We start from the raw sequence: 47,820 nt of genomic DNA on the forward strand, positions 1-47,820 counted from the left end.
ATCAACTCTCAGGTTTTGAAAGAATTTCGTCAAGATCTGCCAATCGTGGTTTCTGAATTAGTCCACTGTTCTGCTATTGGCGCCTTCGCTCTGACTAAACGTGCTATGCTTAATGGTGTCCTGTTACAACACTTACTCGAAGGGTAATGTTATTTTTTGTTGCTTTTGACAGCAAAATGCTTATATGCCAATCAAACAAGCGACTTTAAGCAGATTTCGAGAAAAAAGCAGTTGACGCATTTAGCTGATATACGCATAATGCGCCCCGCAACGCCGATGAAGGTAATGCAAAAAAGATGGCTACGTAGCTCAGCTGGTTAGAGCACAGCACTCATAATGCTGGGGTCACAGGTTCGATTCCCGTCGTAGCCACCATCTTTGCGGGAGTGGCGAAATTGGTAGACGCACCAGATTTAGGTTCTGGCGCCGCAAGGTGTGCGAGTTCAAGTCTCGCCTCCCGCACCATTCATTCATCGAGTTGTCGTTATTCAGATGGGGTATCGCCAAGCGGTAAGGCACCAGGTTTTGATCCTGGCATTCCCAGGTTCGAATCCTGGTACCCCAGCCATAATCTTGATAACACAATTCTGACAACATGTTGTACAGTGACTACTTTCAGTTGGGGTATCGCCAAGCGGTAAGGCACCAGGTTTTGATCCTGGCATCCCCAGGTTCGAATCCTGGTACCCCAGCCATTAACTGGATGTCGCTCACTGATATTTTGTAGTAAATTTCTCGCATCAAAAATAAGGCTACGTAGCTCAGCTGGTTAGAGCACAGCACTCATAATGCTGGGGTCACAGGTTCGATTCCCGTCGTAGCCACCATTTTATTGGGGTATCGCCAAGCGGTAAGGCACCGGATTCTGATTCCGGCATTCCCAGGTTCGAATCCTGGTACCCCAGCCATATTCAGGAAGCCCGCTTACAACAAGCGGGTTTTCGCTTTCCAAGTCCCTTCTGTTTTTCTCCGCTCGTAAGTGCATATATTTATTGCATATATAGAAGAAAAGTAAATTGTCCACGCCATAAACAAATTTACGACGTGCTTGTGATCTTCACTACCAACCTATACGGTTACAATCCTAACGCATACTTAAGCGCTGCTTTTTTCATCACGCCAGCCCGTTGAGCTGCCATCAGCGCCAGATTACGAACAACTTTCAGCCCTGGCTGCTCATTACTGAACACGGTGTAAAATAGATCCATTCCAGCTTGCATCATCAGGTTATCCGGCATTCTACGACGCTGATAACGCATCAACACTTCCAATGAATCCCACTGCTCTGTTAATTCTTTCGCCTTCACCAAAACATCAAGCAGAGTATTCACATCCCGATAACCAAGATTTACTCCCTGCCCGGCCAGAGGATTAATGGTATGAGCTGCATCACCCAACAATACTAATCCTTCACGTACATAACTGTTAGCATGATGACGAGCCAAAGGAAATGAACCGGCAGCAACGGGGGTCACTTTACCTAGCCGAACAGGAAATGCCTGAAAAATTTCCTGCTCAAGTTGAGCCATCGACATTGCCTGTAATTGTCGTATGCGTACCGGTTTGTCGTACCACACCAGCGAAGCCCATTGATCAAACAGTGGAAGAAACGCTCTCGGGCCAGAAGGAAAAAACTGCTGCCAAGTAATATCCTGTTGTGGCTGTTCTGTTTTTACCGTGATCAACATACAAGACTGTCTGTACTGCCAACCACGGCTGCCAATTCCCGCCATTTGCCGAACCTGAGAACGAGCACCATCAGCCCCGACAATTAAGCGAGCCGTCATTTCTGTTCCGTCAGCCAGAGTCACTAACCACCCCACTTTCTGCCACTGCATTGATTGCAATACTGCCGGGCATAGCAAAGTCAAATTGGGATATTTTTCAAACTGTTGCCACAAAGCCAGTTGCAAGATATGGTTTTCAACCATATAGCCCAACTCAGGCAACCCTAGGCTTTGTGCATCAAACACCAAATTAGAATCATTCTGTTCCCAGGTCTCTAATGTACGATACGGCGCGCTACGCATCTGCAATACCGTATCCCATGCGCCAAGTTGTTTGAACAAATCGACAGAAGCACAACTGATTGCTGATACACGTACATCAGGATGACTCTGTGCATCATAAGATTGTGGTGGTTGATGATCCAATAAAGCAACTGTCCAACCCTCCTGTGCCAGCCCCAATGCTGTTGCAGCGCCGATCATGCCAGCACCAACCACCACTACATCAAAAATCTGTTGTGAATTATTCATCTCAGTCATGCTATTAACCCATTGATTAGTACAGTGTACCGAATTTTTAATTCTCCGGTAGAGAATATCCTGTTTAACAGTCTGGTCACTGCTCCTGCAAATGACTACAATACCCGACAACTTTATGCCTAATACACAATTGCTTTTGCCGTGTAATAACCCGTTTCAGCGCGGTAGAAAGCTCGGATGCACAAGAAAATGTCGACGATAAAAAAACTGTATATTAAAACTTGGGGCTGTCAGATGAATGAATATGATTCATCTAAAATGGCCGACCTGCTGGAAAGTACTCACGGTTATCAGTTAACCGATGTCGCCGAAGAAGCAGACATTTTGCTATTAAATACCTGTTCAATCCGCGAAAAAGCACAGGAAAAGGTTTTCCATCAATTAGGCCGCTGGAAAAACCTAAAAGATACTAATCCAGATATCATCATTGGAGTCGGTGGCTGTGTCGCCTCTCAGGAAGGGGATTTCATCCGCCAACGCGCTCAGTGTGTAGATATTATTTTCGGGCCGCAAACATTGCACCGTTTACCTGAGATGATCAACCAGGTGAAAGGTACCCGCAGCCCGGTTGTTGATATCAGCTTCCCAGAAATCGAGAAATTTGACCGCCTTCCTGAACCACGCGCTGAAGGCCCGTCTGCTTTCGTTTCTATTATGGAAGGCTGCAACAAATACTGTACTTTCTGTGTCGTCCCTTATACCCGCGGAGAAGAAGTTAGCCGCCCATGTGATGATGTTCTGTTTGAAATCGCGCAACTTGCCGCGCAAGGCGTACGTGAAGTCAACCTTCTCGGTCAGAACGTGAACGCTTATCGTGGCGCCACTTATGATGGTGATATCTGCTCTTTCGCTGAGTTAATTCGTTTAGTCGCAGCTATAGATGGTATTGACCGTATTCGCTTTACGACTAGCCACCCCATTGAGTTTACAGACGATATTATCGCTGTTTACGAAGATACGCCGGAATTGGTTAGCTTCCTGCATCTACCGGTGCAAAGTGGCTCGGACCGTATTCTAACGTTGATGAAACGCGCCCACACAGCCCTTGAGTATAAAAGCATTATCCGCAAACTGCGCAAAGCACGTCCTGATATCTTAATAAGCTCTGACTTCATTGTCGGATTCCCAGGTGAAACCCAAGATGATTTCGAGAGAACCATGAAACTGATCGCTGATGTCAATTTCGATATGAGCTACAGCTTCATCTATTCTGCTCGTCCGGGAACACCGGCAGCCGATCTGCCTGATGATGTCAGTGAAGAAGAGAAGAAACAGCGTCTTTACCTGTTACAACAACGTATCAACCAACAAGCAATGAGCTACAGCCGTGCTATGTTGGGCAGTGTACAACGTATTCTGGTTGAAGGAACTTCCCGTAAGAATGTGATGGAACTTTCTGGCCGTACCGAAAACAATCGGGTTGTCAACTTTGAAGGCCAGCCTGATATGATTGGCAAATTCGTTGATGTTGAAATTGTTGATGTCTACGCCAACTCACTACGCGGTAAAGTTATCCGTACCGAAGATCAAATGGATCTTCGTATACACGAATCACCTGAGTCCGTTATAGCCCGTACCCGTAAAGAAGATGAAATCGGGGTCGGCACTTATCAGCCCTAAATATAGAGATAATCAGTGATTCAACAAATTCATTCACAAATAGCAACTCAGGAAATTTTCCTCGAACCAGCCGATAATCAGCGCCTAATGAGTCTGTGTGGTCCGTTTGATGACAATTTGAAGCAGCTTGAACGCCGGTTAGGTATTGAAATCAGCCGTCGCGATAACCGCTTTAAACTGATGGGTAAACCGCTGTGCGTTAGCGCAGCCACTAATATCCTACGCCATTTATATGCGGAAACTTCCCCTGTCCGTGGGGTGATCCCTGACATCAAACCAGAACAGATCCATCTGGCAATTACCGAGAGCCGGGTTCTGGAGCAAACCGCCGAGAGCATACCCGAATACGGTAAAGCTGTTAATATTCGCACCAAACGCGGCATGGTGAAACCACGTACGCCCAATCAGGCACAATATATTGCTAATATTCTTAGCCATGATATTACGTTTGGGATTGGTCCTGCCGGTACGGGAAAAACTTACCTAGCCGTTGCCGCTGCGGTTGACGCACTGGAACGGCAGGAAATCCGCCGTATCCTGCTAACCCGTCCGGCAGTAGAAGCGGGCGAAAAATTGGGTTTTCTACCTGGCGACCTGAGCCAAAAAGTTGATCCGTACCTGCGCCCACTCTACGACGCTTTGTTTGAAATGCTAGGTTTTGAAAAAGTTGAGAAGCTGATCGAGCGTAACGTTATTGAAGTTGCTCCATTAGCTTATATGCGTGGACGAACCCTAAACGACGCTTTTATTATTCTGGATGAGAGCCAGAACACGACCATCGAGCAGATGAAGATGTTTCTGACCCGTATCGGCTTCAACTCAAAAGCGGTTGTTACCGGTGACGTTACGCAGATCGACCTGCCTCGTGGGCAGAAATCCGGCCTACGCCATGCCATTGAAGTTCTATCAGGCGTCGGCGAGCTGAGTTTCAACTTTTTCCACAGTGATGATGTTGTCCGCCACCCGGTTGTTGCTAAAGTTGTCATTGCCTATGAAGAGTGGGAAGCAACCGAGCAAAAACGCAAACAGACACTCAGTGAACAACGCAAGCAGGAAGCACAATGAGTTCAGTCATACTTGATTTACAAATTGCCTGTGAGCATTTACAAGGTCTTCCTGAAGAAACCCTGTTCCAGCGCTGGCTGGATGGGGTTTTACCTCAATTTCAACCTGAAAGTGAAGTCACTATCCGCATTGTTGATGAGGCAGAAAGCCACGATTTAAATCTGACATACCGTGGTAAAGATAAGCCAACAAATGTGTTATCTTTCCCATTTGAAGCCCCACCAGAGGTTGATTTACCCCTGCTTGGCGATCTCATTATCTGTCGTCAGGTTGTTGAAAAAGAAGCGGAGGAACAACAAAAAACAGTAGAAGAACATTGGGCGCATATGGTTGTGCACGGCTGCCTACATTTGCTGGGTTATGACCATATCGAAGATGATGAAGCAGAAGAAATGGAATCTTTGGAAACAGAAATTATGCAAGCGTTAGGTTATGCTGACCCCTACCTTGCAGAAAAAAAGTAACCATTCGTACCATTTTTATGCTAAAAAATACCGACAATAACTTATTTAATGGGAAATTTTCATTAAAACGCCATGAGCGACGACCATCCTTCAAGTAACGATAACCCTGGCCCTAAGAAAGGGTTTTTCACTCTTCTTCTTAACCAGCTTTTTCACGGTGAGCCAAAAAGTCGTGATGAACTGGTGGAACTGATCCGTGACTCTGAACAAAACGATCTGATTGATCCTGATACCCGCGATATGCTCGAAGGGGTAATGGATATTTCCGATCAGCGTGTCCGGGATATCATGATCCCCCGTTCTCAAATCGTTACCTTAAAACGTAATCAAACCCTGGACGAATGTCTGGATGTAATTATCGATTCGGCTCATTCTCGCTTCCCTGTGATCAGTGAAGACAAAGATCACATTGAAGGAATTTTAATGGCAAAAGACCTATTGCCATTTATGCGTACCGATGCGCCGCCATTCAGCATAGATAAGGTTCTGCGTCAGGCTGTCGTTGTACCTGAAAGTAAACGGGTTGACCGCATGCTGAAAGAGTTCCGTTCTCAACGTTATCATATGGCAATCGTCATTGATGAGTTTGGTGGTGTATCGGGCCTAGTCACTATCGAAGATATTCTTGAGCTGATCGTCGGTGAAATTGAAGACGAATACGATGAAGAAGAAGATGTCGATATTCGAGCCCTGAGCCGTCATACCTATACGGTACGAGCGCTGACTCAGATTGAAGACTTTAATGAAGCCTTTAGCACCCAATTCAGCGATGAAGAAGTGGATACTATTGGCGGTCTGGTTATGCAGGCATTCGGTCATTTGCCAGCCAGAGGGGAGTCCGTTGATATCAACGGTTATCTCTTTAAAGTTGCTATGGCCGATAGCCGAAGAATTATTCAGGTTTATGTTACGATACCGGACGATGCGCCAATACCTAACCTTGAAGAAGAATAAAATCTGAATGAACAAAGTTTCATTATTAAATTGCCAGCGGCTGTGCGCCTTACTGGCACTGTTTTTTGGAGCCAGTGGAACACTGGCTTTTTCACCTTTTGACTTCTGGCCTGCCGCTATTATCTCCCTGTTTGGACTACAACTTCTGACTTTGAACAGGACACCCCGACAAGCGGCATTTATTGCTTTTTGTTGGGGATTCGGTCTGTTTGGCAGTGGTACAAACTGGGTGTATGTCAGCATTGCCAATTTCGGCGGCATGCCAACCGCGGTCAATATTCTGCTGGTCATATTACTTGCCGCCTATCTCTCGCTCTATCCTGCTTTATTCGCTGGCTTACTCAACCGCTTCTTCGCAAAAACGAACGGGGTAAGGCTGGCTGTGGCAGCACCTGCATTATGGCAACTTACCGAATTCCTGCGCGGCTGGATTCTAACCGGTTTCCCTTGGCTACAATTCGGCTATAGCCAATTAGATGGTCCAATGAAAGCCATTGCACCAATTTTGGGTGTTGAAGCCATCACATTCCTGTTAATGGCTATTAGTGGATTATTCGTTCTGGCCGTCATACATCGGAAAATAGTCGCCGGTATTATCGCTGTCGCCATTTTGCTATTACCGTGGCCAATACGCCATTATCAGTGGTACAACCTACTGCCTGAAAAAACAGTTGATGTCGCGCTCGTTCAGGGAAATATCCCACAATCCCTGAAATGGGCCCCCCATATGCTCAACGAAACTATGGACATCTACATGGACAACAGCCTGCCATATATCGGCAAAACACCGATAATCATCTGGCCGGAATCTGCTATTCCTTCATTGGAAAGTTATCAACGTCATTTTCTAACAAAATTGGACGAACTGTTACGCAATCAACATACCAGTCTTATTACCGGTATCGTCGATGAAAGAGCCGTTGGCGACAGTGATAAGATCTATAACAGCGTGATTGTCCTCGGCGATAAAATACCTTATCAATATCCGGCAGCTATTCGTTACGATAAATATCATCTGGTACCATTCGGCGAATTTGTTCCACTGGAATCTCTACTCCGCCCCTTGGCGCCATTTTTCAATTTACCCATGTCTTCATTCAGCCGTGGCAACTACATTCAACCACAGCTTTCTGTTGCAGGATATAACCTGACCACCGCGATTTGTTATGAAATTATACTGGGTGAACAGGTTCGTGCGAATTTCAAACCGGATACCGAATTCTTACTCACTGTTTCCAATGATGCTTGGTTTGGTAGTTCAATTGGCCCCTGGCAACATTTCCAAATGGCACGCATGCGCTCCCTCGAATTAGGACGCCCATTACTACGTGGTACCAACAACGGCATTACAGCCGTTATCAGCCCGGACGGAGAAGTGCAAGCAGCACTCCCACAATTTACCCGTAATGTTTTGGCAGCTAAAGTGACACCCGCAACCGGGATAACACCTTATGCTCGCTGGGGTAACTGGCCGGTATGGATAATTACCGTATTGTTTGCCCTGTTTGCCTTAACATATAACCGCCGTAAAATTTGATCCAGATATCCATATCATCAAAAGGGAGCGAAATTGCTCCCTTGCACTATTCCTTTGCACTATGCAGAAACAGATTAACTTTTAATCCATCTTCCATCCAATTGATAGAAAAACAAAGGAGTAACAAGTTATGCAAGCAAAACGTCTGCAACCATCAGAAATTTCACCAGAGCTTTATAATGCAGTCGTAAAAGTCGATGAATTAACTTACCAATCCACTCTCGGTAAGGCACTCATCGAACTCATCAAAGTCAGAGTTTCCCAAATCAATGGCTGTGCCTTTTGTCTTAATATGCATTCCAAAGCTGCCCGCAAGGCAGGAAATAGCGAACAAAAACTCTATCTCCTGAGTGCCTGGAAAGAGGCAACTATTTTTACATCACGGGAACGTGCGGCATTAGGCTGGACAGAGGCTTTATCTCGGGTTGCCGAAACTGGGGCAGAAGATGAACATTACACCCCGTTATTAGCAGAATTTGATGAAAAAGAGATTGTCGATTTAACGTTGTTAATCGGCCTTATCAACCTGTGGAATCGTCTGGCAATTGGTATGAAATATACATTGCCCAATTCGGCCACTGACCTATCTTAAGAAATTCAGCATAGTTAATTACTAGCGATAATTAACTATGCTAACCCTCAACAACTGATATCACTCTATGTTATGCAAATAACCTACTTAAACAACTTATTGGTGCTAATTTTCCCTCCCTTTATTATTTTGGCACGCTAATTGCTGCTATTACCCGTCATCTTTCAAGTTGCCTCTTTGTTGGCTGCACTCTCTCACCCCGGTCACATAGTTATCTATGCTCCCGGGGATTCGCTCCCTTGCCGCCGCGATGCATCTTGAAATCCATAGGGTATATATCTATGAATGAAAAGGAAAATAGCTGTTTCACTAACCCAAAATGGGAAAATGCACTAAAAAAATGATAATCACGCACCTTTATTGTGCAAGATAAACAACATTGTTCATTTATAGTGCGAGACAGCTCCCGAAATAGAAACAATTCATTTTCATTGACCAACCCTTTTGTACTATTTTTTAACACTATATATACATATGACAGCAAATGATCCTCGATTAAAAACAAATCACAGAGAGACTTTTGCAAACACAACATCGCAAACGATAGCCACATTAAAGGAGTTGTATATGCGTATGCGTAACCTAGTACTAACCATGATGTTACTTGGCATGGCGGGGGCTGTTCAGGCCGAAGAGTTAACGGGAACACTGAAAAAGATTAAAGATGATGGCGTGATCATTGTAGGACATCGTGAGTCTTCCGTACCTTTTGCTTACTACGATAATCAGCAAAAAGTCGTCGGCTACTCTCAGGATTATTCTAATCTGATTGTTGAAGCGGTGAAAAAGAAACTGGACATGCCAAATCTGCAAGTAAAATTGATACCCATAACTTCTCAAAATCGCATCCCATTGCTACAAAATGGCACTTACGATTTCGAATGCGGTTCCACTTCCAATAACCTTGAACGCCAAAAACAAGTCACTTTCTCAAACTCTATCTTTATTGTTAGTACACGTTTGCTGACTAAAAAAGGTTCCGGTATAAAAGATTTCCCTGATTTAGCCGGCAAAAATGTCGTTGTTTCAGCAGGTACGACTTCTGAAATATTGCTGAATAAACTCAACGATAAAAAAAACATGAAAATGCGCATCATCAGTGCAAAAGATCATGGTGACTCATTCCGTACTCTGGAATCCGGCCGTGCAATCGCCTTTATGGTGGACGATGCTCTGCTAGCAGGCGAACGCGCTAAAGCGAAAAAACCTGATCAATGGGAAATTGTTGGCACGCCTCAGTCTAGAGAAGCCTATGGTTGTATATCGCGCAAAGACGATCTTCAATTCAAGAAGCTGATCGATGAGACCATTGTTCAGACGCAAACCTCAGGAGAGGCAGAGAAATCATTTGAGCGCTGGTTCAAACACCCGATTCCACCCAAGAATCTGAACCTGAACTTCTCTTTGTCTGATGAAATGAAAGCACTATTTAAATCGCCAAATGATAAGGCGCTTGACTAGAAATATAATTAAAAAATGACTATTTGATTGGCATCACAGGGTGCGAGGTGGCCGTTCCCTACCTCGCTTTTTTTTCTCAGCCAATCAGTCGCTTTCAGGGGATCAAGCTACCCCCTCACAGGGAGTATTATTATGTCAATCGATTGGAACTGGGGCATCTTTTTGCAAGCGGCCCCCTTTGGCAATACGACTTATCTTGGCTGGTTGATAGCTGGATTTCAGGTGACGATCGCCTTGTCTATCTGCGCCTGGATTCTCGCTTTCATTGTCGGCTCGCTGTTCGGCATCTTGCGCACTGTTCCCAATAAAATATTATCTGGGATAGGGACCTGTTATGTTGAGCTTTTTCGTAACGTACCGCTGATAGTTCAATTTTTTATCTGGTATCTGGTTGTACCTGAACTACTGCCAGAAAAAATTAGTCTGTGGTTTAAAACTGAATTGGACCCTAATATTCAATTTTTTCTCTCATCCACTGTCTGTTTAGGTCTTTTCACTGCGGCACGTGTGTGTGAACAGGTTCGTGCCGCCATACAATCACTACCACGCGGGCAAAAATCGGCAGGGCTGGCAATGGGGCTAACCTTGCCACAGACCTATCGCTATATCCTATTACCCAACGCCTATCGAGTGATCATTCCACCCATGACATCAGAAATGATGAATCTGGTAAAAAACTCCGCCATCGCCTCCACTATTGGTCTGGTAGATATGGCAGCACAGGCAGGTAAGTTACTTGATTACTCAGCACATGCTTATGAAACATTTACCGCCATTACGTTGGCCTATGTCGGAATCAATCTGGTGATTATGCTCGCCATGCACTTGCTTGAGAAAAAGGTACGTTTACCGGGTAATATTGGAGGTCAATAAATGTACGAGTTTGACTGGAGTTCGATTATCCCCAGTATCCCATTTCTGCTACAAGGCTTAGTCATTACAGCAAAAATAACGATTATTGCTGTTGTTGTCGGTATTCTCTGGGGAACCGTGCTGGCCGTTATGCGGCTCTCTTCGATAAAAGTACTGAGCTGGTTTGCCACTTTATATGTCAATCTGTTCCGCTCTGTACCACTAGTTATGGTACTGTTATGGTTCTACCTAATTGTGCCTAGCCTAGTACAGAATGTTCTGGGGATTTCTCCGAAAACAGATATTCGTTTAATTTCAGCTATGGTTGCATTCGCCTTTTTCGAAGCAGCTTACTATTCAGAAATTATCCGGGCAGGAATTCAGAGTATCTCCCGCGGGCAATCTTCGGCAGCACTGGCATTAGGTATGACACCAATGCAAAGTATGAGGCTGGTTATCCTGCCTCAAGCATTCCGTGCGATGACTCCGCTGTTATTGACACAGGGGATCGTACTGTTTCAAGACACCTCATTGGTGTATGTGCTCAGTCTCGCGGACTTTTTCCGTACTGCGGCAAATATCGGTGAGCGTGATGGCACTCAGGTCGAAATGATCCTATTTGCTGGTTTGGTTTATTTTATTATTAGTATTGCCGCATCTATGCTGGTTAACTATTTGAAGAAAAGGACTGTTTGATGATCTCCCTGAAAAATGTATCCAAGTGGTATGGCCAATTTCAGGTTCTCTCCGACTGCTCAACTGAAGTTAAAAAAGGTGAAGTCGTTGTGGTCTGTGGCCCATCTGGCTCAGGCAAATCCACCCTGATAAAAACGGTTAATGGTCTGGAATCCATCCAACAGGGTGAAATTCTGGTTAATGACATTAAAGTCAATGACAAAAACACCAATCTGGCACAACTACGTTCTAAAGTCGGCATGGTGTTCCAGCATTTTGAGCTGTTCCCCCATCTCTCCATCATTGAGAATTTAACTCTGGCGCAGATTAAAGTGCTTAATCGTGATAAAAAAGCGGCAGAAGAAAAAGGATTGAAATTACTTGAACGCGTTGGGCTTGCCAGTCAGGCGAATAAATTCCCATCGCAACTTTCCGGTGGTCAGCAGCAACGTGTAGCAATCGCCCGTGCCCTTTGTATGGACCCGATTGCCATGCTATTTGACGAACCCACCTCCGCACTCGACCCTGAAATGATCAATGAAGTGCTTGATGTCATGGTTAAACTGGCAGACGAAGGGATGACCATGATGGTTGTTACTCACGAAATGGGCTTCGCCCGTAAAGTAGCCAGCCGAGTTATCTTTATGGATGAAGGCAAAATTGTTGAAGATAGCAAGAAAGAAGATTTCTTTGCGAATCCAAAATCAGATCGCGCCAAAGAATTTCTCGCTAAGATTCTTCACTAACCTCATTTCATTTCCGGTGGTGACACCCGTCGCCATCGGATTTTCCCTCAGAACCACTGTTTCTTATATATCAAATCAGATATGCTATGCCGATCTCATATTTTACCAACTAAATGATTGCTACAAGCGTAGCTTTTTACTCACCATAGGATTATCGGTGCCATGCAAGAACAATACCGTCCAGAAGATATAGAGCCGCAAGTTCAGCTTCATTGGCAAGAGAAGCAAACTTTTAAAGTGACAGAAGATAACAGTAAAGAAAAATATTACTGCCTGTCCATGCTACCTTACCCTTCTGGCCGACTACACATGGGCCATGTACGCAACTACACTATCGGCGACGTTATCTCCCGCTACCAGCGTATGCTGGGTAAAAATGTCCTACAACCTATCGGTTGGGATGCGTTTGGACTGCCTGCGGAAGGCGCCGCGGTCAAAAACAATACCGCGCCTGCTCAGTGGACCTATGCCAACATCGAATATATGAAAGGTCAGTTGAAAACACTGGGCTTCGGTTACGATTGGGATCGTGAAGTCACAACCTGTACCCCGGAATATTACCGTTGGGAACAGTGGTTCTTCACTAAATTGTATGAAAAGGGTCTGGTTTATAAAAAGACCTCCGCTGTTAACTGGTGCCCTCACGATCTGACCGTTCTAGCTAATGAACAAGTGGTCGATGGCTGTTGTTGGCGTTGTGACACTAAAGTTGAACGTAAAGAAATTCCGCAATGGTTTATCAAGATCACTGATTATGCCGAAGAGTTGTTAAATGATCTGGATATGCTGGAAGAGTGGCCTGAACAGGTCAAAACCATGCAGCGCAACTGGATTGGTCGCTCCGAAGGGGTAGAAATCACTTTTGATGTGGTTGATAGTCAGGAGAAGCTGACCGTCTATACTACCCGTCCTGACACGTTCCTCGGCGCCACTTACGTTGCGGTTGCCGCAGGCCATCCTCTGGCAAAACAAGCAGCAGAAAATAACCCTGAACTGGTTGCTTTCATTGATGAGTGCCGTAATACCAAAGTTGCAGAAGCAGAAATGGCAACAATGGAGAAGAAAGGCATGGCAACCGGTATGTTTGCTATTCATCCATTGACCAAAGAGAAAGTGGCAATCTGGGTTGCAAACTTTGTCCTGATGGAATACGGCACCGGTGCCGTCATGGCAGTTCCCGGCCACGATCAACGCGATTGGGAATTTGCGACAAAATATAACCTGCCAATGAAAGCCGTTATTCTGGACAGTGAAGGTAATGAACCAAATGTTCATGAAGCCCCGGTAACAGATAAAAATGTCCTGTTTAATTCCGGTGAATTTAGCGGTCTGAATCATGAGGCCGGTTTTAATGCCATTGCTGATAAATTGGTGGAAATGGGCGTAGGTAAGCGTAAAGTCAACTATCGCCTGCGTGACTGGGGAGTTTCCCGTCAACGTTACTGGGGCGCTCCTATTCCAATGGCAACGCTGGAAGATGGCACGGTTGTTCCGGTTCCAGCAGATCAACTGCCTGTTATTCTGCCGGAAGATGTCAAAATGGATGGCATCACCAGCCCAATTAAAGCTGATCTTGAATGGGCAAAAACCACTATCAACGGACAGCCAGCACTACGTGAGACAGATACTTTCGATACCTTTATGGAATCTTCCTGGTACTACGCTCGCTACACCTGTCCAGATTATGACAAAGGCTTGCTCGATCCAGCAGCAGCTAACTATTGGCTGCCAGTTGACCAATACATCGGTGGTATCGAACATGCCATCATGCATCTGATGTATTTCCGTTTCTTCCATAAACTGATGCGTGATGCAGGCTTGGTCAATTCCAATGAACCCGCTAAGCGCCTGTTATGTCAGGGCATGGTTCTCGCCGATGCTTTTTATTACACCGGCAAAAATGGTGAAAAAATCTGGGTTTCCCCAGCTGATACTATTGTTGAGCGTGATGATAAAGGACGTATCGTTAAAGCGACGGATAAAGAAGGCCATGAGCTGGTTTATACCGGCATGAGCAAAATGTCTAAATCCAAGAACAACGGTATTGATCCACAATTGATGGTAGAAAAATATGGTGCTGATACCGTTCGCCTGTTTATGATGTTCGCTGCGCCGCCAGAGCTGACGCTGGAATGGCAAGAATCCAGCGTTGAAGGGGCAAATCGCTTTCTGAAACGTGTGTGGCGTCTGGTTTATGAACATAGCAGCAAAGGGGCAACTCAACCGCTGGACATCACAAACCTGACAGTGGAACAAAAAGATCTATTCCGTGATCTGCACAAAACCATCGCTAAAGTCACAGATGATGTTGGTCGCCGCCAGGCATTCAATACTGCTATCGCTGCGGTAATGGAATTAATGAATAAACTGACCCGTGCGCCACAGGAAACTGAGCAAGATCGCGCTCTGATGCAAGAGGCTCTGTTAGCGGTTGTCCGTATGTTGTCACCAATAACTCCTCATGCTTGCTTTATTATGTGGCAAGCTCTGGGCGGTAAAGGTGATATTGATACGGCTGATTGGCCGCAAGCTGATGAACAGGCAATGGTTGACGATACTAAGTTAGTCGTCATTCAAGTCAATGGTAAAGTGCGTGGTCGTGTTACTGTGCCAGCCGATGCGACGAAAGAATATGTTCATGATCTGGCGGCACAAGAGTATGGTGTGGCGAAATACCTTGAAGGCGTCACTATTCGCAAAGTCATTTATGTACCAGGCAAACTGCTGAATCTGGTCGTCGGCTGATAAAGGAGGCAATGTGCGACATCGTATTTTAACGTTGTTGCTGGGGTTGGCGGTGTTAGTCACCGCTGGCTGCGGTTTTCATCTGCGCGGCACCACTCAGGTGCCACCGGAACTCAAAAAGCTGCAATTAACAAGCAGTGACCCATATGGGCCACTAGCTCGTTCTGTTCGCCAACAGCTTCGTCTGAATAACGTCACTATCCTTGAGGATGGTAGCGCGGATATTCCTATTTTGAAGATAATCGGCTCTTCTGAAAATAAAGATACGGTCTCTGTTTTCCAAGATGGTAAGGCTGCCGAACGCCAATTGACACTGTACGTTGATGCACAAGTCATTATGCCAGATGGCAGCGTATATCCGTTGCGATCCAGGGTTGACCGCTCTTTTTTCGACAACCCATTAGAGGCCCTGGCGAAAGATGCTGAAAACGAGATAATCAATCAGGAAATGCGTGAACAAGCCGCTCGCCGACTCGTTCGTCAGTTATTGACTGTTCACAACGCAGAAGAACAGAAAGCCAGAGAAAAACAGGCGGGACAGCAAGCTGCGCAAGCACAATGATCAAACTCTATCCCGAACAACTGATTTCGCAGCTCAATGAGGGGCTGCGAAACTGTTATCTGATATGGGGTAATGAACCCCTACTATTACAGGAAAGCCAGGATCATATCCGTAAGGCTGCTGAAAAACACGCATTCACTGAACACTTCACCTATACACTGGACAACCATACCGAATGGGACGAGATATTTGGTATCTGTCAGTCATTAAGTCTATTTGCTAGCCGCCAAACACTCACTTTGCTTCTGCCTGAAAGTGGCCCTAACGCAGCAATGGCTGAACAACTGGTAAAACTGGCAGGGCTTCTTCATCCAGATATACTGTTAATACTACGTGGTCTGAAATTGACCAAGGCTCAGGAGAACAGTAACTGGTTCAAAGCACTAGGAAAAAACGGTGTTTATGTCAGTTGTCAGCCCCCCGAACAGCACCGTCTGCCGCAATGGGTTGCACAACGGGCCAAAGCTATGAAATTGACGCTGGAAGAACAGGCCAATCAACTACTGTGTTACTGCTATGAAGGAAATTTATTGGCGTTAGCTCAGGCACTTGAGCGACTCTCGCTGCTATACCCTGATGGTAAACTGACCTTACATCGTATTGAAAATGCAGTGAATGATGCGGCTCACTTTACACCTTATCACTGGGTAGACGCGTTATTAGCGGGTAAAGCAAAACGAACCTGGCATATTCTGAAACAGTTAAAACAAGAAGATTGCGAAGCTGTTATTCTATTACGTACCGTACAGAGAGAATTGCTGCTGCTACTCACGCTGAAACGCCAAAGTACCACAACTCCAATGAAAACGCTGTTAGATCAGCATCGAGTATGGCAAAACCGTCGCCCATTACTGACAAGTGCGCTGCAACGTCTCACTCAACATGATTTGCAGCGAGCACTTCATTTACTTGTACAGATGGAACGCCAAATCAAACAGGATTACGGCCAGTCTATTTGGTCAGATTTAGAAACTCTTTCCATGCTGTTATGTGGAAAAACCTTACCTGAGAGCTTTCTTAATGCCTCATACCACTAATTCTACTTGCCCCAAACAACCCGTTATTCAAGCATTATTTGGTGGAACATTCGATCCCATCCATTATGGGCATTTACAACCAGTTGAAACCCTGGCATATCAAACTGGTCTGAAACAAGTGATTTTACTACCAAATCACGTCCCACCACACCGCCCACAACCAGAAGCCTCCGCACAACAGCGGCTTGAAATGGTACAACTGGCTGTACAAGATAACCCTCTGTTTACCATCGATAGGCGTGAACTGGAGCGCACCACGCCCTCCTACACAATTGATACGCTAGAGTCATTCCGTCAGGAACTTGGCAACAAACAACCACTGGCATTTATAATCGGCCAAGATGCTTTATTATCACTGCATACTTGGCATCGTTGGCAAGAACTGCTGAGCCTCTGTCATTTATTGGTTTGCGCTCGTCCAGGTTATCAGACCCAGTTTTCCACAACTGAAATGCAACAATGGTTTACAGAACATCAAATCCGCGATCCAAACCAGCTTGGTAGTCAACCTAACGGTTATATCTATCTGGCGGATACACCGCTGCTGCCTATCTCAGCAACAGATATCCGTCAACGCCACCAGCAAGGGTTAAGTTGTGACGATTTACTCCCCCTTTCAGTGCAAAAGTATATAGACTCACAGGGGTTATATCGCCAATAGCGAAATCTGCCTCGATTAGTCGCTTAGTTGGCTTACCCTTAAGTGACCTGACATGCTATTATTCCGCACTATTTAATCAATTGTGATAAAAAATAAGGATGAGCCTTTTGCAAGGTAAAGAACTCCAACAGTTTGTTATTGATAAGCTTGAAAACTCCAAAGCACAGGATATCGTTTCCCTGGATGTTCAAGGGAAATCCAGTATTACCGATTGTATGATTATCTGTACCGGAACTTCCAACCGCCACCTGATGTCTGTCGCAGATAATCTGGTTGATGACTGTCGTGCCAGCGGCCTGATCCCACTTGGCGTTGAAGGACAAGGCATATCTGACTGGATCGTCGTAGACCTCGGTGAAGTTATCGTACATGTCATGCAAGAAGAGAGCCGCCGCATGTATGAACTTGAAAAGCTCTGGAGCTGAGTTTGAAGCTGCAATTAATCGCTGTAGGTACAAAAATGCCGGACTGGATACAGGCCGGCTTTATCGATTATCTGCGCCGTTTTCCCAAAGATATGCCGTTTGAATTGGTAGAAATTCCGGCGGGCAAACGGGGCAAGAATGCAGATATTAAGCGCATTCTGGAAAAAGAAGGCGAACAGATGCTGGCCGCTATTGGCAAAGGCAACCGTATTGTTACCTTGGACATTCCGGGTTCCCGTTGGGAAACACCTCAACTGGCGCAACAACTTGAGCATTGGAAACGAGATGGTAGAGATGTCAGCTTATTGATAGGCGGGCCAGAAGGTCTCGCTCCAGCATGTAAAGCTGTCGCAGAACAAAGCTGGTCACTGTCACCGCTGACCTTACCCCATCCTCTGGTCCGGGTTTTGGTTGCGGAAAGCCTGTACCGGGCATGGAGCATTACCACCAATCATCCCTATCATCGGGAATAATTTGGTTATCAACGGATAAAAGCGAATTCTGGCAATGGGATGAAAAATAAACGTACCCCTTTTCGTGATTATACGGCTGAATCAGCCCTATTTGCTCGCCGCGCATTGGTGGCGTTTATTATCATCCTGGTACTGACTGGTATCCTGATTGCCAATCTTTACCATTTACAAATTACTCGCCACGAAGACTATCAAACCCGTTCAAACGAAAACCGTATTAAACTGGTTCCAATTGCGCCAAGCCGCGGTATCATCTATGACCGTAACGGCACCCCATTGGCGCTTAATCGAACCATCTACCAGTTGGAAATCATCCCCGAAAAGGTAGAAAACCTTGAGCAAACGCTGAATGATTTACGTAATGTTATCGATCTGACTGACGAAGACATTGCCAACTTTGAAAAAGAGCGTAAGCGTTCGCGCCGATTTACCTCTATCCCACTAAAAACGTCGCTTGATCATATTCAAGTCGCACGCTTTGCTGTTAACCAATACCGTTTCCCTGGTTTTGAAATAAAAGGTTACCAACGCCGCTTCTATCCTTATGGTTCAGCACTGACACATATCATCGGCTATGTGGCTAAAATTAATGATAAAGATGTAGAACGATTGGATAAAGAAGGTATTTTACCTAATTATGCCGCTACCCATGACATCGGCAAACTGGGTATTGAACGCTACTATGAAGCTGTTTTACACGGCAAAACAGGTTACGAAGAAGTCGAAGTGAATAACCGAGGCCGGGTAATACGCCAATTACATGAACAACCACCGCAGGCCGGACAAGATATTTACCTCACTATCGATCTCGAATTGCAGATCTACATTGAGAAACTCCTCACAACCAGCCGTGCTGCGGTCGTTGTCAGTGATCCACGTAATGGGGAAATTCTGGCGCTGGTATCTAACCCAAGCTATGATCCAAACCTATTCGTAAACGGCATCTCCAATAAGAACTACCAGGAATTATTAAACAACCCTGATAGACCGCTTATTAATCGTGCTACTCAAGGGATCTACCCTCCAGCTTCGACAGTGAAACCTTTCATTACTGTTGCAGCACTAAGCACAGGCGTGATCAATAAAAATACCACCATTTTTGATCCGGGTTGGTGGCAATTACCGGGTTCAGAAAAACGCTACCGTGACTGGAAACGTTGGGGACATGGTAGTCTCAATCCGCATAGAGCCATTGTAGAATCAGCGGATACTTTCTTTTATCAAGTTGCCTATGATATGGGAATTGATCGTCTATCTGAATGGATGACCAAGTTTGGCTATGGCGAATACACTGGCATCGACCTGGCCGAAGAACGCACCGGTATCATGCCTACTCGCGAATGGAAACAAAGGAAATATAAAAAACCTTGGTACCAAGGAGATACCATTCCTGTTGGCATCGGCCAAGGATATTGGACAGCAACCCCCATTCAAATGGTGAAAGCGCTGATAACTTTAATTAACGATGGTAATGTAAAAACACCACATCTGCTGCTAAGCAAGAAGCTGAAAGGTCAGATGATCCCTTATCAACAAACAGAAAATATCCAGATTGGCGATATCCATTCAGGATATTGGGAATTGGCAAAAAGTGGCATGTACGGTGTTGCCAACTTGCCAAACGGTACCGGCCACAAGAGTTTTACCGGCACGCCTTATAAAGCAGCGGCCAAATCGGGAACAGCACAGGTCTACAGTTATGAAACCTACAATGCCAGTAAAATTGCAGAGCATTTACGGGATCATAAGCTGATGATTGCTTTCGCGCCTTATGAAAATCCGACCGTAGCTCTTTCCATTATTTTAGAGAATGGTGGCGCAGGTCCAGCAGTAGGAACCCTTGTTCGCCAAATCCTCGACCATGTACTATTAGGGGATAACAACACAACATTGCCGAATGCGGTCCCGACTCCCCCCGGAACAGAAAGTGACTGATTAACACCATGACAGAAAACCAAAAAAGGGTTCCTCTCTGGACCAGATTACATATCGACCTACCGTTACTCCTGTGCATTTTGGCATTGCTGATATACAGCGCTTTTGTTATGTGGAGCGCCAGCGGTCAAGATATGGGTATGATGGAACGCAAAGTTGGTCAAATTGGCGCCGGACTGGTTGTCATGCTCATCATGGCGCAGATTCCGCCAAGAGTTTATGAAAGCTGGGCACCCCATCTCTATATTGTTTGTGTCATTTTACTGATTTTTGTCGACGCTTTCGGGCAAATAAGTAAAGGCGCACAACGCTGGCTGGATTTAGGCATCATCCGCTTCCAACCTTCTGAGATCGCCAAAATCGCAGTACCACTGATGATCGCACGCTTTATGAACCGCGATTTATGCCCGCCCTCGCTGAAAAATACCACCATTGCTCTGATGCTCATTTTTCTGCCTACTCTACTGGTTGCCGCTCAACCAGACCTAGGGACTTCAATTCTGATCGCGGCTTCTGGCCTGTTTGTCTTGTTCCTTTCTGGCATGAGTTGGCGATTGATCGGTATTGCAGCTCTACTATTAGCCTGCTTTATCCCCATTTTGTGGTTCTTCCTGATGCATGGCTATCAGCGTGATCGCGTCATGATGCTACTTGATCCAGAAAGCGATCCGCTAGGTAAGGGTTACCACATTATTCAATCAAAAATCGCAATTGGCTCCGGTGGCTTATCAGGTAAAGGCTGGCTATTAGGAACACAATCTCAACTGGAATTTCTGCCGGAACGTCATACAGATTTCATATTTGCCGTACTGTCGGAAGAACTTGGTTTAATTGGCGTATTACTGTTATTAACATTATATATGTTATTAATTCTGCGTGGACTGGTCATAGCAACCAAGGCACAGAACACTTTTGGCCGGGTTATGGTTGGCGGCCTGGTGTTAATCCTGTTTGTTTATATCTTCGTCAATATCGGCATGGTGAGTGGTATTCTGCCTGTAGTAGGCGTTCCTTTGCCATTTGTCAGTTATGGCGGCTCAGCGTTAATCGTCTTAATGGCTGGTTTCGGCATTATCATGTCGATTCACACACACCGAAAATTGTTGTCTAAAAGTTTATAGAGAAGAGGTTTCAATGCGTCAACACTGGCTTATACTTGGCATGATTGCAGCCCTGCTATCCGGCTGTACTACTCCTGACAAACAAAAACCTTCCCCGTTACCAGCAGCAGTACCAACGCAGGATGTTCTGGGAGCAGAACCTCGCTACGAGCCTTATCACCCTAGCGCCAATAATGATTATCAGATGAACGGACATACTTATCACATTGTGCAAAATCCGTCTCAATTCAGTGAAACTGGCTACGCGAGTTGGTACGGTGAAGAATCTAGCGGCAAAATGACCGCAATTGGTGAGCGTTTCAATCCTTATGCGCTGACAGCCGCCCATCCTACCCTGCCAATTCCAAGTTATGTCCGTGTGACCAACTTGAGCAATGGCCGTATGATGATCGTTAGAGTCAATGACCGTGGTCCTTATAAACCTGGACGAATTATCGAGCTATCGAAGGCTTCCGCTGAACGCTTAAACCTGACGCAAAGTACCAAAGTTAAGGTTGATTTTATTGAGGTGGCCCAAGACGGTTCTGTGTCTGGTCCCGGTACCATTGGCAGCCAGATAGTTAAACAGAGTTACGCTCTACCGGGTAGACCCACGCTGACAAGCAGCCCACTAGGAACACCAACAATGGAGAATGTCCCTGATCAGACCGGCAGCCAGCCTTTAACAAATCAGCCGGTGGAACAAACTCAATCATTGCTGGCACAACCGGAAACTACCGGGCAACTACCCGCAATGAAGCTGCAACCCCCTAAACCTGTTACAAACAGTACTTCGATAGTAACAGCACCGACAGCCGCCTCAGCGAACGGTTTTATGGTTCAGGTTGGCGCTGTTAGCAGTGAGCAACGAGCAAAAGAGTGGCAACAAACACTGGCGCAACGCTTTAATGTTCAAGGACGCGTAACTCAACATAGTAACGTTTATCGTGTACAGTTGGGGCCATTCAACAATCGCCAGCAAGCTGCCGATTTACAACAAAAACTGGCTGACCAGATACAACAGTCTTCTTTTATCGTCAGCCCTTAATCGTTCTCTTACTGATATCTCACTTTGATTCAGATATCAGTAAGAGGAGTAAAAAAATGTAAACCCGAGTCTTGTCAAAATTTGGCAATGTCACTATTTTTTTCATTTGCTATGATGTGACTCGATATCAACCTTTTCTCACGGATGCTGTCCAACCGACCATGAAATATACAACCACTTTTCATTTTATAAAAAGCGCCACCTTGGGTGTCGCGCTGGCAATAAGTGCTTCTGCCTTTGCCGATGGAAATGATATCAACCTGAAAACGATGATCCCAGGCGTGCCTCAGATCGACGCGGAAGCTTATATCCTTATCGATTACAATTCAGGCAAAGTGCTAGCCGAAATGAATGCAGATGCACACCGTGATCCTGCCAGTCTGACAAAAATGATGACCAGTTATGTCATTGGTCAAGCAATTAAATCAGGCAAAATCCATCCAAATGATATGGTCACCGTTGGCACTGACGCATGGGCAACAGGTAATCCGGTATTTAAAGGCTCTTCCCTGATGTTCCTCAAGCCAGGCGATCAGGTCTCGGTTTCTATGTTATCCCGCGGTATAAACCTGCAATCCGGTAACGATGCCTGTGTTGCAATGGCAGATTATGTTGCCGGCAGCCAAGAGTCTTTCGTTAACTTAATGAATGGTTATGTAAAATCACTTGGATTAAAGAATACGAATTTCAAAACCGTTCATGGCTTGGATGCAGAAGGCCAATACAGCTCTGCCCGTGATATGGCGCTGATTGGTCAAGCGCTGATCCGTGATGTTCCCGAAGAGTACGCCATCTATAAAGAAAAAGAGTTTACCTACAACAATATCCGTCAAACAAACCGTAACGGCTTGTTGTGGGATAAAAGCTTGAATGTCGATGGTATCAAAACCGGTCACACTAGCGCAGCGGGTTATAACCTGGTCGCTTCTGCAACGGAAGGCGATATGCGTCTGATTTCTGCGGTATTAGGCGGCCACACTTACAAAGGCCGAGAAACAGAAAGTAAGAAACTACTGACCTGGGGTTTTCGTTTCTTCGAAACTGTTGCTCCTCTGCAAGCAAACAAAGAGTTCGCTTCTGAACCAGTCTGGTTTGGCGATAACGATAGGGTTCAGTTAGGTGTTGATAAAGATGTTTATCTGACTATTCCCCGTGGTCGTCTGAAAGATCTGAAAGCCAGCTATGTCATGAATAATAGTGAATTACATGCACCACTGGCGAAAGATCAAGTCGTGGGTACTATCAACTTTCAACTTGATGGTAAGACTATTGAACAGCGGCCTTTAGTCGTCATGAATGAAGTAAAAGAAGGCGGCATCTTTAGCCGCTTTATCGATTACATCAAGCTACTATTTCATCATTGGTTTGGCTAATTCTTGAGATAATTAAGCGATAAACCCCACCAAAGCGAATCGGGCTACCGCCCAATCGCAGTAAGTCCCCCGCGTTTTAAGGCGGGGGAAAGTATCAAATTTTACAGAAGAAACTGACCGTACGATCGCGGAAAGCAAAAACAGGAGCGCCCATGAAAACGAAATTAAATGAACTACTTGAGTTCCCTTGTTCATTCACTTACAAAGTGATGGGCCTGGCGGAGCCTGAGCTAGTCAATCAGGTCGTTGAAGTAGTTCAACGCCATGCACCGGGCGATTACTCTCCACAAGTGAAACCAAGCAGCAAAGGCAACTACCACTCAGTATCCATTACCATCAATGCAACCCATATTGAACAGGTAGAAACGCTGTATGAAGAGTTAGGTAACCTTGAATTGGTACGGGTCGTGCTGTAATAGAAGCAGAGAAATCCCCTATAATTTCACAGGGGATTCTTTATCTATCAGAAATACCACTATTTCAAGCGCACTAAACTGGAGAGAACCTCTTCCGAGGGTTATACTGACCAAATCTTATAGCTATCAAATGAAGTTTCAATTGCAACATAAAACGATTTTCTTACGTCAATTAGGAATACAACCCTACGGGCCGATTTCTGATGCAATGCACTTATTCACTGAGCAGCGAGATATTAATACACCTGATGAAATCTGGCTGGTACAGCATCCAAAAGTCTTTACTCAAGGACAAGCAGGTAAAGCTGAACATTTGCTATCCCTCGGTGATATTCCGATTATTCAATCCGATCGTGGTGGACAAGTCACCTATCATGGCCCTGGTCAACAGGTTATGTATGTCATGATTGACATCAAACGCGCCAAAATTGGTGTACGGCAATTGGTTACGGCGATAGAGGATACTGTCATTAAAACCCTTGCTCACTTTGGTGTGGAAGCCTATGCCCGCCCGGATGCTCCCGGTGTCTACGTCAATGAAGCCAAAATTTGCTCTCTTGGATTACGGATACGCAAAGGTTGTTCTTTCCACGGGTTAGCCCTCAATATCGCAATGGATTTAGAACCCTTTTTGCGTATTAATCCTTGTGGCTATGCCGGCATGAAAATGATTCAACTCAGTGAGTTAGTTCCCGGAATTACTGTTGAGCAAGTACAGCCTATTCTGGTGGAGAAATTTTGCCAGCAGTTAGGATTTAAATTGAACAATTAAAGATGCTATAATTTTTTAACATTTTTCAAAAATTTTTTAATGGTTTGTCATACAGTAGACTGAATGATAAATCTCAACCTGATGAATTTAACACTGGAACCAGCACGATTATGAGTAAACCAATTCAGATGGAACGTGGCATTAAGTACCGCGACGCAGACAAAATGGCGCTGATCCCGGTCAAAACAGTGATGACCGAACGTACAGAAATCTTGCGTAAACCTGAGTGGATGAAAATCAAACTTCCTGCGGATTCCAGCCGCATTCAGGGCATCAAATCCGCCATGCGCAAAAATGGTCTACATTCCGTCTGTGAAGAAGCGTCCTGCCCTAACCTGGCTGAATGTTTCAATCACGGTACAGCAACCTTTATGATCCTTGGCGCAATTTGCACCCGCCGTTGCCCTTTCTGTGATGTTGCACACGGCCGCCCAATGGCGCCTGACACCAACGAACCGGTAAAACTGGCACAAACCATCAAAGATATGGCTCTGCGCTACGTTGTCATCACCTCCGTTGACCGTGATGACCTACGTGACGGTGGCGCTCAACACTTTGCTGACTGCATTTCTGCTATTCGTGAAAAAAATCCATCCATTAAAATCGAAACCTTAGTGCCTGATTTCCGTGGACGTATGGATCGCGCACTTGAAATACTGACAGCAACACCACCCGACGTCTTTAACCATAATCTGGAAAACGTACCTCGGGTTTACCGTCAAGTGCGCCCTGGAGCAAACTATGAGTGGTCACTAAAATTACTTGAAAAGTTTAAAGAAGCCCACCCTGATATTCCAACCAAATCGGGTCTAATGGTCGGCCTCGGTGAAACCAACGAAGAAATTCTTGATGTTATGCGTGATCTGCGCCGCCACGGTGTTACCATGCTGACCTTGGGCCAATATCTACAGCCTAGTCGTCATCATTTGCCAGTACAGCGCTACGTCAGCCCACAGGAATTTGATGAGATGAAAGAAGAAGCGTTAGCTATGGGATTCACCCATGCCGCCTGCGGTCCATTTGTTCGTTCTTCTTATCATGCTGACTTGCAAGCCAGAGGTGAAGAGGTCAAATAACCCAGTTTCTTATACCCTATGGATTTCAAGCTGCATCGCGACGGCAAGGGAGTGAATCCCCGGGAGCATAGCAAACTATGTGACCGGGGTGAGCGAGTGCAGCCAACAAAGAGGCAGCTTGAAAGATGACGGGTATATTATGACTAATATTATTCTGGCGGTATTTATCGGAGGCGGCTTAGGCAGCGTATTACGCTGGTTTATCAGCCTCCGCCTTAATAATATTTCTTCTAATATCGCGATTGGCACCCTTACTGTTAACTGTATCGGTGCATTAATTATCGGACTAGGATTGGCCTATTTTAATAAATCTACCCATCTCGATCCGGCCTGGAAATTGATGTTGACCACCGGTTTTTGTGGAGGTTTAACAACCTTTTCCACCTTTTCTGTTGAAGTGGTTTATTTGTTACAGGAAGGAAAACTAGGATGGGCGCTGGGAACAGTTTTGCTTAATCTTTTTGGCTCATTATTAATGACCGTGTTAGCTTTTGTATTGATGCGTGAACTTTAAATTAAAATTATCTGCATATCACACAAGCCAAAAAAAACCCGTTGAAATAACGGGTTTTCGAAATACGGAGTTAAAATCAGATAGCGACAACGTTTACAGCAGATGGACCTTTAGCGCCGTCAGTGATTTCAAACTCTACTTTTTGACCTTCTGCCAAAGTTTTAAATCCGTTACTCTGAATAGCAGAGAAATGCACAAATACGTCTTTGCTACCATCTTCTGGAGTGATAAACCCGAATCCTTTAGATTCATTAAACCACTTAACGTTACCTTTAATTTTTGACATCAAACTTACCTTTAACGTGAAAATTAAGACACAAAATCTGTGTCGCATACAGTACAGCAAATAAGTTGGTTCACTGTCTACAACCAAGATCACGAAAAGCATAATAAAATACGATAGATGTTATCTTTAATTTAGTTTTACCACTAAATAATACACATATATAAATATCTATAACCCTCCTTGGTCTTTTATCACACAATTTACCCAATAAACAAATGACTAGGCTTTTTCATGTTCCAATAGCCAGCTTTTAATATTCAAGCCTCCGGTATATCCCACCAATTTACCATCATGTCCAATAACACGATGGCAAGGCACAATTAATGAGATCGGATTACGAGAATTAGCCATTCCTACCGCGCGGCAATAATTAACTGAACCTAATGCTAATGAAAGTTGCTTATAACTCCACACTTCTCCAAATGGGATCTTACATAGCTGTAACCATACACGCTGCTGGAATTCAGTTCCTGCCGGGTTGAGTGGAACAGAAAACTCAGTACGCTTACCCGCAAAATATCCCCGTAACTCTTTCACGCACTGCTTGGTAATATCATTTTTTACTTCGGGCGCTGTTTTTTCATCAACAAAATATAGACTGGTCACCCCCTTATCATCCGCAGTGATATGAATATACGGTTTAGGGAATCCTTTGGGTGTATCAAAATAGTGATGATACATAACCACCTCCATTGAAAAAAATATCAATCATTATAGGGATTAGAGTAAATCGTCTTTTCGACAAATTGCAATGATGAATTCAGTTGCTCCCTTACCACCGACTAGAAAACTTAAACTTGTCTAAAGGCGAAAAGCCGGCCAACAAACAGAGAATAACTCACATTGTAATTTTAATGATAGTCACTCGATGTAAAATTAACACCATATATAGTATGGTTGAAATAAAATTTCACTACATATAGTATAGCTCAAGTTATGGCCTTTAGTAAAATTATTACTCATGAACCAAATTTTGCCATTGCATGCCCACAAACTGACAAAGGAGTCGTTAATGAGCATTACCATTTATAGCAAACCAGACTGTGTACAATGCAACGCAACCTATCAAGCGCTAAGCCGAAGAAACATTCCTTATCAGATTGTCGATTTGACCGAAAACCCGCAGGCTTTAGCGACTATCCGTGCTATGGGCTATCAGCAAGTTCCTGTGGTTGTCACGGACACACAGCATTGGTCAGGATTTCGTCCAGATAAAATCAACGCATTAACTGAGAATTTGTAGGTTTATTATGAATATAAATCCGCTGATCTATTTCTCCAGTTCGTCCAGTAATAGCCATAGATTTGTTCAGAAACTGGAGATACCAGCCCTTCGTATTCCGATCAATCAATCGGGTAACCTATTAAATGTAACTTCTCCTTACATTTTACTGACACCCAGTTATAGCGGTGGTAGTGCTAAAGGCGCCGTTCCACCACAAGTGATTCGATTTCTAAATATCGCCGAAAACCGGGCGCTAATCCGGGGAGTCATCGCGGCCGGGAATACAAACTTTGGCGAAGCTTACGGCATAGCTGGACGGATAATTTCAGAGAAATGTCAAATCCCCCTCCTATACCGTTTTGAACTGTTGGGCACTGAAGAAGATGTACAACGGGTACGCCAAGGTATTCAAAGATTCTGGCAACTGATTCATTAGAGAATAGGTAATTATGACTTTTCAAATTAATGCACAACAGGATTATCATGCTTTAAATGCCTTGCTCAATCTGTACGATAGTGAAGGAAAGATGCAATTTGATAAAGACAAACTGGCTACTCATTACTATTTTCGCCAGCATGTAAATCCAAACACACTATTTTTTAATAGCTTAAAAGAGAAGCTGGATTTCCTCCAACAAGAGGGATATTACGAAACAAACGTGCTGGAGCAATACGATTTTGCTTTTATTAAAAAGCTCTTTCAGCAAGCCTATAGCAAAAAATTCCGCTTTCAAACCTTTCTGGGCGCATTCAAATATTACACCGGCTATACTCTGAAAACCTTCGATAATAAACGCTATCTGGAACGCTATGAAGATCGGGTATGCATGGTAGCACTGACCCTGGCCCAAGGCGATCAGATGCTGGCTTGTCGTCTGGTGGACGAGATGATCAGCGGCCGTTTTCAACCAGCAACGCCAACCTTTCTTAATTGTGGTAAGAAACAGCGAGGAGAATTGGTTTCCTGTTTCCTGCTGCGCATTGAAGACAATATGGAATCCATCGGACGTTCGGTGAATTCAGCATTACAGCTTTCAAAACGTGGCGGTGGTGTCGCATGTTTACTCAGTAACCTACGGGAAACGGGTGCCCCGATAAAAATGATTGAAAACCAATCATCAGGTGTTATCCCAGTGATGAAAATGCTGGAAGATGCATTCTCATATGCCAATCAACTCGGTGCACGCCAAGGTGCAGGCGCTGTTTATCTCCATGCTCATCACCCCGATATTCTCCGTTTTTTGGATACAAAACGGGAAAATGCCGATGAAAAAATCCGTATCAAAACACTCTCTATTGGCGTCGTTATTCCTGATATCACTTTTAAGCTGGCTAAACATAATGAAGATATGTATCTATTCTCACCTTATGATATTCAACGGGTTTATGGTGCTCCAATGTCCGAAATTAGCATTACAGAAAAATATGCTGAAATGGTGAATAACCAACAAATTCGGAAATCAAAAATAAATGCCCGTGAATTTTTCATGACGTTAGCTGAGATCCAATTCGAATCTGGCTATCCCTATATTATGTATGAAGACACTGTGAATAATGCTAACCCAATTAAAGGTCGGATTAATATGAGTAATTTATGTTCCGAAATTTTACAGGTTAACAGTGCCAGCGAATATGAAGATGATTTAAGTTACCGCCATATTGGGAAAGATATTAGTTGTAATCTGGGATCAATGAATATAGCTCATACAATGGATTCACCTGATTTTGCCCTCTCTATTGAAACGGCTGTCCGCGCTTTAACCGCGGTATCAGATATGAGCCATATCCGTTCAGTTCCTTCTATTGAAAAAGGAAATCAGGATTCTCATGCCATTGGTTTGGGGCAAATGAATCTTCACGGCTATTTGGCAAGGGAAAAAATTCATTATGGTTCCGAAGAAGGAATAGATTTCACCAATATCTATTTCTATATTGTCACTTACCACGCTCTGCGTACTTCCAATCAGATCGCCATTGAACGCAATAGCTACTTTAAAGGTTTTAAAGATTCTCGTTATGCCAGTGGTGAATTTTTCAATAAATATACAGAAAGCGCATGGCAACCTCAGACAAAAAAAGTCTCTCAATTGTTTGAACAAGCAGGAATAACCATTCCTAATCAACAAGACTGGCTTGCATTAAAAGCCTCAATTATGACTCACGGTATTTACAATCAAAATCTCCAAGCCATTGCTCCTACAGGTTCTATTTCATATATCAACAATTCAACCTCAAGCATTCACCCGATTGTATCCCGTATTGAGATCCGTAAAGATGGTAAAACAGGACGAGTATATTACCCAGCGCCATTTATGACGAATAATAATCTTGAATATTACCAAGATGCTTACGAAATAGGACCGGAAGAAATTATTGATACTTATGCTATAGCCACTCAACACATCGATCAAGGATTATCACTGACACTCTTCTTCAAAGACGACGCCACTACACGTGATATTAACAAAGCCCAAATTTATGCCTGGCGTAAAGGAATTAAAACACTTTATTACATCCGTCTGAAACAGACTGCTCTGGAAGGCACGGAAGTACAAGATTGTGTTTCATGCTCACTGTAAAATGATTCTGGAAATTTATTATGATTAGTAATCCCATACGCGCAATTAACTGGAACCGAATTGAAGATGACAAAGATCTAGAAGTTTGGAACCGGCTGACAACTAATTTTTGGCTACCGGAAAAAATTCCATTATCCAATGACATTCCTTCATGGAATACCCTGACGACAGAAGAAAAAGAGCTGACTATTCGAGTATTCACCGGGCTGACACTACTGGACACAATTCAGAACACCGTTGGTGCTCCAGCGTTAATGGAAGATGCTCTAACACCTCACGAAGAAGCGGTTATGTCCAATATTAGCTTTATGGAAGCTGTTCACGCGCGTTCTTATAGTTCGATTTTTTCAACATTATGCCTAACAACTGATGTGGATGATGCTTATCGCTGGAGTGAAAGGAATGTTTCATTACAGAATAAAGCCAAAATTATATTAAATCATTATAGTTATCATCATCCATTAAAGAAAAAAGTCGCCAGTGTTTTTCTAGAGTCATTTTTATTCTATTCGGGTTTCTATTTACCTATGTATTGGTCAAGTCGAGGAATATTAACAAATACAGCCGATTTAATCCGGCTTATTATCCGGGATGAAGCCATTCACGGTTATTATATTGGATATAAATTTCAACAATCATTAAATAAACATTCAACATTAGAACAGAAAGAAATTAAAGAATTCACTTTTTCATTATTATTAGAATTATACGAAAATGAAATTAAATATACAGAAGAACTTTATGATATTATTGGCTGGAGTGAAGATGTTAAAAAATTCTTGCATTATAATGCCAATAAAGCGTTAATGAATCTTGGCTATGAAACCTTATTCCCTCCAGAAATGACAGATGTCAGCCCTGCAATCCTCTCTGCATTATCACCAAATGCCAATGAAAACCATGACTTCTTTTCTGGCTCAGGTTCATCATATGTTATCGGTAAAGCAGTTAATACTGAGGATGAAGATTGGAATTTCTAAAGATAATGATTTGATTTTATATAGGATAATTCAAAATAACCATAATACTCTAATATTTTAATGCCCATATTATTGAGCCTGTTTTTTAAACGATAAAACGCCATAAAATCTTTATATTTTTATGGCATTTTTTCATGATTGTTGCCATTTCTATGGATATTTTTTGCCATTACTGCCTCCTATTATCATCCGAAACAACAAAAAACATTAATATAGCTAATTAATTTTAAATTAAATTTCATTCCAATTAGATATAATCAACACTATAAACTAATAATCGATTCTATTTACAACATAGCAAATAATTCATTTAGCAATAAAATGTAAAAATATATTAATAACAGCAACATAGAATGAAATTATCCTTTCAACAACCACATTGACTTATATGAAATAAATTGCCAATAACAATGAAATTACTACAAATATATCTAATTTAAATCATTTAATATTACCATTTTTTACATTAATTATCATTAACATAGGGTTGTCAGGCTCTCTCAGTATGTTAGGGTATATATATTCAAAATCATGCAGAGATGAATAATGCATAACACCATCACATAACCATTGAAAGGAAAGTAACTATTTCATGGCAATTAAACTTGAAGTTAAAAACCTCTATAAGATATTTGGCGATCACCCAGAACATGCTTTCAAATTATTGAATTCAGGCTTAAGCAAAGATCAGATATTTGAAAAGACAGGTATGACTGTCGGCATACAAAATGCCAATCTGGCCATTGAAGAAGGCGAAATATTTGTCATCATGGGATTATCAGGCTCCGGCAAATCCACAATGGTACGCCTTCTCAATCGCCTGATAAAACCGACTCGCGGCCAGGTATTAATTGACGGTGAAGATATTTCTGAGATTCCAGAAACAGCATTAAGAGAAATTCGCCGTAACAAAATCAGTATGGTTTTCCAATCATTTGCACTGATGCCACATCTAAACGTACTGGAAAACAGCGCCTTTGGTATGGAACTTGCCGGTATCGCCAAACAAGAACGCGATAAAAAAGCATTAGATGCACTGAAACAGGTAAATCTGGAAAATTATGCGCAATCCTATCCAGATGAGCTCTCAGGCGGAATGCGCCAACGTGTCGGGCTTGCCAGAGCATTAGCTAATAACCCAGATATTTTGCTAATGGATGAAGCGTTTTCTGCCCTTGACCCATTAATTCGTACAGAAATGCAAGATGAACTGCTAAGTCTGCAAGGCAATCAGCCGCGGACTATCGTTTTTATTTCTCATGATTTAGATGAAGCAATGCGCATCGGCGATCGGATTGCCATTATGCAAGACGGTGTTGTTGTACAAGTCGGCACACCTGACGAAATCCTGAACAATCCAGCAAATGACTATGTGAAAACTTTCTTCCGTGGCGTAGATATCAGCCATGTATTTAGTGCTAAAGACATTGCCCGCCGCCGTCCAGACTCTTTGCTCCATATTGCACCCGGTTTTGGTCCTCTTTCTGCATTGAAAGTCCTCGATGACGAAAACAGAAACTATGGTTACTTGATCGAACATGGACAAAAATTCGCCGGTATAGTTTCCACAAATTCATTGGAAAAAGCATTACGGGAAAAAAAACCTATTGAACACGCCATATTAGCGGAACCGACTGCCGTTGCCGCAGATATGCCCCTCAATGAGCTGATTGCTGTTGTAGCACAATCACCTTGTGCGGTTCCGGTTGTTGGAAATAACGACAAATACATCGGCGTTATTTCCAAAGGGATGCTGTTGCAGGCATTAGATAAGGAGACACCAAATGAGTAACCAAAACGAACATCAAACTCAGCCCGGACAGAATACACAGGATACCCCTTCCTCCACTGCGGATAATACAGATCCCTGGAGTAACGGAACCAGTGCTGACAATGCAACAGGTTCTGACTGGCTGGATGCTCCCACAACTACGGTACAGCCTGAACATTTCAATATCATGGACCCATTCCAACACCCACTTATCCCCTTAGATTCATGGGTAACACATGCTATTGATTGGATTGTGCTAAATTTTCGTCCCGCATTTCAGGGAATACGCGTCCCCATTGACTTTGTTCTCAGTGGCTTTGAACAATGTCTGACTTCAATACCGGCCCCTATTGCCATCCTATTTTTCGCCTTGATTGCCTGGCAGTTATCAGGAATTGGTATGGGTATTACCGCGCTGATTTCTCTGGTAATTATTGGTGCAATAGGCGCATGGTCTGAAGCGATGGTTACGCTATCACTAGCTCTGACATCTCTGTTGTTCTGCACTATCGTTGGCTTACCACTCGGTATATGGCTGGCACACAGCAAAAGAGCTGCAAAAATCATTCAACCCCTGCTTGATGCCATGCAAACCACACCGGCATTCGTCTATCTGGTCCCGATTGTCATGCTGTTTGGCATCGGTAACGTGCCTGGGGTTATCGTGACCATTATCTTTGCTCTTCCCCCAATTGTCCGTCTGACAATTTTAGGCATCAAACAAGTTCCGACAGATCTGATAGAAGCAGCCGAATCTTTTGGCGCCAGCCCTCGCCAGATGCTGTTTAAAGTTCAGTTACCACTGGCTATGCCAACCATTATGGCCGGTGTCAACCAAACCCTGATGCTGGCCCTATCAATGGTTGTTATTGCATCAATGATTGCAGTTGGTGGTTTAGGCCAGATGGTTTTGCGAGGTATTGGCCGTCTCGATATGGGGCTTGCCACAGTAGGTGGAGTCGGGATTGTTATTCTGGCGATTCTCCTTGACCGCCTAACACAGTCTCTTGGTCGCGATAACCGAACCAAAGGAATAAATCGCTGGTATGCCGCCGGACCAATTGGATTAATTACCCGTTTATTCAGCCAAAAAGCATAACCTTCAAAAACACCTATCAAACCACAACAGTTTGGTAAACACATGATAACTGCAACAGGAGAAAAACCATGCGCAAAATAGTTATCTGGGCGATATCCCTGTCATCACTGATAAGCTCTCAATTATTCGCTGTCGAATTACCAGGTAAAGGTATCAGCGTACAACCCGTACAAAGCACCCTTAGCGAAGAAACATTCCAGACGCTGATCGTCAATAAGGCATTGGAAAAACTTGGCTATGATGTCAAACCCATCAAAGAAGTAGACTACAACGTCGCCTATTCCTCTATCGCTTCCGGTGACGCAACCTTTATGGCTGTAAGTTGGGAACCTCTGCACAACACCCAATATCAGGCAACAGGCGGCAACGCAAAATTCTACCGTGTTGGCAACTATGTAGAAAATGCCGCTCAGGGGTACTTAATCGACAAAAAAACAGCGGAAAAATACAACATCACGAATATTGCCCAACTGAAAGATCCGAAAATAGCCAAATTATTCGATACTAACGGTAATGGCAAAGCCGATTTGACTGGCTGTAATCCCGGTTGGGGCTGTGAAATCGCCATTAACCATCATCTTAAAGCTTATGGTTTAAACAATAGCGTTGAGCATAATCAAGGGAACTATGCGGCCATGATGGCAGATACTATTACCCGCTATAAAGAAGGCAAACCCATCTTATATTACACATGGACACCTTATTGGGTCAGTGATGTGCTGAAACCGGGCAAAGATGTTGTCTGGCTACAAGTTCCTTTCTCCGCTATGCCTAACGATGAAAGGATAGATACGAAACTGCCAAATGGTGCTAACTATGGTTTCCCGCCAAGTATTATGCACATTGCCGCCAATAAAAAGTGGGCAGAAGTCAACCCGTCCGCCGCCAAACTATTTTCTATCATGAAAATGCCCCTCGCTGATATCAACGCCCAAAACCTGCGGATGCACAATGGTGAAGCATCACAAGCGGAGATTGAACGTCACGCCAATGGTTGGATTAAGGCTCATCAGAAATTGTTTGATGGTTGGATCGAAACCGCCGCCAAGGCTGCCGAAAATAATTAACATTCTGGATATCACAGTGAATTGGTCTATACCAATTCACTATTTTTCACTTTCATTTTCTTTTATACCAAACTTATCGACTCAATTAGTGTTTTTAAGTTTAACCCCTCGATTCCCTCTGTTTTAACATTGAATCTGATAATAAAAAATCATTACAATGTGAAAAATTTATCACGTGACTACTTACTGTTTTTAATAAATTAAATATCTATCTCCCTCACTTAACCTGCTGTTTAAATATAAGAAAACCTATCTATGGAAGAAAATATTTCCCGTACATCATTAAGCCCTGCTTTAGTAGCTCTGATGGCGATCGCCACAGGTCTGGTTGTCGCCAGCAACTACTATGCGCAACCACTGCTCGATACTATCGCACTACAATTTAATCTGACCGCCAATGAAGCGGGATTTATTGTGACCACAGCTCAATTGAGCTATGCCGTCGGCTTGATATTCCTTGTTCCACTGGGTGATATATTTGAGCGACGCGGCCTGATTGTCTCCATGACAATATTAGCCGCCGTTGGATTATTGATTACCGCTACATCGCAAAACATCTGGCAAATGCTATTAGGAACGGCACTGACGGGCTTATTTTCGGTAGTCGCCCAAGTACTGGTTCCTCTGGCCGCGACACTTGCCCTCCCCCACCAGCGCGGGAAAGCTGTCGGTACGATTATGAGCGGTTTACTGCTTGGAATATTACTGGCAAGAACCATATCAGGAACAATGGCGACTCTTGGTGGCTGGCGAACTGTTTTTTGGGTTGCCAGCGTCTTATTAGTGATCCTTTCTTTAACATTATGGCGCTACCTGCCCCGTTATAAACAAGTAACTGATCTCAATTATTTCCAATTACTACGCTCTATTGCAAAATTCGTTACTACAACCCCTCTTCTAAGAGTACGCTCTATACTGGGAGCACTGACATTTGCCAATTTCAGCATGCTATGGACATCAATGGCATTCTTGCTCTCAGCGCCTCCTTTTAACTATTCCGAAGGCGTAATCGGCTTATTTGGGTTAGTCGGCGCCGCCGGAGCACTAATGGCAGCCAAAACTGGGCAACTCGTTGATAAAGGAAAAGGCTCTCTGACCACCACCATTTCTCTGGTGCTATTACTTCTTTCATGGATACCGATCGGCTTAGCCAAAGAATCATTAATTGGCTTTCTGATTGGTATTTTTCTCCTTGATATTGCGATTCAAGGTGTTCACGTTACGAATCAAAGCACGATATACCGCATTATGCCAGAAGCCAGAAACCGACTCACTGCCGCTTACATGACCATCTATTTTATCGGCGGGGCCTTTGGCTCTCTGGTTTCAGGCTATGCTTACAAACACGCAGGTTGGTATGGCGTTGCCGCCGCTGGCATGGCTATCTGTATAATCAGCCTAATCGTATGGTTTTTGGGCAAAAAGTACGAACCAAAGACGTTGTAAAAAAACAGGCTATGATAAAAAATGCTTAAATAAAAACATTTATGAAACATTTATTAAGGATGATATTTTCTATTTGATTTCCTTTTGTTAATGTTACATAACATTTATATAACCAGATGGACTTTATGCCTGTTTCTGATACATCATCCCCCTTAACCAGTAAAAAATCTTCTTTTACTGAAGGAATAATAGACAGTTTACCTATTGTCATCGGTTACATTCCCGTAGCCTTTGCTTTTGGTCTTAATGCCGTAAAACTTGGCTTCAACCCAATAGAAGCCATTTTCTTTTCATGCATCATCTACGCCGGTGCAAGTCAATTTGTCATCACAGCTTTATTAAGCGCTGGCACATCACTATGGATCTCTGCCCTAACAATCATGGCAATGGATGTTCGCCATATCCTTTATGGCCCATCTTTGAGGCACCGTATCAAAGATAAGTTAACGGAGAAAAAAACCGTTATTTGGGCTTTCGGTCTGACAGATGAAGTTTTTGCCGCCGCTACCGCAAAACTCATTAAGAACCAACGGAGTTGGAGTGAAAACTGGATGGTTGCTATTGCGATCTGTTCCTGGCTGGCCTGGATCGCAGGTACCGCAGCCGGGGCATTTCTTGGTAACGGTTATTTGGAATCCTATCCTGCCGTAGAAGCTGCCATGATTTTCATGTTACCAGCACTGTTTCTCAGTTTTCTTCTTGCTTCTTGCAGAAAGCAAAATAGTTATTGTGTTGCAACCGCGCTAACCGGGGCACTGTTGGGAATTACATTTTTTTCAATTCCAGTTGCTATTCTGGCAGGTATTGCCGGTGGCTGTATCGCAGCACTGTTACAACCGCAAAATAGTTGCGATGATTCTTGTGAACAAAAGGAAACACCATGATTGACAGCAAGATTTTGCTTATTGGGCTATTTGTTGGGTTAGCTAACTTTTCGTTTCGCTATCTGCCACTGCGGTTTGGGAAAGCACGCCAATCTGCCGGCAGGAAAGGTGGAAAAACAAGCATTATTCTTGACAGTATTGGTATTGCATCCATTTGTTCTTTACTCATCGTATCGGGTGTACCTGATGTGATGAGAGAGAGTCAAAAGCTATTTCCTACCCTCATAGGTTGTCTGACCATCTGCTTAGTCTTTTACAAAACAAGGAAAATTATACTCGCAACGTTGCTCGGCGCGCTGCTTTTTGGACTAACATTCAAAATATTTATGAATTAGGTATCAATATCAAAAGAAATATGATGATAACAAATAACTACAATTGCTAAATTTATCTTTTAATATACCATTTGGATGTTTGATAACAAAAGTTATCTTACCAGTTGAAACTAATAAGGTATCTAAATAATGGAAAGTTCGTTTACGCCTACCGAAGAATTACTGAATATTCGTGCAGCACAGCAAGCCAAATTAAATAAAGATATCCCTTATCAAGAGATCCTGTTGACTAGGTTATCAATGCACGTCCAAAGTAAATTGCTTGAAAACCGTAATAACATGCTGAAAGCTCAAGGAATCAATGAAACTTTGTTCATGGCCCTGATGATCCTTGATACTAAGGAAAGCCACAGCATTCAGCCATCAGAATTAAGTGCCGCATTGGGTTCTTCCCGTACTAATGCCACTCGTATTGCTGATGAATTAGAGAAACAGGAATGGATTGAAAGAAAGGAAAGTCATAACGACCGCCGTTGCCTTCATCTTCATCTGACAGAACAAGGTACAAAATTTTTAAATAGTTTGCTTCCACCTCAACATGATTGCCTGAGAAGACTTTGGTCATGTCTTGACCAGGAGGAACAAAAACAGTTAGAAAAGTTAATGAGAAAATTACTGGTCAGACTTGATACAATGGGCGATTGTATCAAAAAATAGCTTGTTGTTTAATCGATCAATTTTTGATCAAACAATACTTTCTTGGTCAAATTGTTCGAAAAAATTTTCCTGTTAGCTAAGATGATATTTTCTGCAAAAAGCTAACTATTATTCTTCGATAACATTGGATCCTGTGTCGTTCACCTTTCCAGTAGCGATGATATAGCGCTACTGGAAGGTGATCTGAAAAAAAATAGTATTACTAGAAGATAAATAACAAGCATGGGGATTTACTATGAGCGCAAATGAGGAAATAGAAGTACAAGCGGCACAAGATCCAAACAGTAGCAAAAAAAGGCAACGCAGTCGTGCCTTAGTGTTACTAACCCTTGTCTTCGCCCTGCTAGGTGTTGCCTACTTTTTCTATTGGTTTCTCATTTTACGCCACCACCAAGAAACAGATAACGCCTACGTTACAGGTAATCAAGTTCAAATCATGTCGCAAGTTGCTGGCAGTGTAATCACAGTTAACTTTGATAATACTGACTTTGTGAAAAGCGGTAGTGTATTGGTACAACTCGATCCCCGTGATGCAGAATTAGCATTAGAAAAAGCAAAAACAGCATTAGCCAACAGTGTTCGCCAAACACATCAACAGATAGTTAACAGTAAACAGTATCAGGCTAACATCGCTCTACGCAGATCCGAATTAACCAAAGTTCGAAATGATCTTAGCCGTCGTGAAATACTTAGCGTTCAAAAAGTCATTGGCAAAGAAGAGTTGCAACATGCACAGGAGGCCGTCGCCAGTGCCCAAGCCGCGCTGGATATGGCTATCGAACAATATAACGCTAATCAAGCAATTGTTTTGAATACGCCTCTAGAGAAACAACCTGCCGTTGAACAAGCTGCAACGGAAGTCCGTAATGCCTGGCTGGCACTACAACGCACGAAAATAGTCAGCCCAATTGATGGCTATGTCTCACGCCGTAGTGTACAAGTTGGTGCTCAAATTAATAAAAATACTCCACTAATGGCGATAGTTTCGGCAAACGATATGTGGATCGAAGCTAACTTCAAAGAGACGCAAATTTCTGGTATGCGCATTGGTCAACCCGTGGAAATCACCAGCGATTTCTATGGTGGGAGCAAAGTATTTAGCGGCAAAATTACTGGCCTTGATATGGGTACCGGCAGCGCCTTCTCTTTATTACCCGCTCAGAACGCCAGTGGCAATTGGATTAAGGTTGTACAACGTTTACCCATCCGCATTGAGTTTGATCCTGGGCAATTAGAAAAATACCCATTACGCATCGGCCTCTCGACTAAAGTCAGAGTAGATACTACAAATCCTGACGGCCCCGTTCTGTCTGATAAAACACGCACTAAATCGGCTTATCACACCACGGCTCTGGCAATAGATATGTCTCCTGCCAATAAGATAGTTAATGACATTATTAATAGTAATGCTGGAAAATAATACCGGAGGCCAAGGTGATAAGACAGCCGCTTACAGGTGCCAAACTTGCATGGATGACCATTGCGTTATCCTTGGCAACATTCATGCAAGTGTTGGATTCCACCATTGCTAACGTAGCGATACCCACTATTTCAGGTAATCTGGGATCATCAAATTCTCAAGGGATCTGGGTAATTACTTCTTTCGGCGTTGCCAATGCGATATCCATCCCGATTACTGGATGGCTGGCAAAACGCATCGGCGAAGTTAAATTATTCATCTGGTCAACCGCACTATTCTCCATCGCTTCCTGGCTATGCGGTATTTCCAACAGTCTTAACATGCTAATCTTCTTTCGGGTTATTCAAGGATTAGTTGCAGGTCCTCTTATCCCTCTTTCACAAAGCCTACTTCTGAACAATTATCCACCAGCCAAAGGAAATATGGCATTGGCGTTATGGTCACTCACGATTATTGTCGCGCCGATTTTTGGCCCTATTCTGGGTGGTTACATCAGTGATAACTACCATTGGGGATGGATTTTCTTTATCAACGTTCCTGTTGGTATAGCGATTATTCTGATTGCTATGCAAACTCTGAAAGGACGTGAAACTCAAACAGAGATCAAACCTATCGACACAATAGGACTGATGTTGTTGGTTGTCGGCGTTGGTTGTTTACAAATCATGCTAGATCAGGGTAAAGAGCTAGACTGGTTTAATTCTACAGAAATTATCATCTTGGCGGTTATCGCAATCATCTCATTAGCATTTTTGGTGGTATGGGAGTTGACCGACGATAACCCGATTATCGACCTATCACTGTTCAAAGAACGTAATTTTACAATTGGCTGCTTCTGTTTGAGCTTAGCTTATATGCTCTATTTCGGCACAATTGTGTTATTACCTCAGTTACTACAGGAGGTGTTCGGTTATACAGCAACCTGGTCAGGTCTTGCATCAGCACCGGTAGGATTGTTGCCACTCATCATTTCTCCACTGATTGGTAAATTCAGCAATAGAGCAGATATGCGCTACATAGTGACGTTCAGCTTTGTTGTTTATGCCATCTGCTATTACTGGCGTGCATATACATTCGAACCAGGCATGGATTTTGCCGCAGTCGCATGGCCTCAGTTTATCCAGGGGTTTGCTATTGCCTGTTTCTTTATGCCACTCACAACCATTACCCTTTCTGGCTTACCGGCAGGGCGAGTGGCATCCGCATCCAGTCTATCGAATTTTATCCGAACATTGGCAGGTTCAGTAGGAACATCACTAACAACAACCATGTGGACCCAACGGGAATCAATGCATCATTCCCATTTTACCGAACACATCAACCCTTATAGCCCCGACACTCAACAGATTTATCAACAATTATCGGAATCGGGAATGAGTAACCAACAAATTCCCGCTTATCTGGCAAAAGAGATTACCCATCAAGGGCTCATAATTTCAGCGAATGAAATTTTCTGGCTCTCCGCCAGCGTATTCCTGATATTAATCGTACTCGTCTGGTTTGCGAAACCACCATTCACACAAGGAAGTAAAGAGAATATTGGCGGAGCGCACTAAATCTTAATAGCAAAGCGGGGAACATGACATTCCCCGCTTTTCCTATCAAACTTTATTCTGTCGCCACCATTCAGCCAGCATAATGCCAGTTGCAACAGAAACGTTCAGACTTTCGACTAAACCCGTGCCACCAACAAACAAGCCCATATCACCATGTTTCCAAGCACTGTCACTCAAACCATCACGTTCCTGACCAAGAACCAGAACCATTTTTTCCGGTAATTCAGCTTTAGCTAAATCGGTACTACCTTTATGGCTGGATGTCGTCACAATGGTGTAACCCGCTTGACGAAATTTATTCAATGTGGTGAGCAAGCTATCAGCATCAATACCTTTAATATGCTCAGCGCCACCTTCTGCTGTACGGATAGCCGCCCCCGACTCCAGCAAGGCCACATCGTGCAAAATCACCCCTTGCACACCGAAATGCGCACAGCTTCGCATAATAGCGCCAAGGTTGTGAGGATTACCCACATCTTCAAGAGCCAAAACACAATCTTTTGCCGGTGCATCTTTCAGATAGGTCTCTGCATCCAAGCCGTTACGTTTCTTAATCAGAAAACAAACACCACCATGATGTTCAGTACCTGACACTTTTGTCAGTTCAGCTTCATCCACAACATGATAGGCTTTACGGTTAGCAGCCATCCATTTCAGCGCATTGCGGAAACGCGGTGTCACTGACTCAACAAACCAGGCACGCACTATCGCTTCAGAACGGTTTTTAAACATCGCCTGACAAGCATTTTCACCATAAATCCGGGTTTCTTCCATGCGCTGACGACGGAGCTGTTCAGGATCAATCTGGCTTTTCCCACTGATACCACCATGCTCTGATGGTAAAGAATCACTCTCAGGGCGTGACACTGTTTTCCAAGGCGATCTTTCACGCTCATTGACACGCGGAGAACGGGATGTGCGCTCACCGTCCCGACGACGCTGACCTTGATCGCGCCCTTTGCCAGACGGACGTTTGTTATTGCTGCGGCTGTCATGATCGCCCTCACTGCGGACATACATCACTTTGACTTTGCCATTTTTACCACTGTATGAATCGTTCATTCGTTTCTCCAACTGCTTTATGGCGCGAAGATTACCTGATGTGCGCATCTTAAGCTACCTCTGACAACCATAATCCAATAAAATGCGTCCTTAATTTTCCTGCTTTCGGCAAGGCATGCCGTACTTGCTACGGAGAGCACAGTCAGGCCACCTGTTGAAACAGACACCCACCGAAGATATTCAAGCTACAGCCTGGGACCATTTTGGAACAAGCTGACAATTTAATTGCTTCCCAGCAACCGCATCCGATAACGTAAGTCACAGCAATGATTTGCGAAATCAGCTACAGTTATCAATTAACCACAAATAAGGAGCCTCCTGATGAGCCAGCGCGGACTTGAAGCTTTATTACGCCCTAAATCCATTGCTGTAATTGGTGCCTCAGAAAAACCAGAACGAGCGGGTTCAGTTATGATGCGCAACCTGCTCGCAGGAGGCTTTGCCGGGCCAATATTACCGGTAACTCCCAATAGTCGTTCTGTTCAAGGGGTTTTCGCTTACCCTTCAATAGATAAATTACCAATCACACCAGATTTAGCCATTATCTGTACTCATCACCACCGCAATTTGCAATGTCTGGAACAGCTGGGGCAATTGGGTTGCAAAACAGTGATTATTCTTTCTTCACCAAAGCCTCAATTTCCTGAACTAAAACAGTGTTGCCAGCACTATAGCATCCGACTACTAGGACCAAACAGTTTGGGACTATTAGCCCCCTGGCAAGGGCTGAATGCCAGCTTTTCTCCGATTCCAATTCTCAAAGGGAAATTAGCCTTTATTTCTCAATCTGCGGCAGTCTCAAACACGATTCTTGACTGGGCGCAACATCGGGGAGTCGGATTTTCCTACTTTATCGCGTTAGGTGACAGTGTAGATATCGATATTGATCATCTGCTCGATTTTCTGGCTCGTGACAGTAAAACCAGCGCTATCTTGCTCTATGTAGAACATGTCCATGACGCTCGCCGCTTTCTTTCTGCATCCAGAAGCGCTTCCCGCAATAAACCTATTTTGGTGGTCAAAAGCGGTCGCACCAAGCGAGCACAGAAATTACTTGGTGAACAACAAAATCTGGATGCAGCTTATGATGCAGCAATTCAGCGAGCCGGATTATTACGCGTGCAAGATACGCATGAAATGTTTTCTGCTGTAGAAACCCTAAGCCATATGTCACCTTTACGGGGAGAACGACTATTTATCGTCAGCAATGGCGCTGCTCCAACCGCAATGGCGCTGGATGAGTTATTCCGCCGTAACGGTAAACTCGCAATATTAGGTGAAGAGACAACGAAGGCATTAAAAACACAATTACCAGAAACTATCTCCCTGCATAATCCGCTGGATTTAAAAGATGACTCCACGGTGGACCGTTATATCGCTGCGTTAAAACCATTACTAGACAGCCACGACCATGATGCCCTGTTGCTCATCCATTCTCCTAGCGCAATTGCTCCCGGTATTCAAACCGCCACCAAAGTCATTGAAACAATCCGTAAACACCCAAGGGGAAAATGGCTAACTATTTTTACCAATTGGTGTGGTGAATACTCTTCTCAAGAAGCACGCCGCCTATTCAGTGAAGCAGGTATTCCAACTTATCGCACCCCTGAAGGGGCAATTACTGCTTTCATGCACATGGTGGAATATCGTCGCAATCAGAAACAATTAACAGAAACTCCCGCCCTACCAGCAAACATCACCGCTAATACTGCACGTGCCCATCAATGCATACAACAAGCGCTGGAACAAGGAAACTCTCGTCTAGATACCCATGAAGTTCAACCTATTCTGGCAGCCTATGGCCTCAATACATTGCCAACATGGATTGCTTATAACAGTGATGAAGCAGTCAATATTGCCCAGCAGATCGGTTATCCTGTCGCTCTGAAATTACGCTCGCCAGATATCCCACATAAATCAGAAGTTCAGGGGGTTATGCTCTATTTGCGAAATGCAAATGAAGTCAAGGCTTCTGCTCAAGCGATTATCGAACGTGTCAACCAGAATTTCCCATACGCAAGAATTCAAGGGCTGTTAGTTCAAAGCATGGCAAACCGTGCCGGCGCACAAGAGCTACGTATTGCCGTAGAACAAGATGAGGTATTTGGCCCACTGATTATGTTAGGTGAAGGCGGTATTGAGTGGTCACAGGAAACACAAGTAGCCGTCGCGTTGCCGCCACTCAATATGGCACTAGCGCGATATCTGGTTATTCAGGCGATTAAAGGTAGAAAAATTAAGCTCAAGGGCGCTCCCCAATCATTAGACATACTAGCACTCAGCCGACTGTTAGTTCAGGTATCTAATCTGTTACTTGATTGCCCGCAAATTGTACGACTAGATATTCATCCGTTACTGGCTTCTGGAGACGAATTCACATTATTAGATGTTTCAATGGAATTATCTTCGATAGAAGGTGATCCACGAACCAGATTAGCTATCCGTCCATATCCAGGCGAATTAGAAGAAATGATAAGACTCAAAGGAGGTGCTGAATGCCTGCTACGCCCGATTTTGCCAGAAGATGAACCGTTGCTGAAAGATTTTATCAGCCAGGTTACTAAAGAAGATCTCTATTACCGCTACTTTAGTGAAATCAGCGAATTTACACACGATGATCTGGCAAATATGACTCAAATTGATTACGACCGAGAAATGGCATTTGTTGCCGTACGACATCCTAAAACGACTCCGGAAATTATCGGGGTTACTCGTGCCATAGCCGATCCTGATAATGTCGAAGCAGAATTCGCTGTGCTAGTGCGTTCTGACTTAAAAGGGATTACCCTTGGATATCAGCTTATGATAAAACTGATTAACTATACGCGAGAACATGGCATAAACCGCCTAAATGCTATCACCATGCCAGAAAACCGTACTATGATAAAACTGGCTAAAAAACTGGGATTTACCATAGATGTTCAATTTGAGGATAGCATTGTAAACTTATCCCTCGAACTTTAAATCAACTTCGTGATGAATCGCACAGACTTGAATCATTAGGCATTAGAGCGTTAAATCATGCTCACAATTAGTCAGACTAATGGTATTATCGCCAGATCATTTGATTCATTGCTTTACATATACCCTATGGATTTCAAGATGCATCGCGACGGCAAGGGAGCGAATCCCCGGGAGCATAGCAAACTATGTGACCGGGGTGAGTGAGTGCAGCCAACAAAGAGGCAACTTGAAAGATAACGGGTATAGTAGTCTTTTAGCCATCCAACATAAGAGAAAAAGCGCACTGTGATGTTGTCTAAATTCAAACAAGCTAAACATCAACAACACCTTGCACAACTGCCTAAGCTACCTCAGTCAGTTGCTGATGTTAAAACACTTTATCAACCTGAAGTGTTCCGCAGCACCCTGCTGGAAAAAATTGCTAACGCTGAAAAACATATTTATATCATCTCCCTCTATCTGGAAAATGATGATGCAGGGAGAGATATCCTGAATGCACTTTATACAGCTAAACAACAACGTCCAGACTTGGACATTAAAGTGCTCGTTGACTGGCATCGGGCACAACGTGGACGAATTGGCGCCGCTGCAATGGTAACGAATGCCGATTGGTATTGTTCTATGGCAGAAGCTTATCCCGATGTGAAAATTCCAGTACTAGGTGTGCCTGTAAATACCCGCGAAGCACTGGGTGTTTTACATTTAAAAGGGTTTATCTTTGACGATACTGTGATTTATAGCGGAGCAAGCATTAATGACGTTTATCTCCACCAACATGATAAATATCGTTATGATCGCTACCATTTGCTTCACAATGCAGAACTTGCAGAAGCAATGAAACACTTTGTTGATAATTACATTATCGCTACAGGAGCGGTACAGAAACTGGATTGTAAGGATCGCCCTCGTATTCCTGAAATTAAAAACCTGATCCGTCAATTACGTTTTTCTTTGAGGCACACGACCTATAAAATAAATAACCAGGCAACGAATGATGAATTATCTGTTACTCCACTTGCCGGTCTGGGAAAGAAAAATCTACTAAATAAAACCATTAGCCATCTGATCGCCAGCACAGAACAAAAACTGATTATTTGTACTCCGTATTTTAATCTTCCAGCTATCATTGTTCGGCGGATTGTTAATCTACTCCGTAAAGGTAAACACGTGGAAATTATTGTTGGCGATAAAACTGCTAACGATTTTTATATTCCACCGGAAGAGCCATTTAAAATTATCGGCGCATTACCCTATTTATATGAAATCAATCTGCGCCGTTTCATCAGCAGACTACAGCGTTATGTTGACAACAATCAACTGACGATCAGGTTATGGAAAGATGGTGATAATAGCTACCACCTAAAAGGTGTGTGGGTGGATAATCAATGGCAATTGATTACAGGAAATAATCTCAATCCTCGTGCCTGGGGACTAGATTTAGAAAATGCTATTCTTATCCACGATCCTCATAAAGAAATGCAGGAGCAACGTACAGAAGAACTGCACTGTATCCGTACTTATACTACGGTTGTCAGTAATTATCAGGAATTGGACAGCATCCAGCTTTACCCAGTCAAAGTACGTAAACTTATCCGCCGTTTACGCCGTATCCGGGTAGACAGACTGATTAGTCGTATTCTGTAATTGAATCGATAAAGCGAATTATCTTTTCTAAATCAAATCTCCTGATATTGAATATATTTCGGGAGATTTTTTACCATCGAATTTTAATTTGATAAATTTCAATTTTCATTTATAACAAAATTTTATCGAATCATAATTCTCTAATGTTCTCTTTAGAAATATTAATATAGCAGGTCACATATACCTTATTAATCATATACTATTTTAAAGCCTCATATATTATACAATAAGGATAGCGGTTTTTAACAAATTAAGAGAACATAGCACCCCCTCTTTTCAGCTTTATTCCCAATATCTGATAAAAATAAAACTCAAATAATGAAATTTATTTTCGATACTTAAATACCCGGCACGACTTCAAAAAATAGCTTTTCATTAAGAAGTAGGGGCTGTCCTAGATAAGTAATTTGATCTAGGATATCCAAATGAGAAAAAGTCGGATTAGCCAATACAAGCAAAAACGTCTTCAGGAGCT

44 protein-coding genes and 6 tRNA genes (1 of these 50 cut by a window edge) are annotated in these 47,820 nt (G+C 43.6%); 46 read left to right on the forward strand and 4 right to left on the reverse strand.

Going from position 1 to position 47,820, the window contains the following annotated elements; genetic code table 11:
- The 7 genes from nagC to BA1DRAFT_RS05020 all read left to right on the forward strand — a co-directional run.
- Positions 1-147, forward strand: the end of a protein-coding gene (gene nagC, locus BA1DRAFT_RS04990) for a DNA-binding transcriptional regulator NagC (protein ID WP_036776702.1). It extends 1,077 nt beyond the left edge of the window; only the last 147 of its 1,224 coding nucleotides appear in the window; its start codon lies off the left edge, out of view; it ends in the stop codon at positions 145-147.
- Positions 148-298: 151 nt separating this feature from the next.
- Positions 299-375, forward strand: a tRNA-Met gene (locus BA1DRAFT_RS04995).
- Between the two features lie 5 nt (positions 376-380).
- Positions 381-465 (forward strand) — tRNA-Leu (locus tag BA1DRAFT_RS05000).
- 28 nt (positions 466-493) lie between these two features.
- Positions 494-568, forward strand: a tRNA-Gln gene (locus tag BA1DRAFT_RS05005).
- A 52-nt stretch (positions 569-620) separates the two neighbouring features.
- Positions 621-695 (forward strand) — tRNA-Gln (locus BA1DRAFT_RS05010).
- A 55-nt stretch (positions 696-750) separates the two neighbouring features.
- Positions 751-827: transfer RNA gene (locus tag BA1DRAFT_RS05015), tRNA-Met, on the forward strand.
- Positions 828-833: 6 nt separating this feature from the next.
- Positions 834-908: transfer RNA gene (locus tag BA1DRAFT_RS05020), tRNA-Gln, on the forward strand.
- Positions 909-1,076: 168 nt separating this feature from the next.
- On the opposite strand, the gene ubiF is transcribed toward BA1DRAFT_RS05020, so the two are convergent.
- Entirely contained in the window at positions 1,077-2,258 is a 1,182-nt protein-coding gene (ubiF, locus tag BA1DRAFT_RS05025; RefSeq protein WP_036776809.1) for a 3-demethoxyubiquinol 3-hydroxylase, read from the reverse strand.
- 198 nt (positions 2,259-2,456) lie between these two features.
- Here ubiF and miaB point away from each other — a divergent pair, with 198 nt between their 5' ends.
- From miaB to crcB, 24 genes are all read left to right on the forward strand, one after another.
- The gene (gene miaB, locus BA1DRAFT_RS05030; protein ID WP_036776705.1) at positions 2,457-3,887 is read left to right on the forward strand and encodes a tRNA (N6-isopentenyl adenosine(37)-C2)-methylthiotransferase MiaB; all 1,431 of its coding nucleotides are present in this window, start codon (positions 2,457-2,459) and stop codon (positions 3,885-3,887) included.
- Positions 3,888-3,974: 87 nt separating this feature from the next.
- The gene (locus tag BA1DRAFT_RS05035; RefSeq protein ID WP_181147861.1) at positions 3,975-4,952 is read left to right on the forward strand and encodes a PhoH family protein; all 978 of its coding nucleotides are present in this window, start codon (positions 3,975-3,977) and stop codon (positions 4,950-4,952) included.
- The gene (ybeY, locus tag BA1DRAFT_RS05040; RefSeq protein WP_036776707.1) at positions 4,949-5,416 is read left to right on the forward strand and encodes an rRNA maturation RNase YbeY; all 468 of its coding nucleotides are present in this window, start codon (positions 4,949-4,951) and stop codon (positions 5,414-5,416) included. The genes BA1DRAFT_RS05035 and ybeY overlap by 4 nt, the downstream gene beginning before the upstream one ends.
- 72 nt (positions 5,417-5,488) lie before the next feature.
- The gene (corC, locus tag BA1DRAFT_RS05045; protein WP_036776710.1) at positions 5,489-6,370 is read left to right on the forward strand and encodes a CNNM family magnesium/cobalt transport protein CorC; all 882 of its coding nucleotides are present in this window, start codon (positions 5,489-5,491) and stop codon (positions 6,368-6,370) included.
- Positions 6,371-6,377: 7 nt separating this feature from the next.
- Positions 6,378-7,907 carry an apolipoprotein N-acyltransferase gene (gene lnt / locus BA1DRAFT_RS05050; RefSeq protein WP_036776713.1) on the forward strand — a complete coding sequence of 510 codons (1,530 nt, stop codon included), beginning with the start codon at positions 6,378-6,380 and terminating at the stop codon, positions 7,905-7,907.
- Between the two features lie 130 nt (positions 7,908-8,037).
- Positions 8,038-8,499: a carboxymuconolactone decarboxylase family protein gene (locus BA1DRAFT_RS05055; protein ID WP_036776716.1), complete on the forward strand. Its 462-nt coding sequence runs from the start codon at positions 8,038-8,040 to the stop codon at positions 8,497-8,499.
- A 567-nt stretch (positions 8,500-9,066) separates the two neighbouring features.
- Positions 9,067-9,960: an amino acid ABC transporter substrate-binding protein gene (locus BA1DRAFT_RS05060; protein ID WP_036776717.1), complete on the forward strand. Its 894-nt coding sequence runs from the start codon at positions 9,067-9,069 to the stop codon at positions 9,958-9,960.
- A gap of 132 nt (positions 9,961-10,092) precedes the next feature.
- A complete protein-coding gene (locus BA1DRAFT_RS05065) occupies positions 10,093-10,833 on the forward strand; it encodes an amino acid ABC transporter permease (protein WP_036776719.1) in 741 nt (246 codons plus the stop codon).
- The gene (gltK, locus tag BA1DRAFT_RS05070) at positions 10,834-11,508 is read left to right on the forward strand and encodes a glutamate/aspartate ABC transporter permease GltK (RefSeq protein WP_036776721.1); all 675 of its coding nucleotides are present in this window, start codon (positions 10,834-10,836) and stop codon (positions 11,506-11,508) included.
- On the forward strand, positions 11,508-12,233 hold the full coding sequence (locus tag BA1DRAFT_RS05075; RefSeq protein WP_036776724.1) for an amino acid ABC transporter ATP-binding protein: 726 nt from the start codon (positions 11,508-11,510) through the stop codon (positions 12,231-12,233). Before gltK ends, BA1DRAFT_RS05075 begins: the two co-directional genes overlap by 1 nt.
- Positions 12,234-12,395: 162 nt before the next feature.
- Positions 12,396-14,978, forward strand: coding sequence for a leucine--tRNA ligase (leuS, locus tag BA1DRAFT_RS05080; RefSeq protein WP_036776726.1), 2,583 nt, complete (start codon positions 12,396-12,398; stop codon positions 14,976-14,978).
- Between the two features lie 13 nt (positions 14,979-14,991).
- A complete protein-coding gene (gene lptE / locus BA1DRAFT_RS05085) occupies positions 14,992-15,540 on the forward strand; it encodes an LPS assembly lipoprotein LptE (RefSeq protein WP_036776730.1) in 549 nt (182 codons plus the stop codon).
- Entirely contained in the window at positions 15,537-16,577 is a 1,041-nt protein-coding gene (gene holA, locus BA1DRAFT_RS05090) for a DNA polymerase III subunit delta (RefSeq protein ID WP_036776734.1), read from the forward strand. Before lptE ends, holA begins: the two co-directional genes overlap by 4 nt.
- Entirely contained in the window at positions 16,561-17,238 is a 678-nt protein-coding gene (gene nadD, locus BA1DRAFT_RS05095; RefSeq protein WP_051560668.1) for a nicotinate-nucleotide adenylyltransferase, read from the forward strand. Before holA ends, nadD begins: the two co-directional genes overlap by 17 nt.
- Positions 17,239-17,336: 98 nt before the next feature.
- On the forward strand, positions 17,337-17,663 hold the full coding sequence (gene rsfS, locus BA1DRAFT_RS05100) for a ribosome silencing factor (protein WP_082303637.1): 327 nt from the start codon (positions 17,337-17,339) through the stop codon (positions 17,661-17,663).
- A gap of 2 nt (positions 17,664-17,665) precedes the next feature.
- Entirely contained in the window at positions 17,666-18,136 is a 471-nt protein-coding gene (gene rlmH / locus BA1DRAFT_RS05105) for a 23S rRNA (pseudouridine(1915)-N(3))-methyltransferase RlmH (RefSeq protein ID WP_036776740.1), read from the forward strand.
- 39 nt (positions 18,137-18,175) lie between these two features.
- Positions 18,176-20,071, forward strand: coding sequence for a peptidoglycan DD-transpeptidase MrdA (gene mrdA, locus BA1DRAFT_RS05110; protein ID WP_036776742.1), 1,896 nt, complete (start codon positions 18,176-18,178; stop codon positions 20,069-20,071).
- Positions 20,072-20,079: 8 nt separating this feature from the next.
- Positions 20,080-21,192 (forward strand): peptidoglycan glycosyltransferase MrdB, encoded by a 1,113-nt coding sequence (gene mrdB / locus BA1DRAFT_RS05115; RefSeq protein WP_036776743.1) that lies wholly within the window; start codon positions 20,080-20,082, stop codon positions 21,190-21,192.
- 13 nt (positions 21,193-21,205) lie between these two features.
- Positions 21,206-22,219: an endolytic peptidoglycan transglycosylase RlpA gene (rlpA, locus tag BA1DRAFT_RS05120; protein ID WP_036776744.1), complete on the forward strand. Its 1,014-nt coding sequence runs from the start codon at positions 21,206-21,208 to the stop codon at positions 22,217-22,219.
- 161 nt (positions 22,220-22,380) lie between these two features.
- Positions 22,381-23,592, forward strand: coding sequence for a D-alanyl-D-alanine carboxypeptidase DacA (dacA, locus tag BA1DRAFT_RS05125; protein WP_036776813.1), 1,212 nt, complete (start codon positions 22,381-22,383; stop codon positions 23,590-23,592).
- A gap of 152 nt (positions 23,593-23,744) precedes the next feature.
- Positions 23,745-24,008: a DUF493 family protein YbeD gene (gene ybeD / locus BA1DRAFT_RS05130; protein WP_011145617.1), complete on the forward strand. Its 264-nt coding sequence runs from the start codon at positions 23,745-23,747 to the stop codon at positions 24,006-24,008.
- Positions 24,009-24,138: 130 nt separating this feature from the next.
- Positions 24,139-24,780, forward strand: coding sequence for a lipoyl(octanoyl) transferase LipB (gene lipB, locus BA1DRAFT_RS05135; RefSeq protein WP_036776748.1), 642 nt, complete (start codon positions 24,139-24,141; stop codon positions 24,778-24,780).
- A 110-nt stretch (positions 24,781-24,890) separates the two neighbouring features.
- The gene (lipA, locus tag BA1DRAFT_RS05140) at positions 24,891-25,856 is read left to right on the forward strand and encodes a lipoyl synthase (RefSeq protein ID WP_036776751.1); all 966 of its coding nucleotides are present in this window, start codon (positions 24,891-24,893) and stop codon (positions 25,854-25,856) included.
- 139 nt (positions 25,857-25,995) lie between these two features.
- Entirely contained in the window at positions 25,996-26,370 is a 375-nt protein-coding gene (gene crcB / locus BA1DRAFT_RS05145; protein ID WP_036776815.1) for a fluoride efflux transporter CrcB, read from the forward strand.
- Between the two features lie 76 nt (positions 26,371-26,446).
- Here the strand turns inward: crcB and cspE are convergent, their stop codons facing one another.
- A complete protein-coding gene (gene cspE / locus BA1DRAFT_RS05150; protein WP_021323071.1) occupies positions 26,447-26,656 on the reverse strand; it encodes a transcription antiterminator/RNA stability regulator CspE in 210 nt (69 codons plus the stop codon).
- A 219-nt stretch (positions 26,657-26,875) separates the two neighbouring features.
- A complete protein-coding gene (locus BA1DRAFT_RS05155) occupies positions 26,876-27,337 on the reverse strand; it encodes a methylated-DNA--[protein]-cysteine S-methyltransferase (protein WP_036776753.1) in 462 nt (153 codons plus the stop codon).
- 331 nt (positions 27,338-27,668) lie between these two features.
- On the opposite strand from BA1DRAFT_RS05155, the gene nrdH reads away from it, so the two are divergent.
- From nrdH to emrB, 13 genes are all read left to right on the forward strand, one after another.
- Positions 27,669-27,899 (forward strand): glutaredoxin-like protein NrdH, encoded by a 231-nt coding sequence (gene nrdH, locus BA1DRAFT_RS05160; RefSeq protein ID WP_036776755.1) that lies wholly within the window; start codon positions 27,669-27,671, stop codon positions 27,897-27,899.
- A 13-nt stretch (positions 27,900-27,912) separates the two neighbouring features.
- On the forward strand, positions 27,913-28,317 hold the full coding sequence (gene nrdI / locus BA1DRAFT_RS05165; RefSeq protein ID WP_036776816.1) for a class Ib ribonucleoside-diphosphate reductase assembly flavoprotein NrdI: 405 nt from the start codon (positions 27,913-27,915) through the stop codon (positions 28,315-28,317).
- Positions 28,318-28,330: 13 nt separating this feature from the next.
- On the forward strand, positions 28,331-30,460 hold the full coding sequence (nrdE, locus tag BA1DRAFT_RS05170) for a class 1b ribonucleoside-diphosphate reductase subunit alpha (protein ID WP_072164764.1): 2,130 nt from the start codon (positions 28,331-28,333) through the stop codon (positions 30,458-30,460).
- A gap of 20 nt (positions 30,461-30,480) precedes the next feature.
- Positions 30,481-31,440, forward strand: coding sequence for a class 1b ribonucleoside-diphosphate reductase subunit beta (nrdF, locus tag BA1DRAFT_RS05175; RefSeq protein WP_036776757.1), 960 nt, complete (start codon positions 30,481-30,483; stop codon positions 31,438-31,440).
- A 592-nt stretch (positions 31,441-32,032) separates the two neighbouring features.
- Positions 32,033-33,232: a glycine betaine/L-proline ABC transporter ATP-binding protein ProV gene (gene proV / locus BA1DRAFT_RS05180; protein ID WP_036776760.1), complete on the forward strand. Its 1,200-nt coding sequence runs from the start codon at positions 32,033-32,035 to the stop codon at positions 33,230-33,232.
- Positions 33,225-34,310, forward strand: coding sequence for a glycine betaine/L-proline ABC transporter permease ProW (gene proW / locus BA1DRAFT_RS05185; RefSeq protein WP_036776762.1), 1,086 nt, complete (start codon positions 33,225-33,227; stop codon positions 34,308-34,310). The genes proV and proW overlap by 8 nt, the downstream gene beginning before the upstream one ends.
- Before the next feature lie 68 nt (positions 34,311-34,378).
- Positions 34,379-35,377 (forward strand): glycine betaine/L-proline ABC transporter substrate-binding protein ProX, encoded by a 999-nt coding sequence (gene proX, locus BA1DRAFT_RS05190; protein ID WP_036776768.1) that lies wholly within the window; start codon positions 34,379-34,381, stop codon positions 35,375-35,377.
- Positions 35,378-35,632: 255 nt separating this feature from the next.
- Positions 35,633-36,823 carry an MFS transporter gene (locus BA1DRAFT_RS05195; protein WP_036776771.1) on the forward strand — a complete coding sequence of 397 codons (1,191 nt, stop codon included), beginning with the start codon at positions 35,633-35,635 and terminating at the stop codon, positions 36,821-36,823.
- Between the two features lie 125 nt (positions 36,824-36,948).
- Entirely contained in the window at positions 36,949-37,707 is a 759-nt protein-coding gene (locus tag BA1DRAFT_RS05200; protein ID WP_036776773.1) for an AzlC family ABC transporter permease, read from the forward strand.
- Entirely contained in the window at positions 37,704-38,042 is a 339-nt protein-coding gene (gene ygaH / locus BA1DRAFT_RS05205) for an L-valine transporter subunit YgaH (protein WP_036776775.1), read from the forward strand. The genes BA1DRAFT_RS05200 and ygaH overlap by 4 nt, the downstream gene beginning before the upstream one ends.
- Positions 38,043-38,171: 129 nt before the next feature.
- Positions 38,172-38,699, forward strand: coding sequence for a transcriptional repressor MprA (mprA, locus tag BA1DRAFT_RS05210; RefSeq protein WP_036776777.1), 528 nt, complete (start codon positions 38,172-38,174; stop codon positions 38,697-38,699).
- Between the two features lie 235 nt (positions 38,700-38,934).
- Positions 38,935-40,119, forward strand: coding sequence for a multidrug efflux MFS transporter periplasmic adaptor subunit EmrA (gene emrA, locus BA1DRAFT_RS05215; RefSeq protein WP_036776783.1), 1,185 nt, complete (start codon positions 38,935-38,937; stop codon positions 40,117-40,119).
- A gap of 14 nt (positions 40,120-40,133) precedes the next feature.
- Entirely contained in the window at positions 40,134-41,675 is a 1,542-nt protein-coding gene (gene emrB / locus BA1DRAFT_RS05220) for a multidrug efflux MFS transporter permease subunit EmrB (RefSeq protein ID WP_036776786.1), read from the forward strand.
- Positions 41,676-41,720: 45 nt separating this feature from the next.
- On the opposite strand, the gene BA1DRAFT_RS05225 is transcribed toward emrB, so the two are convergent.
- Positions 41,721-42,737 carry a tRNA/rRNA methyltransferase gene (locus tag BA1DRAFT_RS05225; protein WP_036776789.1) on the reverse strand — a complete coding sequence of 339 codons (1,017 nt, stop codon included), beginning with the start codon at positions 42,735-42,737 and terminating at the stop codon, positions 41,721-41,723.
- 321 nt (positions 42,738-43,058) lie between these two features.
- Between BA1DRAFT_RS05225 and BA1DRAFT_RS05230 the strand changes: the two genes are divergently transcribed.
- Complete coding sequence (locus BA1DRAFT_RS05230) at positions 43,059-45,701, forward strand: bifunctional acetate--CoA ligase family protein/GNAT family N-acetyltransferase (protein ID WP_036776791.1); 2,643 nt, start codon at positions 43,059-43,061, stop codon at positions 45,699-45,701.
- 288 nt (positions 45,702-45,989) lie between these two features.
- On the forward strand, positions 45,990-47,345 hold the full coding sequence (gene pssA, locus BA1DRAFT_RS05235; RefSeq protein WP_036776794.1) for a CDP-diacylglycerol--serine O-phosphatidyltransferase: 1,356 nt from the start codon (positions 45,990-45,992) through the stop codon (positions 47,343-47,345).
- Positions 47,346-47,820: the final 475 nt, after the last annotated feature.

Origin of the sequence: Photorhabdus aegyptia (genome assembly GCF_000612035.1) — a bacterium.
Lineage (GTDB): Bacteria > Pseudomonadota > Gammaproteobacteria > Enterobacterales > Enterobacteriaceae > Photorhabdus > Photorhabdus akhurstii.

Excerpts from the sequence above, each read along its gene's own strand:
- BA1DRAFT_RS05075 (WP_036776724.1), top strand. The coding sequence starts at position 11,508 with ATGATCTCCCTGAAAAATGTATCCAAGTGGTATGGCCAATTTCAGGTT.
- lipA (WP_036776751.1), top strand. The coding sequence starts at position 24,891 with ATGAGTAAACCAATTCAGATGGAACGTGGCATTAAGTACCGCGACGCA.
- ygaH (WP_036776775.1), top strand. The coding sequence starts at position 37,704 with ATGATTGACAGCAAGATTTTGCTTATTGGGCTATTTGTTGGGTTAGCT.
- BA1DRAFT_RS05035 (WP_181147861.1), top strand. The coding sequence starts at position 3,975 with ATGAGTCTGTGTGGTCCGTTTGATGACAATTTGAAGCAGCTTGAACGC.
- mrdA (WP_036776742.1), top strand. The coding sequence starts at position 18,176 with ATGAAAAATAAACGTACCCCTTTTCGTGATTATACGGCTGAATCAGCC.
- proW (WP_036776762.1), top strand. The coding sequence starts at position 33,225 with ATGAGTAACCAAAACGAACATCAAACTCAGCCCGGACAGAATACACAG.
- corC (WP_036776710.1), top strand. The coding sequence starts at position 5,489 with ATGAGCGACGACCATCCTTCAAGTAACGATAACCCTGGCCCTAAGAAA.
- BA1DRAFT_RS05065 (WP_036776719.1), top strand. The coding sequence starts at position 10,093 with ATGTCAATCGATTGGAACTGGGGCATCTTTTTGCAAGCGGCCCCCTTT.
- BA1DRAFT_RS05195 (WP_036776771.1), top strand. The coding sequence starts at position 35,633 with ATGGAAGAAAATATTTCCCGTACATCATTAAGCCCTGCTTTAGTAGCT.
- BA1DRAFT_RS05155 (WP_036776753.1), bottom strand. The coding sequence starts at position 27,337 with ATGTATCATCACTATTTTGATACACCCAAAGGATTCCCTAAACCGTAT.
- dacA (WP_036776813.1), top strand. The coding sequence starts at position 22,381 with ATGAAATATACAACCACTTTTCATTTTATAAAAAGCGCCACCTTGGGT.
- BA1DRAFT_RS05230 (WP_036776791.1), top strand. The coding sequence starts at position 43,059 with ATGAGCCAGCGCGGACTTGAAGCTTTATTACGCCCTAAATCCATTGCT.
- nadD (WP_051560668.1), top strand. The coding sequence starts at position 16,561 with ATGCCTCATACCACTAATTCTACTTGCCCCAAACAACCCGTTATTCAA.
- nrdF (WP_036776757.1), top strand. The coding sequence starts at position 30,481 with ATGATTAGTAATCCCATACGCGCAATTAACTGGAACCGAATTGAAGAT.
- miaB (WP_036776705.1), top strand. The coding sequence starts at position 2,457 with ATGTCGACGATAAAAAAACTGTATATTAAAACTTGGGGCTGTCAGATG.
- ybeY (WP_036776707.1), top strand. The coding sequence starts at position 4,949 with ATGAGTTCAGTCATACTTGATTTACAAATTGCCTGTGAGCATTTACAA.
- rsfS (WP_082303637.1), top strand. The coding sequence starts at position 17,337 with ATGAGCCTTTTGCAAGGTAAAGAACTCCAACAGTTTGTTATTGATAAG.
- crcB (WP_036776815.1), top strand. The coding sequence starts at position 25,996 with ATGACTAATATTATTCTGGCGGTATTTATCGGAGGCGGCTTAGGCAGC.
- nrdH (WP_036776755.1), top strand. The coding sequence starts at position 27,669 with ATGAGCATTACCATTTATAGCAAACCAGACTGTGTACAATGCAACGCA.
- BA1DRAFT_RS05055 (WP_036776716.1), top strand. The coding sequence starts at position 8,038 with ATGCAAGCAAAACGTCTGCAACCATCAGAAATTTCACCAGAGCTTTAT.
- proV (WP_036776760.1), top strand. The coding sequence starts at position 32,033 with ATGGCAATTAAACTTGAAGTTAAAAACCTCTATAAGATATTTGGCGAT.
- BA1DRAFT_RS05060 (WP_036776717.1), top strand. The coding sequence starts at position 9,067 with ATGCGTATGCGTAACCTAGTACTAACCATGATGTTACTTGGCATGGCG.
- lipB (WP_036776748.1), top strand. The coding sequence starts at position 24,139 with ATGAAGTTTCAATTGCAACATAAAACGATTTTCTTACGTCAATTAGGA.
- BA1DRAFT_RS05200 (WP_036776773.1), top strand. The coding sequence starts at position 36,949 with ATGCCTGTTTCTGATACATCATCCCCCTTAACCAGTAAAAAATCTTCT.
- nrdE (WP_072164764.1), top strand. The coding sequence starts at position 28,331 with ATGACTTTTCAAATTAATGCACAACAGGATTATCATGCTTTAAATGCC.
- mprA (WP_036776777.1), top strand. The coding sequence starts at position 38,172 with ATGGAAAGTTCGTTTACGCCTACCGAAGAATTACTGAATATTCGTGCA.
- cspE (WP_021323071.1), bottom strand. The coding sequence starts at position 26,656 with ATGTCAAAAATTAAAGGTAACGTTAAGTGGTTTAATGAATCTAAAGGA.
- rlpA (WP_036776744.1), top strand. The coding sequence starts at position 21,206 with ATGCGTCAACACTGGCTTATACTTGGCATGATTGCAGCCCTGCTATCC.
- ubiF (WP_036776809.1), bottom strand. The coding sequence starts at position 2,258 with ATGAATAATTCACAACAGATTTTTGATGTAGTGGTGGTTGGTGCTGGC.
- lnt (WP_036776713.1), top strand. The coding sequence starts at position 6,378 with ATGAACAAAGTTTCATTATTAAATTGCCAGCGGCTGTGCGCCTTACTG.
- emrA (WP_036776783.1), top strand. The coding sequence starts at position 38,935 with ATGAGCGCAAATGAGGAAATAGAAGTACAAGCGGCACAAGATCCAAAC.
- holA (WP_036776734.1), top strand. The coding sequence starts at position 15,537 with ATGATCAAACTCTATCCCGAACAACTGATTTCGCAGCTCAATGAGGGG.
- BA1DRAFT_RS05225 (WP_036776789.1), bottom strand. The coding sequence starts at position 42,737 with ATGAACGATTCATACAGTGGTAAAAATGGCAAAGTCAAAGTGATGTAT.
- leuS (WP_036776726.1), top strand. The coding sequence starts at position 12,396 with ATGCAAGAACAATACCGTCCAGAAGATATAGAGCCGCAAGTTCAGCTT.
- gltK (WP_036776721.1), top strand. The coding sequence starts at position 10,834 with ATGTACGAGTTTGACTGGAGTTCGATTATCCCCAGTATCCCATTTCTG.
- proX (WP_036776768.1), top strand. The coding sequence starts at position 34,379 with ATGCGCAAAATAGTTATCTGGGCGATATCCCTGTCATCACTGATAAGC.
- pssA (WP_036776794.1), top strand. The coding sequence starts at position 45,990 with ATGTTGTCTAAATTCAAACAAGCTAAACATCAACAACACCTTGCACAA.
- ybeD (WP_011145617.1), top strand. The coding sequence starts at position 23,745 with ATGAAAACGAAATTAAATGAACTACTTGAGTTCCCTTGTTCATTCACT.
- mrdB (WP_036776743.1), top strand. The coding sequence starts at position 20,080 with ATGACAGAAAACCAAAAAAGGGTTCCTCTCTGGACCAGATTACATATC.